The sequence below is a fragment of the Streptomyces monashensis genome, assembly GCF_001866665.1.
Lineage (GTDB): Bacteria > Actinomycetota > Actinomycetes > Streptomycetales > Streptomycetaceae > Streptomyces > Streptomyces monashensis.
This window is the reverse complement of record NZ_MLYO01000011.1, coordinates 227,450-279,308: the sequence shown is the minus strand read 5'-3', so window position 1 is coordinate 279,308 and position 51,859 is coordinate 227,450. Positions and strand designations below refer to the sequence as shown.

The following is a 51,859-nucleotide window of genomic DNA, read 5'->3' as shown; positions in this document are numbered from 1 at the left end:
AGCGCCCTGGCCGCGCAGCGACTCCGCGCAGCCCTTGCCCACATCGCCGTAGCCGCAGACGACCGCGGTCTTGCCACCGATCAGCACGTCCGTGGCACGGTTGATGCCGTCGACCAGGGAGTGACGGCAGCCGTACTTGTTGTCGAACTTCGACTTGGTCACGGCGTCGTTGACATTGATCGCCGGGAACAGCAGGACGCCGTCACGCTGCATCTCGTACAGGCGGTGGACACCCGTCGTGGTCTCCTCCGTCACACCGCGGATCTCCGAGGCCAGCTGAGTCCACTTCTGCGAGCCGTCCGTGATGGTGCGGTGCAGGAGACCGAGGATGACGCGGTGCTCGTCGGACTCGGCGGTGTCCAGGCCGGGGACCTTGCCGTCCTTCTCGTACTCGACGCCCTTGTGGACGAGGAGAGTGGCGTCACCGCCGTCGTCCAGGATCATGTTCGGGCCGCCGGTGGGGCTGTCCGGCCAGGTCAGCGCCTGCTCCGTGCACCACCAGTACTCCTCCAGGGTCTCGCCCTTCCAGGCGAAGACCGGGATGCCCTGCGGGTTCTCGGGCGTGCCGTTCGGGCCGACGGCGATGGCGGCGGCCGCGTGGTCCTGGGTGGAGAAGATGTTGCAGGAGGCCCAGCGGACCCGCGCGCCCAGGGCGACGAGGGTCTCGATGAGCACGGCGGTCTGGACGGTCATGTGCAGGGAGCCGGTGACGCGGGCGCCGGCCAGGGGCTGCGCCTCGGCGTACTCCTTGCGGATCGCCATCAGGCCGGGCATCTCGTGCTCGGCGAGGGTGATCTCCTTGCGACCGAACTCGGCCAGCGAGAGGTCGGCGACCTTGAAGTCCTGTCGGTTGTCGACAGTCGTCATTACGAGCTGCTCCTCGGAGTCGGGATCGAGGTGGGTGTACGGCTGATCTGCGCGGCGGCGGACCACACGAGTGCCCGCGAAGAGCACACGGGCGTGCCCCCGTACGCGCAGCGCAGTCCGTCGGAGGCCCTCTCTCCCTCGGCCGGTCCGTGAGGACCGCCCGACCGCCATCAGCAGCGACGTCTGGCTCCGTCCCAAGCTACACCGGAGGACCGGGTCGCCCCCAGTCCGCCAGCGCAAGGTTCGAGCCAGTGGGAGGGCGGTTTCGAGCGGCGCTGTGGGGGCAGGAGGCGTGCCGGCAGGGGTGCGAAGACCCGGGAGCGGGAGCCTGCAGACCTGGATGAACAGGGATCTTTGCCGCTGTGGTCCGGGGAGCGGGTGCGGCAGGATGCAGGGGGCCGGGAGTTCCGGTCCGCGCTCGCGGGGTGTCCGGGACGGCACCGCGCGCGACGAAGGTGTGAGGAGTATCGACGTGACCAGTCCGGCCGGACCGCCCTCCACGGGTGGCCGTGATGACGAGCGGCGGCGGGTGAAGCTGCTGGCGGTGACCGCGTGCCCGACCGGCATCGCGCACACGTACATGGCAGCGGAGAAGCTCGCGCAGGCCGCGGCGAGCCGCGGCATCGAGATGAAGGTGGAGACCCAGGGATCGATCGGGGCCGAGAACGTCCTCGATGACAACGATGTCAGAGACGCGGACGGCATCATCGTCGCCGCCGACAAGGATGTCGACCTGAGCCGGTTCGCGGGCAAGCGCGTGCTGACGGTCGGGGTCGCCGAGGGCATCCGGCATCCCGAGCAGCTGATCGAGCGGGTGCGGTCGGCGCCGGTGCACGGGCCGGGCGGGGCCGGGAGCGGTGCGCGGACCTCGGGTGGCGGAGGCGGTGGCCGGGAGCGGGGGCCGGTCTACAAGGCGCTGATGAACGGCGTGTCGTACATGATCCCGTTCGTGGTCGTCGGCGGTCTGCTGATCGCGGTGTCGCTGGCGCTCGGCGGTCATGCGACGGCGAAGGGGTACGTGATCCCGGACGGCACCTTCTGGGCGCACGTCAACGCGATCGGCGGGATCGGGTTCCAGCTGATGATCCCGATCCTGTCCGGCTACATCGCGTACGCGATCGCCGACCGGCCCGCGCTGGTGCCGGGCATGATCGGGGGCTGGATCGCGAACACGGGGGCGCTGTACGACTCGAAGGCCGGCGCGGGGTTCATCGGCGCGATCGTGACCGGGTTCCTCGCCGGGTACCTGGTGCTGTGGATCAAGAAGGTCCGGGTGCCGAAGTTCGTGCAGCCGATCATGCCGATCATCGTGATCCCGATCGTGGCGACGACCGCGCTCGGGCTGTTCTTCATCTATGTCATCGGCAGGCCGATCTCCTGGGTGTTCGAGCACCTGACGAGCTGGCTCGGCGGGATGACGGGGACGAGCGCGATCCTGCTCGGCGCGATTCTGGGGCTGATGATCGCGTTCGACATGGGCGGACCGGTCAACAAGACGGCGTTCCTCTTCGGCGCCGGGCTCATCGCGAGCGGCAACCAGACGGTGATGGGCATGTGCGCGGCCGCGATTCCGGTGATGCCGCTGGGGCAGGGGCTGGCCACGCTGATCCGGCGCGGGCTGTACACCGAGCAGGAGCGGGAGACCGGTCTCGCGGCGCTGTTCATGGGCTGCTTCGGTATCTCGGAGGGTGCGATTCCGTTCGCGGCCGCGCGGCCCGCGCAGGTGATTCCGGCCAACATGCTCGGTGGTGCGGTGGCCGGTGCGGTCGCGGGGCTGGCCGGGGTGAAGGACGCGGTGCCGCACGGGGGGCCGATCGTGGCGGTGCTCGGTGCGGTGAGCGGGGTGCCGATGTTCTTCGTCGCGGTGGTGATCGGTGCGGTGGTGACCGCGCTGGTGACCGTGACGTTGGTCGATGTGAGCGGGCGGCGGGGGCGTGTGGGGGCTCTTCCTGTGGCTTCGGGCGCGGCTCTGGCTCCGGCTCCGGCTCCGGGTTCGGGTTCGGGTTCGGAACCGGCCGAGGCTTCGGCTTCGGCTTCGAGTACGGACTCGGGCGCGGAGTTGGGCTCGGGTTCGAGTTCGTCGTCTGTGGGGGGCGATTCGGCGGCGCAGGTGGTTGTGCCGGAGCAGGCGAGGGCGGCGGTCGAGGCCGGTGCTGCGGGTTCGGGGGGTCCGGTGCTTGTCTCCGCCGATCCGGGTACGGAGGCGGAGGTGTTGTCCGGCTGTCTCAGCGGGCGCACCGTGCGGGTCGCGCTCGCCGCCGGGGACAAGCAGGCCGCGATACGGGAGATGGCCGAGTTGCTGAGCCGTAGTGGGCGGGTCGCAGATGTGGACGAGTTGGTGGCGACCGCGCTGCGGCGGGAGGAGCAGGGCACGACCGGGCTCGGGGAGGAGATCGCCATCCCGCACGCCAAGACGGATGCGGTGAGTGCGCCGGTCGTCGGGTTCGCGCGGTCCGCCGAGGGGATCGAGTGGGGCTCGCTGGACGGTACGAAGGCCCGGCTGGTGTTCATGATCGCCGTACCGGAGGCGGCGGCCGGGGACGAACACCTGCGGATCCTCGCGCTGTTGTCCCGCAACCTGATGGATCCCGGCTTCCGGGAGCGGCTGTCGGCGGCGCCGGACGAGCGGGCGGTCCTCGACGTGCTCGCCGAGATCGGGTGAGCCGGCGGGGACGAAGGGGATGACGGGTGCGGGTCCCGGCCCCGGGTGACCTGTGTCCGGGGCCCGCGTGCCCCGTCCCGTAGGCGTCGCCCCGCCCGTCTCCTCTCCTGGTACCGGCACCGCCACACAGTCCGTTCACGGAGTGCCGCTATTCTCCGCGCCTCGGGTGGGACCTTTGGGGAGGACGGGACATGGCGGGGAGAACGCGAGGGCGGGGGCTGGGGGTCTCGGCGCTGGTGGTGGGGGTGCTGGGGCTGGTGTTGGCGGTCGGTGCCCCCGTCTGGCTGCGGACGGCCTACGGGGTCTCCGCCCTGGCGGGCGACAGCATGCGGCCGACGTACGCGCGCGGGACCGGGATCGTCTGGGAGCGTGTCGAGGGGAGTGAGGTGCGGCGCGGCGACGTCGTGGTGTTCACGCCGCCGGCGTCGTACGGGATCGGCGCGCCCCTGGTGAAGCGGGTCGTCGGGGTGGGCGGGGACCGGGTGCGGTGCTGCACGGCGGTGGGTTCGCGGGAGCGGGTGACCGTGAACGGGAAGCCGGTCGAGGAGCCGTACGTGTACGGCGGTGACGCCGACGGCGTGCACAAGGCGTACGACGTGACGGTCCCCCGGGGGCGGCTGTTCCTCCTGGGCGACTACCGCGCGAACTCCCAGGACTCGCGGTTCCACCTCGACGAGCAGAGCGGGACGGTGTCCGCGGGCGCGGTGCTGGGCCGGGTGACGGACGACCGTACGGTCCCGGCCCTGGGCGTGGCGGCTGCGCTCCTCGGCGGTGTGCTGGCGCTCGTCGGCGTCGGGCTCGGGATCGGTTTTCTCGTGGTGCGGCGGCGGAAGGCGGCGCCGGTGATGTCCTGGCCCGCGCCGCCGATGGGTGGCTGACGGCTGCGACGGATGGCTGACGGCTGCTCAGTGACCGGCCGCGTGCGGGTTCGGGCCGCCGGGGGTGGCCTCCGGGTCGGGGCCCTTGGCCGCCTCGGCCTCGCTGTAGATGTCCGGTTCGAGGTAGATGACGCGGGCGATCGGGACGGCGGCGCGGATACGGGCCTCGGCGGCGTTGATGGCGTTCGCGACCTCGGTGGCCGTGTCGTCGTGCTGAACGGCGATCTTGGCGGCGACCAGCAGTTCCTCGGGGCCGAGGTGCAGCGTGCGCATGTGGATGACGCCGGTGACGGTGTCGCCGTCGACGGTCGCCTCCTCGATCTGCCTGATCACGTCCGGGCCCGCGGCCTCGCCCAGCAGCAGCGACTTGGTCTCGGCGGCGAGGACCAGGGCGATGCAGACGAGCAGGACGCCGATGCACACGGTGCCGATGCCGTCCCAGACGCCGTCGCCGGTGAGGACGGACAGGCCGACGCCGAGCAGGGCGAGGACCAGACCGATGAGCGCGCCGAAGTCCTCCAGCAGGACGACGGGCAGCTCGGGCGCCTTGGCGCGGCGGATGAACTGAGCCCAGGACAGCGCGCCGCGCAGCTCGTTGGACTCCTTTATGGCCGTGCGGAAGGAGAAGCCCTCGGCGATGACCGCGAAGAGCAGGACGCCCACCGGCCAGTACCAGTTCTCCAGTTCGTGTGGGTGGCTGATCTTCTCGAAGCCCTCGTAGACGGCGAACATGCCGCCGATCGAGAACAGCACGATCGAGACCAGGAAGGCGTAGATGAAGCGCTCGCGGCCGTAACCGAACGGGTGTTGCGCGGTGGCCTCGCGCTGTGCGCGCTTGCCGCCGAGCAGCAGCAGGAACTGGTTGCCGGAGTCGGCGAGCGAGTGGACGCCCTCGGCGAGCATCGAGGAGGAGCCGCTGAACGCGAACGCCACGAACTTGGATGCCGCGATCGCGAGATTGGCGCCGAGTGCCGCCACGATCGCCTTCGTACCGCCTGACGCGCTCATGTGTCCGCGTTGTCCCTTCGCCTCTGTCGCCCTCTGCGGCCGGTGCCGGTTGGGCCGCCTGGGCCGCCCTCGGACGTCGCTGTCGTCCGGGGCGGGCCCGGCTTTGCCCGGCCTTTGCCGGTGGGTCATTCTTGCAGCCCGGCCGGGGCTCGCCGCGTCAGGTATCCACAGCCCCGGTCATACGATCACAGTGGCGCGGAAGACGGTTCCCGCACCGGAGACGGCCGCCTTCTCGCCCGCCGGGACGAAGACCGACCGGCCGGGGCCCAGCTCGTGTTCGCCCGCGCGGACGGAACCGGCCGTGCACAGCAGGATCTGCGGGGTGTCGAGGGTGAGGTCGTGGGCGGTGGTGCCCTCGGCGAACACGTACCGGGACAGGCGGAACTCGTCGATCGGCGTCTCGTAGACCTCCTCGCCGTCCGCGGAGGCCTCGGGGCGCAGCACGCCCGGGTCGCCCGCCTCGAAGCGGACGACGCGCAGCAGTTCGGGGACGTCGACGTGCTTGGGGGTCAGGCCGCAGCGCAGGACGTTGTCGGAGTTGGCCATGATCTCGACGCCGAGGCCGTTGAGGTAGGCGTGCGGGATGCCGGCGCCGAGGAAGAGGGCCTCGCCGGGCTGCAGGCGGACGTGGTTGAGCAGCATGGCCGCGATGACGCCGGGGTCGCCCGGGTAGTGGCGGGCGATGTCGGCGTAGGGGGTGTAGGCGCCGCCGAGGCGGGTGCAGGCGGCACTGGCCTCGGCGACCGTGTGCGCCATCTCCTCCGGGGCGGCGCTGAGGATCGCGGTGAGGACCTCGCGCAGGGCCGCGTCCTCGGGGCGCGCGTGCAGCAGGTCGACGTACGGCTTGAGGGAGTCGACGCCGAGGCCGGCGAGCAGGTCGGCGGCCTGGACGGGGTCGCGGAAGCCGCACAGGCCGTCGAATTCGGTGAGCGCGCAGATCAGTTCGGGCTTGTGGTTGGCGTCCTTGTAGTTGCGGTGCGGGGCGTCGACCGGGACGCCACGGCGCTCCTCGTCGGCGTAGCCCTCCTTCGCCTGGGCCAGGTCGGGGTGCACCTGGAGGGAGAGGGGCGCGCCGGCGGCGAGGATCTTGAGCAGGAAGGGCAGGCGCGGACCGAACTTGGCCACGGCCGCCTTGCCCAGCTCGGCCTCCGGGTTCGCGTCGATGACCTCGACGAGGCTCCCGCGCGCGGTGCGCGAGGGGGCGCCGGGATGCGCGCCCATCCACATCTCCGCCTGCGGTTCACCGGTCGGCTCGACGCCGGTCAGGTGCGGGATGGCGGTGGGGGAACCCCAGGCGTAGGGGCGGATGGTGTTGTCGAGGCGGTCCATGTGTCCGTGTCTTCTCTGTCTGTCGTTCGTACGCGGTCTGTCGCTCGTACGCGGCTCGGTCCGTACGGCGCTGGGTCCGTAGGCCGCTCGGTCGGCATCAGCCGATCGGTGTCGGCCGGTCCCCGTCGCTCGGTCGGTGTCGGCCGGTGAGGGCGCGGGCGCGGCGGGGCCGGCCCGGTGCCCACATCAGGCCCTGGAAGCGAGCGCCAGGTAAACGGCGGCGAAATCCGTGACGGCGATCAGGTCCGCGAGGGTCTCCAGTTCGCCGCCCTCCTCCGGTTCGAGTTCGCTGATCGGCGTGTCGTGGCTGAGGGCCAGGTCGCGGGCGGCGGGCGCGGCGGTGAGGCCGCTGAGCGGGCGGTCGCGGAGCAGCACCACGCGCGCGTGCAGCGCGGGTGCCTCCTCCACGCGGTCGCGGAAGAAGTCGTCGGGGTCGGCGCTGGCGGCCAGCGGGCCGGCCAGCAGGGCGCTGTGCGCGGCGAGCGCCTCGGGGAGTTCGGCGACGAGCGCGGGGCGCCCGGCGAGTTCGGCGAGGGCGGCGGCGAAGCGGTGCCCGGCGGGGCCCGCCGAGGTGCCTTCCGTCCACACCACCGGGAGCGCGTCGGCGAGTTCGGCGGCGAGGGTCTTCGCCGGGTTGCTGTACGTCGCGATGGCGGGGCCGCAGCGCTCGGCGACATGGTCCAGCCGGTCCGCGACCTTCTCCAGCTCCTCGGACGGGGCGCTGAGCAGGCCGATGCGGTCCAGCAGGGCCAGCAGCGGGGTCAGCAGCGCCCAGAAGACGCCCGGGGAGGACGCGGCGAGCGGTTCGTCCTGGTCGTACGGCGCTGTCGCCATCGGTACGAACAGGCCGTGCGCGCCGGCGACGGACTCGGCGAGCGGCGTACCGGCCGGGGCCACGGCGACAACCGAGCAGCCACGGCGGTAGGCCTGGTCGGTGAGGAGCGCGAGGCTGGGTTCGGTGCCGTCCGGGGTGGCGATCAGGAGCAGGTCGACGGAGCCGGCCCAGCCCGGGAGCTCCCAGCGCAGGGCACCGGCGGCCGGGGCGACGCCGGTCGGGGCCAGCCGGACCACGGGGCTGCCGACGCCGGCCAGCGCGCCGATGAGGTCGGCGGTGTGGGTGGCGGCGGTGCCGGGGCCGGCGATCAGTACGGCGCGGGGGCGGCCGTCGGGCTTGAGGTCGCCGACCCCGGCCTCGGCCGCGTGCCGGGCGGCGGTGCGGACGCGGGCGCCGGCCTCGGCGGCACCGCGCAGCAGGCCTCGGCGGTCGGCCTCGGCGAGGCCCTCCGGGGTGTCGAGCAGCGATTCGTCCAGCATGGGCGGCAGCCTCCGATCGCCGGGATCCTGTGCGGAGCCCTCCAGGGGGTGGCGCCGGTGCGCGGTGCGGTGGGCGCCTGGGCTACGAGGTGAAGCCTCGTCACGCGGGGCGGCGGGCCTCGTCCACGAGGAGGACCGGGATGCCGTCGCGGACGGGGTACGCGAGGCCGCAGTCCTGGCTCGTGCAGACCAGCTCGGTGTCCTGCTCCTCGAGGGGGGCGTGGCACGCGGGGCAGGCGAGGATCTCCAGGAGGCCGGCTTCGAGCGGCATGGGATGTCCCTTCGGGGCGAGGTTTCTTTGGCCGCTGGTCAGAGTACCGCTGCCGGGCGGGTTGGGCCGGGGCACAGGGGCCGGGCGCGGACAGCGGGCGGAGGCGGGCGGATACGGGGAGGGGGGCGGGGAGCGGGGGCGGCAGCGTCGGCCCGGAAGCCGTCGCGTCGCCCCGGCTCCGCCGCCCGGCGGGCCCGGACCCTCAGGCCTCAGGCCTCACGCCTCAGGCCCGGATGATCGCCAGGGCCTCGTCCCTGATCTTCGCCATCGTCGCCTCGTCCTTCGCCTCCGCGTTCAGGCGGAGGAGGGGCTCGGTGTTGGAGGGGCGGACGTTGAACCACCAGTCGGCCGCGGCGACCGTGAGGCCGTCGAGCTCGTCCAGGGTGACGTCGGCGCGGTCCCCGTACGCGGCGCGGATGGCGGCGAGGCGGCCGGCCTGGTCGGCGACGGTGGAGTTGATCTCGCCGGAGCCGACGTAGCGGTCGTACTGGGCGACGAGGGAGGACAGGGGGCCGTCCTGGCCGCCGAGGGCCGCGAGGACGTGCAGGGCGGCCAGCATGCCCGTGTCGGCGTTCCAGAAGTCCTTGAAGTAGTAGTGGGCGGAGTGCTCGCCGCCGAAGATCGCGCCGGACGCCGCCATCTCCGCCTTGATGAAGGAGTGGCCGACACGGGTGCGCACCGGGGTGCCGCCGTTCTCCCGCACGACCTCCGGGACCGTGCGGGAGGTGATCAGGTTGTGGATGATCGTGCCTGTGCCGCCGTTGCGGGCCAGCTCGCGGGCGGCGACCAGGGCGGTGATCGCGGACGGGGAGACCGGGTCGCCGTGCTGGTCCACGACGAAGCAGCGGTCGGCGTCGCCGTCGAAGGCGATACCGAGGTCGGCGCCCTCCTCGGGAACCCGCTTCTGCAGGTCCACGAGGTTGGCCGGGTCGAGCGGGTTGGCCTCGTGGTTCGGGAAGGTGCCGTCCAGTTCGAAGTACATCGGGACGAGGGTCAGGGGCAGGCCCTCGAAGACGGACGGGACCGTGTGACCGCCCATGCCGTTGCCGGCGTCGACCACGACCTTCAGGGGGCGGATGGAGGTCAGGTCGACCAGCGAGCGCAGGTACGCCGCGTAGTCCTCCAACGTCTCGCGCCCGGACAGGGTTCCCGGCTCGGCCACCGGCTCCGGGGCGCCCGACTCCAGCCAGCCCTCGACCAGTTCGCGGATCTGCGCGAGGCCCGTGTCCTGGCCGACCGGTGCGGCGCCCGCGCGGCACAGCTTGATGCCGTTGTACTGGGCCGGGTTGTGGGAGGCCGTGAACATGGCGCCGGGCAGGTTCAGCGCGCCCGAGGCGTAGTACAGCTGGTCCGTGGAGCACAGGCCGATCTCGGTGACGTCCACGCCGCGGTCGGCCGCGCCCTGCGCGAAGGCGCGGGACAGGCCCGGCGACGAGGGGCGCATGTCATGGCCGACGACGATCGCCGTGGCGCCCGTCACCTGCGCGAAGGCGGCACCGAAGAGCCGGGCGAGCGACTCGTCCCACTGGTCCGGGACCACTCCCCGCACGTCGTACGCCTTCACGATCTGCGACAGATCAGCAGCCACGTCCAACCCTCCTGAAAGTTCTTTGGGTGCCCCACAAACTACCCGTCGGGGGTAAGGGGGAGGTGTGCGGACACCCTGCGGAGGCTGAGCCTGCGGGTGGCGGAGGGTTGCTCAGTTGTCCGGGGAGCGCAGGACCCGGAGGTGACCGCGGCGGGCGACCTCCATGGGGTCCGCCGTGCGGCCTCCGCCGCCGGCCGCCTCGGCCGCGCGCTGCTGGGGGCGGGCCGCCTCGCGCACGGCGTTGGCGAGCGCTTCGAGGTCGTCGCCGCTGGGGCGTGCGGGGGCCGAGCCGTCCAGGAGGCGCACGACCTCCCAGCCGCGCGGGGCGGTGAGGCGCTCGGAATGCTCGGCGCACAGGTCGTAGCAGTGGGGTTCGGCGTACGTGGCGAGCGGGCCGAGGACCGCGGTGGAGTCGGCGTAGACGTACGTCAGCGTCGCCACGGCGGGTCGGCCGCAGGCGGTGCGCGAACAGCGACGTACAGGGCTCACGACGTTGGACGGTACCGCACTCTTGAGCGGGCCGCGACGACTCTCCACCAGGTCACTCCACCGTGTCGGGCTGTGAAACGCCCCACACACCCTTTCGTGGAGACCCTGTTGACCTGCGTGGACGAGTTCCCGGCGCGTCGCGGGCGATGTTCGGTCCGGTCATGAGTCGGTACAAACAGCGTCAATTGCCTTGAGCTCGGCGGTCTTGGAAGGTTATGGAAACGCGCCAGACGTTGGCCTGAACGGTCATCCTGTGACATCGGGGGGCTACGGCCGCGGGACGCGGGGTGCCGGGGAGGCCGAGGTTGTCGTGTGGAGCCGGGCGGGGGACGCGGGCGGGGACTACGCTTCACCGGTGATGGACAACCGTGTACCGCCCCGTGCCAGCGGCCCCGGGCCCCGTCGCCGTGATCGTCACGGGCGGGGCATGCGCGGGCCGATCGCACCGCCGCAGGTGCCGCTCTCGGCCAGCCGTGCCGAGGTGTTCGCGGATCTGGTGCAGGACTCCGTGGAGCGGCTCGAACGGCGGTGGCCGCAGCTCGCCGACATCGACTTCCTCGTGCTGGAGGTGCCCCGGCTGGACGCGCGGGGCGATCAGGCGTGGAACGACGAGGCCGTGCCGCTCGGCGGGGTCGTGCCCGCGCGGGACGGGCGGCAGGCGCGGGTCGTCGTGTACCGGCGGCCGGTGGAGATCCGGACCAAGGGGCGCGACGAGCGGGCCGCGCTGGTGCACGAGGTGGTCGTGGAGCAGGTGGCCGAGCTGCTGGGGCTGACCCCGGAGACCGTGGATCCCCGGTACGGGGAGGACTAGGCGCCGGGGGCGGGTGCCCCCCGGGGAGCCGGTGCGGCCGGACAGGGTCTCCCCACCCTCGGGCGCCGTCGCCCCGGCCCGTCCGCTCCCGCCGCTCCCCGCTCTCCCGCCGCTACTTCTGCAGCACCCCCAGGTCCTGCGTCGTCTGCGGTACGGCCACCGTTCCGCGGTCGTTCGGGAGGGTCTGGATGGTGAAGCCGGGGACTCCGCCCTCGGTGGCGGTGAGGGTGCGGGAGGCGTAGACCGGGCCGCCCGAGGTCGTTTCCACGGTGAGGGCGTAGGTGCCCTGGAGGCCCGAGGGGACCGGGGCCGCGACGTTCTGGGTCGTGCCGGACCTGATCGTGAAGGTCTTCGTCGTCGCCGTGCCGCCGTCGCTGCCCGCCGAGGCGGTGACCTTGACCGTGGCCGTGGCGGTCGGCGCGGTCAGGGACAGGGTCGAGCCCTTGGTGCTGTTGTCGGCGGCGGTCGCGCGCGCGCCGACCGGGGCCGTGGCCGGGATGAAGGCCGTCTCCTGCTTGTCGCCCTTGCCGCGCACGACCTGGAGCGCCGCCACGATCGGGACCGACTGGTCCGTCGGGGTCAGGATCAGGGACCCCGCCTCGCCCCGGGTGACGGGTCCGAGGTCGGCCGCGGTCGTCATGCCGGACTTCACGTGCACGGTCTCGTTGCCGGCCGGGGTGATCAGGCCGCCGGACGTGGCCAGGCGGACCTTGAGGTCGGCGTCGTTGCCGCCGGGGGCGAAGGTGATCAGCCGGACGTCGGTGGCGTCCGCGGGGATGCCGGGCAGGACCAGGTCGGGCGCCGGGTCGGCGGCCGCCGCCAGCCAGTCGCCGCCCGCCTTGGCGTCCAGGGCCTGTACGGCCGCGCCGACCCGGCCGCTGCGCACGCTGACGTGCACGGTCAGGTCGGACTGCTGCTCGTCGGTGAGCGTGGACAGCAGGATCGGCTTGCTCGCGTGCGGCGGGACGGTGAGGTTCTCGCCGAGCGGGGACTTGACCGCGCCGTTCTTGTCGTACAGCTCGATGTCGACGACGGCGGCGGAGTCGTCGGGGTTGGTCAGGTGCACGTAGTCGGTGCGGCTCGCGGCCGTGCTGGCGCCCGGGAACCAGAACTCGGTGTCCGCGGGCGTGCAGTTGACGCCCTGGAGGCCGCGGCCGGTGCCGGCGGCGACCTCGGTGGTCTCCTGCACGGTCCAGCCGGGCGCGAACCTGCCGTCGGCGGTGCCGATGAGCGCGGACCCGTCGGCGCCCGAGACGTCGCCGGTGGCCGGGGTGCCGGGGGCCTTGGGGGTGAGCACCGGCTTGTCCGCCGTCGTGCTCCCGCTCTTGGACCCCTTGGAGTCCTTGCCCGTCTTCGAGCCCTGCGATCCCTTGGAGCCCTTGCCCGGTGTGGAGCCGCCCGACGCGGAGCCGCCCGTGCCGTCCGCCGACTGCTGGTCGGCCGCCTGGAGTTGGGCCTTGCCGCTGCTCGCCGTGGACTGGGTGACGGGCGTGAACGAGGTGTACGACGTGTCGGCGATGTCCGAGATGCTCGGTGCCGGGCACAGCAGGCTCGTACGCTCCACCGGGAGACTGGCCGCCGCCTTCGGCGCGGTGGCGCCGGACGCGGACGGGCCGTCGAGGGCGGCGAACGCGGTGACGGCGGCCAGCGCGGTGGCGCCGGCGATCAGGGACAGGGTCGTGCGGTTCACTGCTGGCTCCCGTCGGGGCGCTCGCTGCCGGTGCCGTGGGGGTGCTGGGCCGGGTCGTAGCCCTGCTGGGCGGGGTCGTACGCCGGGTCGTAGCCCTGCTGGTAGGCCGTCGGGTCGTACGGCATCTGGTGGGCCGTGCCGCCGTAGGCGTACGGGTCGTACTGGCCGTTCTGGTACGGGTCGTGGGCGTAGCCCTGCTGGTCGTAGCCGTGCGTCTGGTACGGGTCGGCGGGCTGGTACTGATCCGTCGCGTAGCCGTAGCCGGCGTTCGCGTAGGAGGACTGGTCCCAGTCGTCGTAGGGCTGCTGCTGGGGCACGGCGGCGGGGGCCGGGGGAACGTCCGGCATCGCGGGCGCGGCGGTCTGCTCCTGCGCCGGATCACCGGTCTGTTCGCCGGCCGGTTCGGCCGCCTGCTCCGCGGCCTGTTCCGCGGCCTGTTCCTCGGCCTGGGCGCGCAGGCGGCGGGCGCGGCGGCCCTCGCCCGTCGGGACCTGGGCCGGAAGGGGTTCCGCCTCGGGCAGGTCGTCGTCGACGTCGCGGCGGCGGCCGGGCAGAGCGAGGACGACCAGGACGACGGCGAGCGCGCCCTGGGCCCACAGCCAGGCGGTGTGGGTGATCGGGTCGTCGTAGACGACATCGAGCCTGCCGCCGTTCGCGGGCAGTTGGAAGCCCTGGGCCCAGCCGTCGACGGTGGTGCGGGTGAGCGGCTTGCCGTCCAGGGTGGCCGTCCAGCCGGCGGAGGCGGTGTCGGCGAGGCGCAGGACGCGGCCGTCCGCGCCGGACGGGACGGTCGTGTGGATCTCCACCGGTCCGGCGCTGACCGGCTGGGCGGTGCCCGAGCCGCCGGCGGGGACGATGGCGGCGCGGGAGACCTCCTGGTCGACGCGCCACAGGGCGCTGCCGCTCTGCTGGCTGAGCCGGGACAGGCCGGGCGTGGCGTCGAGGACGCGGGTGAAGTCGCGGGGCGCGCCCTTGTGGACGAGGACGTAGCGCACGGCGAAGCCGCCGAGTTCGTCGGCCTGGTCGGCGCCGGAGCCGGCGACGAGGTTGGCGACGATCTTGTCCAGCCGGCTGTTCGTGCCTTCGGCGGCGCCGAGTTCGGCGTCTCCCATGCGGGCGCCGGAGCCGCGGACCAGGGCGTAGCGCACGCGCGCGGTGGAGTCGCTGTCGAGGATCAGGGTGCGGGCCTGGTCGCCGGTGGTGGCGTCCTCGGCGACGAACGCGGGCACCTGGGTGGGGTCCTGGCGCTTCACGGGGCCGTCGGCGCCGCCGATCACCCAGCCGGCGGCGACGAGCAGCGGGCCCACGGCACAGGCGAAGGCGATCAGGGCGGCGACCGGCTGGCGCCAGCCGAAGCTCTGCTCGGCCACGCGTGCGCGTGCGCCGTCGGCGCCGAGGGCGGCGGCGGCCAGCAGGGCGATGCCGTAGACGAGGGTGGCCGGTCCGGCCCAGGCGGACCTGTTGGACAGCACGGCGAAGACGAGGGCGACCAGGGCGACGGCCCAGGCGGTGCGGATGCCCAGCTGTCGCTCGGAGCGCAGGAGGGCGGCGAGCGCGGCGAGGACGATGCCGATGAGCATCAGTCCGTGCACGGTGCCCGCGCCGCCGGGGCTGGCGCCGAGCAGGTCGAGCGCGGAGGCGGTCGACGCGCCGTAGTCCAGGCCGGCTTCCGTGAAGAAGCCGGCCGGCAGGAGGGTCAGCGACCAGGGGGCGAGGACCAGCAGCGGGGTGCCGAGCTGGGCGAGGAAGCGCAAGGCCTGGGCGACGGGGTCGCTGCGGCGCAGCGCCAGCACGCCGAGGCCGAGGAGCAGCGCGACGGGCCACACGATCGGCGTGAAGGCCGTGGCGATGGTCAGCAGCAGCGCGTACGCCCAGGTGGCGCGCCAACTGCCGCGCGCGCCGGAGCGGTTCGCGAGGCCGCTCGCGGCGATGCCCGCGCGCGCGATGAGCGGCAGCAGCACGGCGAGGACGGTGGTGCCGATGCGGCCGCCGGCCAGGGCGCCGGTGGTGGCGGGCAGGAAGGCGTAGACGACGGCGGCCCACGCGCGCAGCAGCCGGGAGGTGACGAGCGGCCGGGAGGCGAAGTAGGCGGTGAAGCCGGCGAGCGGCACCGCGGCGATCAGCAGGACGGTGACCGCGAGTCCGGTGGAGCCGAACAGGAGCGTGCCGAGGGCCGCGAGAATTCCGAGGTAGGGCGGTGCGGACGGAGAGCCGCCCGCGCCCACCGGGTGCCAGGAGTCGGCGAAGCGGGACCACAGCTCACCGGGGCCGGCCGGGGCGGGCAGCAGGGCGCCGCCCGCGAGCGCACCGCTGCCGAGCAGGGCGCGGCAGGCGGCGAGGGAGATCAGCAGCAGGGCCAGGAAGAGCACCGGGCCGGGGTTGCGGGCGATGCGCTTGAGCCGGGCGAACTGCTCTATCTCCAGGAAGTCGGCGTCGTCGCCGCCGGGGCCGGACTCCATGGCGCCGCCGTGCCGGCCCGCCGAGGACGTCTCGCTGTCCCGGCCGCTGGAGAAGTTGCCCGCGATCTGCTCGACGGTGGCACGGATGGTGGCGCCGGGTGGTGGCAGGAGCTGGCGCAGCTCGCCCTTGTCGAGCTGTGAGGAGCCGCGGCGGCGCCGGGCGGCGATGATCCGCTCGGGGCGCAGCAGCACGCCGAGCAGGCCGCGGATCTCGTCGACGGCCTGGCCCGGGACCTTGCCGACGAGGTAGGCGACGGTGCGCAGGACGGTGCCGAGGACGAGCCGGAGCAGGACCCAGGGCAGCGCGCCCGTGCGGGTGTTGGCGAGCAGGGTGTAGACGGCACCGGCCTTGTCGACCTTGTGCGGGGAGGCGCTGGTGCGGCCCGCGCAGTCGACGGCGCGGCGCTCGCGGGCGGCGGCCTCGGCGTGCCGGACGACGGCGTCGGGGGCGATCAGGACGCGGTGGCCGGCGCTGTGGGCGCGCCAGCACAGGTCGACGTCGTCGCGCATGAGGGGCAGGCGGCGGTCGAAGCCGCCGAGCTGTTCGAAGACGTCGCGGCGGACGAGCATGCCGGCGGAGGACACGGACAGCACGGTGCGGACGTGGTCGTGCTGCCCCTGGTCCTGTTCGCGGCGGTCCAGGCCGGTCCAGCGGCGGCCGGAGTTGGCGATGGAGACGCCGACCTCCAGCAGCTGCCGGCGGTCGTACCAGCCGCGCAGCTTGGGGCCGACGACGGCCACGTCGGCGCGGCCCAGCTCCTGTTCGTTCTCGACGACGCGCAGCATCTCGGCGAGGGCGTCGGGTTCGGGGGCGCAGTCGTCGTGTAGCAGCCAGAGCCACTGGACGGGCTCGCCGTGCGGGAGTTCGGGCAGGTCGTAGGCGTCGTCGCGCCACGAGCGGGTGACCGGGTCCCAGCCGCTGGGACGTTTGAGATACGGCAGCTCTTCCGGGGTGAGGACCGGGGCGGTGCGGCTCGCCTCCTCCACGGCCTGGCCGAAGCCGGTGCGGCGGGCCAGGTGCAGGACGTTGGCGTCGCCGAGGGCTTCGGTGAGCAGCCGGGCGGAGTCGTCCGCGCTGCCGGTGTCGGCCGCGACCGCGTGCTGGACGGGGCGCTCCTGGCCGAGCAGGCCGGCGAGGGCGTCGGGCAGCCAGCGGGCACCGTCGTGGGCGACGAGGACCGCGGTGACGACGTGACGCGGGAACTCGGGCGGGCGGGACGGGTCAAAACCCGCCGTGGCGGCCGGGTCTTGGGCTGCCGTATGGCTGTGCACGGACATCGAGGTACGGGCCCCGGTTCGATGGACTGCGGTGGATGCCCGTGCCTCCTCGTGCGTCGAGGGGACAGCGGGCGTCTCGGACGAGCGACCACACTATCGGCTGACCACGACAACGGCCCGCCGCCTGTGGATAACCCACATGCGACGGGCCGTTCGTGACGTTTTGGTGTGGATGTGTGGTCAGACGGCGGCCTTCTTCAGGCGGCGGCGCTCCCGCTCGGACAGACCGCCCCAGATACCGAAGCGCTCGTCGTTGGCGAGGGCGTACTCGAGGCATTCGGAGCGGACCTCGCAGGCGAGGCAGACCTTCTTCGCCTCTCTGGTGGAGCCGCCCTTCTCGGGGAAGAAGGACTCGGGGTCGGTCTGGGCGCACAGCGCGCGCTCCTGCCAGCCGAGTTCCTCGTCCGCGTCGTCGACCAGCAGTTGCTGCACCAGCTCGGTCATGTGCGCCCCTCGTCTGTCTTTCGCGTCCCCGTGCGTCAGCCGTTACCGATTTCGGCTGAACGACACGAGTGAAATTACAAGTGTGCTGCTCCGGGCGAGTCAAGCCGAGATCTGCTATTGGGCCCGTTATTCACTCTGCGGAACCAAGGCCGTGCGGAAAGTGTTCAAATCGCCATAAACCATGACGCGCAGGCGAGGGCTCCGGAGGTGGTCGAACCTCGTACAGACCTCTGACAGATCTCTGTACGGAGAAAGACGGCTCCGCGTTCGATCGAGTTGCACGAGGTTTGAGCGTCCGGTTGTGGCGCATGTGTCCGGCTACCAGGATGAGCAAACCTTTCACCTGACAGATGAACCGGATGAGGTGAAGCGTGTCCCACATGTCGGGCGTCGAGTTGACAGCACAGGTGTGAACCGCTGTCCTAGGGGGCATGCTCGCGCACTCGGCACTCACCTCGACCCGCACCGCCGGGTCCCATGGTGCTGCCCGGGCGCGCTGTAGCTGTTGTTGCTGTTCCAGCTGTTGAGCCACACCCCGCTCCGGCTGTCGGCCGTGTCCTTTGCGACGCGGTTCCCGTTCCCTCTGACCTTCCTTCACCGAGGAACCAGCGCACCCATGAACAGCGACAACGACCTCCAGATCGCCGGCGACATCCTCGAGGTCCCGCACCTGCTCCAGCCGCCGCGTGAGCACCCGGCCACCGTCGCCGAGTTCGTCGGCCTCGCGCGCGCGATCGCCGCCGACCGCTCCCAGTGGGCCCACCTCGTCCGCTACGACGCGACGACGCGCTGGTACCACCGGCTGCGCACCGGGCCCGGCTACGAGGTGTGGCTGCTGAGCTGGGTGCCCGGACAGGGCAGCGGCCTGCACGGCCACGGCCGCTCCTCCGGTGTCCTCACCGTCCTGGAGGGCGCCCTCACCGAGCGCACCGAACGCGGCACGCGCGCGCTGGCGGCGGGCGCCCAGCGCGTGTTCGCGCCGGGGTACGTCCACGAGGTCGTCAACGACACCCTGGAGCCGGCGGTCAGTCTGCACGTCTACCACCCGGGCCTGACCGAGATGCCCATGCACACGTCCCCGCACTGCGAGGCGCGCACCGAGCCGCGTCCGGTGACTGCCTGACGCGTTGTCGTACCCGCCTGCGACACTTGGCCGCATGCGCATTGTGGTTCTGGCAGGCGGCATCGGCGGTGCCCGTTTCCTGCGTGGTCTGAAGCGGGCCGTACCGGACGCGGAGATCACGGTGATCGGCAACACCGGCGACGACATCCATCTCTTCGGGCTGAAGGTCTGCCCGGACCTCGACACGGTGATGTACACACTGGGCGGCGGTATCAACGAGGAGCAGGGCTGGGGGCGGACCGACGAGACCTTCCGGGTCAAGGAGGAGCTGGCGGCCTACGGCGTCGGGCCCGAGTGGTTCGGCCTCGGCGACCGGGACTTCGCCACGCACATCGTGCGGACGCAGATGCTCGGCGCCGGCTATCCGCTCAGCGCGGTCACCGAGGCGCTGTGCGACCGCTGGCAGCCGGGCGTGAAGCTGATCCCGATGACCGACGACCGCGTGGAGACCCACGTGGCGGTCGAGGTCGACGGCGAGCGCAGGGCGGTCCACTTCCAGGAGTACTGGGTGCGGCTGCGCGCCGAGGTCCCGGCGGAGGCGATCGTGCCCGTCGGCGCCGAGCAGTCCAAGCCGGCGCCCGGCGTCCTGGAGGCCATCGCCGCGGCGGACGTCATCCTCTTCCCGCCGTCCAACCCGGTCGTGTCCGTCGGCACGATCCTGGCCGTGCCCGGCATCCGGGAGGCCATCGCGGAGGCGGGCGTGCCCGTGGTGGGGCTGTCCCCCATCGTCGGGGACGCGCCCGTGCGCGGGATGGCCGACAAGGTGCTCGCCGCGGTCGGCGTGGAGTCCACGGCCGCCGCGGTCGCCGAGCACTACGGCTCCGGACTGCTGGACGGCTGGCTGGTCGACACCGTGGACGCGGGCGCCGTCGAGCGGGTCGAGGCGGACGGCATCCGCTGCCGGGCCGTGCCGCTGATGATGACCGACGTCGACGCGGCCGCGCAGATGGCGCGCGAGGCGCTGGCGCTGGCCGAGGAGGTGCGGGGAGCGTGACCGAGGACCGCCCGCAGGGCCCGCAGTACACGGTCCGGGCCCTGTCCGGCATCCCCGAGGTGCAGCCGGGCGACGACCTCGCCAAGCTCATCGCCGCCGCCGAGCCGGGCCTGGTGGACGGGGACGTGCTGCTCGTCACCTCCAAGATCGTCTCCAAGGCCGAGGGCCGGATCACGGAGGCCGCCGACCGGGAGGCGGCGATCGACGCCGAGACGGTCCGGGTGGTGGCCCGCCGCGGCGCGCTGCGCATCGTGGAGAACCGGCAGGGCCTGGTCATGGCCGCGGCCGGGGTCGACGCCTCCAACACCCCCGCGGGCACGGTGCTGTTGCTCCCCGAGGACCCGGACGCCTCCGCGCGCGCGATCCGCGACGGGCTGCGCGCCACGCTCGGCGTCGACGTGGGCGTGGTCGTCACCGACACCTTCGGGCGGCCCTGGCGCTCGGGGCTCACGGACGTGGCGATCGGCGCGGCCGGCGTGCGCGTGCTGGACGATCTGCGCGGCGGCACGGACGCGTACGGCAATCCGCTCAGCGCGACGGTCGTGGCCACGGCGGACGAACTGGCGGCGGCGGGAGACCTGGTCAAGGGCAAGGCGTCCGGGCGGCCGGTCGCCGTCGTCCGCGGTCTGCCGCACGTCGTCGGCGGGGAGCCGGAGGAGGGCGCGCGGGCGCTGGTGCGGACCGCGCGGGACGACATGTTCCGGCTCGGCACCTCCGAGGCGGTCCGCGAGGCGGTCACCCAGCGGCGCACGGTCCGGGCCTTCACCGACGAGCCCGTGGACCCCGGCGCGGTCCGGCGCGCGGTGGCCGCCGCGGTGACGGCACCGGCGCCGCACCACACGACGCCGTGGCGGTTCGTGCTGCTGGAGTCGCCGGAGTCGCGGCTGCGGCTGCTGGACGCGATGCGGGAGGCCTGGATCGCCGACCTGCGCGGGGACGGCAAGAGCGAGGAGTCCATAGCGAAGCGGGTGCGCCGGGGCGACGTGCTGCGGGGCGCGCCTTATCTGGTGGTGCCGTGTCTCGTCATGGACGGCTCGCACCACTACGGGGACGCGCGGCGGGACGGCGCCGAGCGGGAGATGTTCGTCGTCGCGGCGGGCGCGGGCGTGCAGAACTTCCTGGTCGCGCTCGCCGGGGAGCGGCTGGGCTCGGCGTGGGTGTCGTCCACGCTGTTCTGCCGGGACGTGGTGCGCGAGACGCTCGGGCTGCCGGCGGACTGGGATCCGATGGGCGCGGTGGCGGTCGGGCATCCGGCGGCGGAGCCGGGACCGCGGCCGGAGCGGGACCCTGGGGCGTTCATCGAGGTGCGGTGAGCCGGAAGCCGGAAGGTGCCGGGCGGGAAAGTCCCGTACGGCTCCTTCCCGCACCGCCTACGCTCGTAGCACGACACCGGCTCTCCTAGGACCTCACTCGTGGCAGGACGTTTCCCTCAGCGGCCCACACCCCCTCTCGGCCCGATACCGCGGCAGGCGGTGCCGTCGGAGCGGGCGCGGGTGCGGCGGTGGACGCCGCAGGGGCCGCTGGATCTCGGGCTGGTGCTCGGACCGCTGCGGCGCGGGCCCGCCGATCCCACGTTCCGGGCCACGCCGGACGGATCCGTGTGGCGGGCCTGCCGTACGCCCGCCGGGCCGGGCACGCTGCGGGTGCGGGCGCACGCCGGAGAGGTGCTCGGCGAAGCATGGGGGCCGGGGGCCCAGTGGCTGCTGGACGGGCTGCCCGAACTGCTGGGCGCGGCCGACGACCCGGAGGCGTTCGTGCCCCGGCACCGGGTGGTGGCGCTGGCGCGGCACCGGCGGCCGGGGCTGCGGCTGACCCGGACCGGGCTGGTGCTGGAGTCGTTGATCCCGTCGGTGCTGGAGCAGAAGGTCACGACCGACGAGGCGTACCGGGCCTGGCGGTTGCTGGTGCGCAGGTTCGGGGAGCCGGCGCCGGGACCCGCCGGGGTGTCCGAGCGGCCGATGCGGGTGATGCCGACGGCGCGGACCTGGGCGCTGATCCCTTCCTGGGAATGGCACCGGGCGGGCGTCGACGACAAGCGGGCGTCGACGATCCTGCGGTCCGTACGGGTCGCCGCGCGGCTGGAGCAGGCGGTGGGGATGCCGGCCGACGAGGCGCGGGCCCGGCTGGAGGTCGTGCCGGGCGTGGGGCCGTGGACGTCGGCGGAGGTCGTGCAGCGCAGTCACGGGGCGGCGGACGCGGTGACGGTCGGGGATCTGCATCTGCCGGGGATCGTGGGGTGGGCGCTGGCCGGGGACCGTCATGCCGACGACGCCGGGATGCTGCGCCTGCTGGAGCCGTATGCCGGGCAGCGGCACCGGGCGGCCCGGCTGATCCTGCTGAGCGGGCAGGTGCCGGCCCGGCGGGCGCCGAAGATGCCTCGGGTGGACATCGGGCTGTTGTGAGCGTGCCCGCAGCCGTGGGGCCCGGGGAGTGATCCCCGGGCCCCACGTCACTGCCGGCCCGAACCGCCGGCCCGGACTACCGTCCTGTCCCTACTGGTCCGAGGAGAACCGCACCGCGCCCGCCGGGATACGGGCGTCGCACCACACCCGGACTCCCTCGCGCAGTTCGTTGTCGGGGCCGACGATCGCGCCGTCGCCGACGACCGTGCCGGTGAGCACGGAGCGCTCGCCGACGCGGGCCTTGGTGCCGATCAGGGAGTCGGTGATGACCGCGCCCGGTTCGATGACCGCACCGGGCAGGATCGTCGAGCCGAAGACACGGGCGCCCTCGGCCACGAACGCGCCCTCGCCCACCACCGTGCCGCCGGTCAGTTTGGCGTCCGGCGCCACCGTGGCCGTCGGCAGGACGAGGCGGTCGCCGCAGCGGCCCGGGACGGCCGGGGACGGCGCACGCCCCAGGACCAGGTCGGCCGAGCCGCGCACGAAGGCCGCCGGGGTGCCGAGGTCCAGCCAGTACGTGGAGTCGACCATGCCCTGGAGGTGGGCTCCGGCCGCGAGGAGGTCCGGGAACGTCTCGCGCTCCACCGAGACCGGGCGGCCCAGCGGGATCGAGTCGATGACCGAGCGGCGGAAGACGTACGCCCCCGCGTTGATCTGGTCGGTGACGATCTCCTCGGGGGTCTGCGGCTTCTCCAGGAAGGCCAGCACCCTGCCGGTCTCGTCGGTCGGGACCAGGCCGTAGGCGCGCGGGTCCGTCACCTTCGTCAGGTGCAGGGAGACGTCCGCGCCCGTCGAGCGGTGGGTGTCGACCAGGGCCCTGATGTCCAGGCCCGTCAGGATGTCACCGTTGAAGATCAGGACCGGTTCGTCGGGCCCGGAGTGCAGACGCGAGGCGACGTTGCGGATGGCGCCGCCGGTGCCGAGGGGTTCCTCCTCCGTCACGTACTCGATGCTCAGTCCGAGGGCGGAGCCGTCGCCGAAGTACGGCTCGAAGACCTCGGCCAGATAGCTGGTGGCGAGGACGATGTGGTCCACACCGGCTGCCTTGGCCCGCGCCAGCTGATGGGTGAGGAACGGTACGCCGGCGGCCGGAACCATGGGCTTGGGCGTGTGCACCGTCAGTGGACGCAGCCGGGTGCCTTTGCCGCCGACCAGGAGGATCGCTTCTGTCACCTGTCGTCTCTGCTTTCTTCCTGCCGGGACCGGTCGAACTACTCGTTACTACTCGTTTCGGCTTCGGCCGGTCAGTGTATGCAGACCGTAGCGACGGCGCCCTTGACGACCGCGCGGTTTTCCACGAGATCGGTAATAGAACGGTGTGAGACCGGCGCGCCCCCGTCGACGGCGGTGAACGCGAGCCTCGTTCACCGCGCCCGTGACGGCGGCCCGTTCAGCGTCCCTGGTAGTCGGCGGCGGCGGAACGAGCCGCTCCGAGCCTGGCATAGAGCGCCGCGCCGGGGCAGTCGGTGGCGAACCCGTCCCGGTGTCCGGAAACCACGTTCAGCTGCACGTTCTTACCCTTCCGGTAGAGGTTGCCTCCGCCCGACGTGAGATATGTCCTGCCCTGTGGATCGGCGCCGTTCAGCCCGAGCTTCCACGCGGTCAGCCGGGCGAGCGCCGTGACCACCGCGTCGGCCGGCTCCGTCTCGGTGTACGTGCCGATCACGGCGATGCCCATGCTGTCGCTGTTGAACCCGAGGGTGTGCGCGCCGAGCACCGCCTTCGCCACGCCCCCGGCCCGGCCCTCGTAGACGGTTCCGCACTTGTCGACGAGGAAGTTGTAGCCGATGTCCCGCCAGCCCATGCTCTTGACGTGGTAGCGGTAGATACTGCGGATGACGGAGGGGGTCTGGGAGCAGCTGTACTGGTTGCCCGAGCCCGTGTGGTGCACGAAGGCCGCCCTGACCGTCTTCGTGTAGCCGAACCCGGGTTCGCGCAGTGATTCGTCCGCGCCCCAGCCCAGGCGGGTGACGATCCGCGGGCGCGCCCCGATGTACGACGCCGTCCGCGCCGGGCCCTTGAGGCGGGTGAGTTCCCGCTCGGTGGCCGCCTTGTCGAGCTCCGGGATCTCCAGGGCGCCGAAGCCGGCGACGTCGGTGTTGGCGGCGGACGCCGCGCGCGCCGCCGCCGTGTCCGCACCGGTGTGGGGCGCGTCGGCCGGTGCGCCAGGCGGCGTTCCGTCGTCCCCCGGGTCGACGAGCTCCAGCCGCAGCCCGGAGGGCAACGGGACCGAGGTGCGCGCTCCGGCCGACCTGGTGCCGTCGGGCAGTCGGACGGACGCCGCGCGGACCCGTACGTCCACCCCCTCGGAGGCCCCCACCCACAACGGCGCGGTCGCCCCGCGCACCCGGGGCGAGGCGGCCTCCGCCGTGCCCGGGTCGGGGCCGTGCCCCGCGTTGTGCGTCTCGACGTCCTGCCAGCCGGACCAGGCCCCCGTGCCGGCGGCCCGGGTGCGCACCTGGATCCGGCCGCGCAGCTCGGCGCCGGGGTCGTCCCACACGACTCCCAGCAGCGAGAAGCGCTCGCCGTCGGCCCGGTACACCCCCTGCTCCGGGGCGGCGCCGAGGCCGCGCGCGCGGGTGAGGGGGGCGAGGGGCAGCGAGCGGGTGCTCCCCGGGATGCCGCCGGTCACGGGCGCGGCGGGCACGGCGGTCACCGTGGTCGCGGGCAGGGACAGGGAGGAGAGCGCGAGGACGGTGGCGATCAAGGGCGCGCCGAGGGAACGGAAGGAACCGGAGGAACCCAGGGAAGGGGAAAAGAATCCACGCATGGTTACGATCTTGAACATAATCAGACATATCTGTCCACACGTGATCTGACGGACCGTCGGACATGTTCCGCCGAACCGGTGGCACGGGCACGCACCGCCCGTGATCGCCCGCGCGTACCCTTTCCCGGGTGAACGCCACCGATCGCACCCCTGCCGACCTGCTGGCTTCCGCGCTCGCCGCGGACCCCGGCCGCCCGCTGGTGACCTTCTACGACGACGCCACGGGCGAACGTGTCGAACTGTCCGTGGCCACGTTCGCCAACTGGGTGGCCAAGACCGCGAACCTCCTTCAGGGCGAACTCTCCGTCGAGCCCGGCGACCGGGTCGCGCTGCTGCTGCCCGCGCACTGGCAGACGGCGGTGTGGCTGCTGGCCTGTGCCTCGGTGGGGGCCCTCGCCGACGTGGGCGGGGAGCCGTCCGCGGCCGACGTGGTGGTCAGCGGGCCGGACTCGCTGGACGCGGCGCGGGCGTGCCGGGGCGAGCGGATCGCCCTCGCGCTGCGGCCGCTGGGCGGGCGTTTCCCGCAGCCGCCGGACGGGTTCCTCGACTACGCCGTGGAGGTGCCCGGGCAGGGGGACCGGTTCGTGCCGTTCGCCCCGGTGGACGCGGACGCACCGGCGCTGATCGTCGCCGGCGCGGAGTTCAGCGCGGCGGAGGTCGTGCAGAAGGCGGTCGCCGACGCGGCGGAGCTGGAGCTGACGGGGCCGGGTTCGCGGCTGCTGTCGGGGCTGCCGTACGACACCTGGGAGGGGCTGAGCGCGGGGCTGTTCTCGCCGCTCGCCTCCGGTGGGTCCGTGGTGCTCTGCCGGCATCCGGACCGGCTGGGCGAGGAGGCCCTCGCCCAGCGGATCGAGAGCGAGCGGGTGACCGCGGTACGTCGGTAGGCGTCGGCGTCAGGCGCCGCTCTCCCCCGCTCGGGCTAGCTGAGGGCGCCGCCCGCCGCCATCCCGGCCATCGTCGAGAGAGCAGCACGTGACGCTCGTACGCCGATGAGGGGGGTGCCCGCCCGTGACCGACACCGCACGCGGGGCCCTCGGTCCCGGGCTCGGGGCCTCGGCGGTCGGGGACGGGCCGGCGCGGCGGCGTCGGCGGTGGGCGCGGCGGGCGGCGCTCGGGCTGGCCGCGTCCGTCGCGGCGGCCGGCGGCGGCGGCTGGCTCCTCTACGCCACCCTCAGCGCCAACATCACCGCGGACGACGCGGCCGCCCGGGAACTCGCCCGGTACGAGCGGGAGCGCCCCACCGCGCTGGTGAAGGGCGCGCAGAACATCCTGCTGATCGGCTCCGACACCCGGTCCGGGGACGGCAACGCGCGCTACGGGCGGGATCTGGGCAGCGAGCGCTCGGACACCACGATCCTGCTGCACCTGGCCGCGAACCGGCGCAGCGCCACCGCCGTGTCGCTGCCGAGGGACCTGATGGTGGACGTCCCCCGCTGTCTGCGGACGGACGGCAGCCGCAGCGCGCCGGTGTTCACGATGTTCAACAGCGCCTACGCGGTGGGGGGTTCGGCCTGTTCGATCCGTACCGTCGAGAAGCTGACGGGCGTCCGGATCGACCATCACGTGGTCGTGGACTTCAGCGGGTTCAAGGAGATGGTGGACGCCGTCGACGGGGTGCGGGTCTGCGTGAAGGAGCCCATCCACGACAAGGCCGCCGAGCTGACGCTGCCCGCGGGGCAGGTCATGCTGAACGGCGAGCAGGCGCTCGGCTACGTGCGGGCCCGCGAGTCGCTGGGCGACGGCAGCGACACCGAACGGATGGAACGGCAGCAGCAGTTCCTCGGCGCACTCGTCGACAAGATGCAGAGCAGCGACGTCCTGCTGAATCCGGTGAAGCTGTATCCGGTGCTGGACGCGGCGACCTCTTCACTGACCACCGATCCGGAACTGGCCAGTCTGCGCGGCTTGTACCAATTGGTGCGAGGGCTGCGCAACATTCCCATCAAACAGGTGCAGTTCCTGACGGTACCGAGGAAGTCGTACGTCCACGACGCCAACCGTGACCAACTCGTGGAGCCGGAGGCCGGGAAACTGTTCGCGCGGCTGCGCGCCGATCAGCCCGTGGCGGTGACCCGGACGGCGCCCGCACAGGCCGCACTGCCCGGCGGGGACACGGGCTCCCGGGGCGTCCCCTCCCCCGCGCCGACCTTCCGCGGCAGTACGGCCGCCGAGCACGGCTGCACATGAGGCGCACACCGGCGCGCCCGAATTCCGTTCAGAATATGAGGGGGATTGCCCAGTTGTAGGGAGGGCGAATTCGTCACCGGCGTCGCTCGACGCCGAACTGGGCGGATAGTGTGAGCGCTCCGGTGCACCCGGCGCGAGGTCAGACCTGGAGCCGTGCACCGATTCACCGAGACCCGAGCGCCTTTGAGGGGGAAGGCGCCGCGTGGCCCCGACGGAGGATTCGGACAACCGTGGACGCGCAAGGCCGTGGGCGGGCGGACAACATCGATCCCGCCGACCAGTGGGTACTCAATCCGAATACCGGCGAATACGAACTGCGACTGGGTCCTTCCGCAGCGCAGTCGCAGGTGCCCTCTCCGCGCAGACCGGCCGGCCAGGAGGGCGGCGGTGCGCGGCGCCGCCGCAACGACATGGCCGCCGGGGAGACCCGGGAGATGAGCCGGGTGGACGGCGCCGAGGTGCCCCGGCCGCGCTCGGCCCGGCGCCGGGGCGGCGAGCCGGAGGCCCCGCAGGGGCGACGCGCCGCGCGGCGGCCGGTGAAGAAGAACGGGAAGAAGACGTCGAAGGCCAGGAAGGTCCTCGCGTGGACCGCGGGCGGCACCGCGTTCGTGCTGGTCGCGGCGGGTACCGCCGGCTATCTCTATCTCCGGCACCTCGAAGGCAACATCAGCTCGACCGACGTCGGCGACGCGGGCTCCAAGGGCTTCAGCAAGGACGAGGCCTTCAACCTCCTGGTCATCGGCACCGACAAGCGCACCGGCAAGGGCAACGAGGGCTACGGCGACAAGGGCAGCGTCGGGCACGCGGACACCGACATCCTGCTGCACGTGTCCAAGGACCGGACGAACGCCACCGCGCTGAGCATCCCGCGCGACCTGATCGTCAACGTCCCGGACTGCCCGACGAAGCAGCCGGACGGCAGCAGCAAGGTGATCCCCGGCACGGAGAACGTACGCTTCAACACGAGCCTCGGGCAGGACGGCCGCGACGCGGGCTGCACCATGCGCACCGTCGAGGAGGTCACCGGCATCCACGTGGACCACTTCATGATGGCCGACTTCAACGCGGTGAAGACCCTGTCGACCGCGGTGGGCGGCGTCGAGGTGTGCGTCGCGCACCCGGTGAACGACAAGGAGTCCCATCTGAGGCTGCCCGCGGGCAAGTCGGTGGTGGAGGGCGAGCAGGCCCTCGCCTTCGTACGCACCCGGCACAGCTTCGGCAACCAGGGCGACCTGGACCGCATCAAGGTCCAGCAGCAGTTCCTGGGTTCGCTGATGCGCAAGATGTCCTCCAGCGACACCCTCACCAACCCCTCCAAGCTGCTGGACCTGGCCGAGGCGGCGACCAAGGCGCTGACCGTCGACACCGGCATCGACAAGATCGGCACGCTCAAGGACATGGCGCTGGAGCTGAAGAAGGTGCCGCCGAAGAACATCACCTTCACCACGGTGCCGGTGATAGACAACCCGGCCGAGAAGGTGCACGCGACCGTCGTCGTCAACCAGTCGACGGCGCCCGCGGTCTTCCAGGCGATCCAGAACGACGTCTCCTTCACCGAGGTGAAGAAGAAGCAGAAGGCGGCGAAGGACGCCCAGGCGGCCCAGCTCAAGGGCAGCAGGTCCGCGCCGTCGGACGTGCGGGTGCGGATCCTCAACGGCGGTGCCCAGCCGGGCAGCGCGCAGGAGGAGCTGTCCTGGCTGCAGACCGACAAGGGCGTGCTGAAGTCGGAGAACGCGGGCAACGCACCGGCCGAGGTGAAGAACACCACGCTGGAGTACGCCCCCGACCAGGCCGCCCAGGCACGGGAGCTGGCCGCGCTGATGGGGCTGCCCGGCTCGGCGCTCGTCCCCGGCAAGAGCGTGATCAACTCCCAGGGCCTGCCGGCGATGACGCTGACCCTCGGCAAGGACTTCAAGGGGGCCGGTGTCTCGCTCACCGCTCCGCAGAAGGCGCCGAAGGTCGACGGGTCGACGGCCGACGAGGCCAAGTGCGCTTCATAGGTAACCCTTCGGGCCCGTCGTGCGTCTAACCCGACGCGGGACGGGCCCGTTTTCGTGACCACGGGTGGGGCGCAAGGGTGGGGAGGGCAGGAAGTTTGGCGCAGAGTGATGTGCGAGGGCAGGAACCTGCGGTCGGCGACGCGATGGCGCCCGCCGCGCAGGACCGGACGGACCCGGAAGGGTCCCGGCACGGCGGAGGGCGGCGCAGAGAGGGTTCCGGAACCGGGCGGCCACGGCGCAGACGCCGTGCCCTGCGGTGGTCGGCGACCGTACTGGCGGTGGTGATACTCGGCACCGCGGGCGCCGGTTACCTGTACTACGAGCACCTGAACGCGAACATCCGCAAGGGCCGGCGCAGCAGCGGCGACTCCGCGGCGCACAAGACCGCGCCGAACGCGGCCGGGCAGACCCCGCTGAACATCCTGCTGATCGGCTCGGACAGCCGTAACTCGGCCGAGGACCTGAGACTCGGCGGCAGCAGGGACAGCGTCGGCGGTCCCCCGAACGCGGACGTGCAGATGCTCATCCACCTCTCCGCGGACCGCAAGAGCGCCGCCATGGTGAGCATCCCCCGGGACACCCGCGTCGACATCCCCAAGTGCACGGACCCCGACACCGGCAAGGTCTATCCGCCGACGAACGACATCATCAACACCACGCTGGCCCGGGGCGGGGCCGGCTGCACGCTGTCCACCTGGGAGAAGCTCACCGGGGTCTACATCGACCACTGGATGACGATCGACTTCTCCGGCGTGGTGCGGATGGCGGACGCCATCGGCGGCGTCGACGTGTGCGTGAAGCAGAACGTGTGGGACCACCCGACCCCGGCCCAGCGCGGCGGCTCCGGGCTGAAGCTGACGGCCGGGACGCACAAGGTCCAGGGCGAGCAGGCGCTGCAGTGGCTGCGCACCCGGCACGCCTGGGGCAGCGACCTGATGCGGGCCCGCGCCCAGCACATGTACCTGAACTCGATGATGCGCACGCTGCGCAAGCAGAACGTCTTCACCGACTCCGGGCGCCTGATGGACCTGGCCGACGCGGCCACCAAGTCCCTGAAGGTCTCCGAAGAGATCGGCACGGTCAAGAAGCTGTACGACCTGGGCATGGAGATGAAGTCGGTGCCGTCGGACCGGATCACGTCGGTGACGATGCCCAACATCGAGGATCCGCAGGACGGTTCACATGTCCTGCCGGACGCGGCGAACGCCGACAAGCTGTGGCAGATGCTCCGCGACGACGTGCCGCTCGACAAGAACGGCGCCGCGTCCGGCTCGAAGAAGCAGACGCCGGACCGACCGCACGACTCCGGGAAGACGGCCAAGGCCCCCTCGACGGACCCGGCCCGGCTCGGCGTGCTGGTGCAGAACGCCACCCAGAGCTCGACCCAGGCGGCGGTGCCGGGCCGGGCGGGGGCGATCAGCCAGGCGCTCGCGCAGCAGGGCTACGCGCGGGCGGCGGCGGACACCTCCGTGACCCAGTCCGCGGACCGGACGGTCGTGCAGTACCCGAGCGCGGACCTGGCGGGTGACGCCCAGGCCGTGGCCAAGGCGCTGGGCGTTCCGGCGAGTTCGGTGCAGCAGTCGACCGGGGTGTCCGGGGTCACGGTCGTCGTCGGCGCGGACTGGCGCACCGGTGCGTCGTACCCCAGGCAGTCGAAGCCGAAGGCCGGGGACATCCCCGACAACGCCGACGCCGTCAACGGCTCGGACACGTCGCAGTGCATGGACGTGTACAAGCCGTATCAGTGGTAGCGGAAGGGCCCCTGCCGAAGAGGGGCCCTGTTCGCCGGCTCAGTGCGGGCTGAGGACCGCCGGCCGCCGGGACGCGATGACCTTCTTCGCCAGCGACCTCGGGCTGGTCAGGAAGCCCCAGCCCCACGACATGTGCATGGTGGCGAGGGCCACGGGGATCTGCAGGCGGGCCTTCAGGGGCAGGCCCCTGCCCGCCGGGACGGAGCCCGCGGCGATCGCCGCGAGGTAGCCGCCGGGAACGACGAAACCCCACGGGGTGAGCAGGACGCCGGCCACGACGCCCGCCGCGATCGCGCACACCGCGGCCGGCGGGGCGAGGTAGCGCAGGTTGATCGAGCCGGAGTGGTACCGCGCGACGACGTGCCGCCAACGGCCGTAGTCCTTGTACTGCTTGGCCAGCGCCCGCACGGAGGGCCGCGGCCGGTACGACACCTTCAGCTCCGGCGAGAACCAGATCAGGCCGCCGGCCTCCCGTATCCGGAAGTTCAGCTCCCAGTCCTGGGCGCGGATGAACTCCTCGTTGTAACCGCCCTGCCGCTCCAGCGCCTCGCGGCGGAAGACGCCGAGGTAGACCGTCTCGGCGGGGGCGGCCTCGCCGCCCGTGTGGAAGGCGGCGTTCCCGACCCCGATCTTCGAGGTCATGGCGGCCGCGACCGCGTGCTCCCAGTCGTTCTCGCCCTCGGCGTGCATGATGCCGCCGACGTTCTGCGCGCCGGTCTCCTCCAGGAGCCGGACGGCGGTGGCGATGTAGTTCGCCGAGAGGATGCCGTGGCCGTCGACGCGGACCACGACCGGATGCCGGGAGGCCTTGATCGCCGCGTTCAGCGCCGCGGGCGTGCGGCCGGTGGGGTTCGGGACGGTGTGCACGCGCGCGTCTTCGGCCACGAGCCGGGCCGCAATCTCGTCCGTGCGGTCCGTGGACGGACCGAGGGCGATGACGACCTCCATCTCGCCGGCGTACTCCTGCGCGAGGATCGCTTGGACGGCCCCGCGCAGATGCCGCTCCTCGTTGAGGACGGGCATGATCACGGAGACAGCGGGGAGCCGCACGTCGGACTTGGCGTTCATAGGGGGCTCACGTTACCGCGAACGGGGGACACCTTTGCGCGCCGCAGGGACGGAGGACCGGGCTGGAGATCGTATCGGCCTACCGTGCTCACGGATCCCACGTACGGCCTCGCCCGGAGGTGCCCCCTTTGGCCAGCCCGCCCCGGTCCCCCGCGCCTCCGCAGCGCCGACCGCAGCCGCCCCGCCGTGTGCCGCGCCCGCCCGTACGGCCGGTGAGATCCCTGCGCACGCCCCGCCGGCCGCGTTGGGCCATGCGGGCGCTGTGCACGCTGTCCGTGGTGGTGCTGGCCTCGGCCGGGATCGGGCACGCGGTGATCAGCAGCCTGGACGCGGGCATCGCGCGGGTCGACGCGTTCAAGGACATGAAGAACCGGCCCCGGGCGGGCCACGGCATGAACGTGCTGCTGGTCGGCACCGACGGCCGCGACAAGATCACCGAGCGGGAGCGGCGGGCGTTCCGGCTCGGCGGGGCACCCTGCCACTGCACGGACACGATGATGATCGTGCACATCTCGGAGAACCGGGACCGGGCCACCGTGGTGAGCCTGCCGCGCGACTCCTACGCCGAGCTGCCCGCCCGTACCGACCCGGGCACCGGGCAGCAGCACCCGGCGCACCCGATCAGGCTGAACGCCGCCTACTCCGAGGGCGGCCCCCAGCTGACCGTCCGCGCGGTCGAGAACATGACCCATGTGAAGATCGACCACTATCTGGAGGTCGACTTCACCAGCTTCATGAAGACCGTGGACGTCCTCGGCGGGGTGAAGATCTGCACGCCGGCCCCGCTGAAGGACACGTACAGCGGGCTCGACCTCGCGGCCGGCACGCACACCCTCAAGGGCGGCCAGGCGCTGCAGTACGTGCGGGCCCGGCACGTCGACGGCACCAGCGACCTGGGGCGGATGAGGCGGCAGCAGCGGTTCCTGGCCTCGCTGATCGAGAAGGCCGCCTCGTCGGGGGTGCTGCTGAACCCGATGCGGTTCCGGGACGTGGCCCGTGCGGTGCTCGGCTCGGTCCGCGCCGACGAGACCTTCGGCACGGACGAGCTGCTCGACCTCGCCCGGGCCATGCGGGACTTCTCGCCCTCCTCCTCCGAATTCGTCACCGTGCCCATCGGGCAGATGAACTACGAGGTCAGGGGCATCGGCTCGACCCTGAAGTGGGACCAGGCGAAGGCCGACCAGCTGTTCACGTCCCTGCGCGACGACAAGCCGCTCACCACGGACCCGCCGCGGCACGACGGCCCGGCACCGGCCCCGGTGACCTCGGTGGACGTGGATCCGCGGCAGATCCGGGTCCAGGTGGCGAACGGCTCGGCCACCCTGGGACTGGCCAAGCGGGTGGACGCGGCACTGGCGGCGACGGGCTTCGCCACGACCCGTCAGCCGGTGACGGCCCCGGCGCACGTCCCGCACTCGGTCATCTCCTACGACCCCCACTGGGACCGTTCCGCCCGCGCCCTCGCCGCGGCCATGCCGGGCGCCGAGCTGCGGGCCGTGCCGGGGCAGGGGCCGCTGCTGAGGCTGACGGTCGCGGCGGACTTCAAGGACGTGCACAAGGTGCGCTTCGAGGACCCGGGCCAGCCGGCCCCGCGCGCGGTGCGCGGCAGCGACGTGGTGTGCCCGGGGTCGTAGGCGTGACCGAGCGGGTCCGGCGAAGTCCGGTGCGGTTCGGCGGCGACCCGAAGGAGCGCGGGGCTGCATCGGTACGCGGCTCCGCCGCGTGGGCGCGACCGGCCGCGACAGCCCCGCGGACGGCCGACGGCACGGTGCGGCACCTCCAGCGGAGCGCTCAGTCCTCGAACCCCTCGGCGGCGCGCCGCTCGCGCAGTTCCCTGATCGCCCGGCGGCGGGCCAGCCGGTGCGTGCGGCGGATCTGGGCCTCCTGGTACCGGCGCCGGTCGCGGTCGGTCTCCGGGACCACCGCGGGCACCCGGCGCGGCTTGCCGTCGGCGTCGACGGCCGCGAAGACCAGGTAGGCCGAGCCGACCTGGGTGGCCGGGGCCGACTCGTTCCAGCGCTCGGCGAGGACCCGGACGCCGACCTCCATGGAGGTCCGGCCGGTCCAGTTGACCTGGGCCTTCACATGGACCAGGTCGCCGACGCGGACCGGCTCCAGGAAGGCCATCTCGTCCATGGACGCGGTGACGGCGGGACCGCCGGAGTGCCGGCCCGCCACCGCGCCCGCCGCGTCGTCGACCAGCTTCATGATCACGCCGCCGTGCACCGTGCCCAGAAGGTTGGTGTCGTTGTGGGTCATGATGTGGCTGAGAGTGGTGCGTGAGGCGGACGTCGGCTTGCCCGGTATTTCCGGTTCCATGTCCCGTTCCGCGTCCGTGGCCTGGTCTGTCATGCCGTCCACCTTATGCCGATGCGACTTTCGCGGAATTTGTGTCGGCTTCGCAACAGCGCCGCTCCTATTTTCCGACAGCCCTTGTACGGCGCATGTCCGCGCCCTGCACACTGGGCCCATGAATGACTGGCCCGAGGGATGGTCCGACGACAACCGCGGCCCGCGTTACGGGCGCGGCAGCTCCGACGCACAGCCGGAGGGCGCCCAGGTGATGCGCCAGGTGCGGCGCGGCCCGGCGACACCGCCCGGGCAGCGCTCGGCGTACGGCAACCGCGGCCCGGCCGCCCCGCCGTACGGGGCCGGCGTCCCGCAGCAGCCGTCGTACGACGACGGTTACGGCGAGTACGACAGCGGCTACAACACGGGCCAGGTGTACGGCGGCCCCGGCGGACGCGGGCCGGACGGGCCGGACGGCGTGCCGCCCCGGGGGGCGCGTCCCGCGCCGAACTGGCGGCGGCGGATCAAGTGGACCGTGATCACGCTGGCGACGGTGCTGGTCGTCACATCGGTCGCGACCTACTTCTGGGCCGACTCCAAGCTGCGCCGCGAGGTCGACCTGTCCCAGGTGATCGACCGGCCGGCGGCGGGCTCGGGCACGAACTACCTGATCGTCGGCTCGGACAGCCGCGAGGGCATGTCCAAGGCGGACGAGCAGAAGCTGCACACCGGCTCCGCCGAGGGCAAGCGCACGGACTCGATGATGATCCTGCACGTCGGCGACAACGGCGACACACTGGTCTCGCTGCCGCGCGACTCGAACGTGACCGTCCCCTCGTACAAGGGCTCCACGTCCGGGAAGGTCTACCCGGCGCAGGGCCGCCAGGAGAAGCTCAACGCGACCTACGCCGAGGACGGGCCGACCCTGCTGGTCCGCACGATCGAGGCGAACACGGGTCTGCACATCGACCACTACGTGGAGATCGGGTTCCAGGGCTTCGCGAACATCGTGGACGCGGTCGGCGGTGTCGAGATCAACATCGACAAGGGCTTCTCGGACAAATGGTCCGGCGCGAACTTCAAGGCGGGCAAGCAGACGCTGAACGGCGCACAGGCCCTCGCCTTCGTCCGCACCCGGCACGCCTTCGCCGCGAGCGACCTCCAGCGCACGAAGAACCAGCAGAAGTTCCTGTCGGCACTGGCCCACCAGGTGGCGACGCCTTCCACGGTCCTGAACCCCTTCACGTTCTACCCGGTGATGGGCGCGGGCCTCGACTCGCTGATCGTCGACAAGGACATGGGCCTGTGGGACCTGGCCTCGATGTTCTGGGCGATGAAGGGGGTCCAGGGCGGTGACGGCACGTCCCTGAACATGCCGATCTCCGGCTCGGTCGGCGGCAACCTCGTCTGGGACAAGACCAAGGTGAAGACGCTGGTGGACGAGCTGAACAACGACCAGAAGGTCACCGTCTCCGGCAACTAGAACGGTCCGCGCACGCGGCCGAGGACGCCCTCACGGACGCCCTCGGCCGTTGTCGGCCGCGCTCTCACATGGCGGCGCCCGCCATGGCCCGGCACGTCTGCGCAGCGCGGCGACACGCCTCCGCGCAGCGCATCATCTGCGGGTCGTCCGGCATGGTCATACACGCCTCGACGCACATGTCGCACGCCTTGGCGCACATCGCGCACATCTCGCCCGCCATGGGCGAGCGGCGCATCATCATGTCGGCGCACATGCGGGTCGTCTCGGAGCAGTCCATGAGCGCGCGCATGATCTTCATCTGCACCTGCCCGCCCATCTGCATGCAGGAGCTCATGGTCTCCTCGCACATACGGTGCGCGGTCATGCAGGCGTCGACGCACTCCTGCATCTGCTGCGTCATGGGCTTCATCGTCATTCCGGACTGGGTCATGGCTCCTCCTGGGGGGACCGGGGCCCCGGACGGGTTCCCGTGTGCTTCCGTCCTATGTCAGGCACCGGGGTCCCGCATGTGACCGACCGGTCGGCAAGTACCGCCCGGACAGCGAAGGGCGCCCCGGAGGGCGCCCTTCACCGAGCCGTGAACTCCCGTGCCGTTACGGCAGGTTGCGGGCCATGACGATGCGCTGGACCTGGTTCGTGCCCTCGTAGATCTGGGTGATCTTGGCGTCGCGCATCATGCGCTCCACCGGGTAGTCGCGGGTGTAGCCGTAGCCGCCGAGGAGCTGGACGGCGTCGGTGGTGACCTCCATGGCGACGTCCGAGGCGAAGCACTTGGCCGCGGCGCCCAGGTAGGTGAGGTCGGCGTCGCCGCGCTCGGAGGCGGCGGCGGCCTGGTAGGTCAGGGCGCGGGCGGCCGAGATCTTCATCGACATGTCCGCGAGCATGAACTGGATGCCCTGGAAGTCGGCGATCGGCTTGCCGAACTGCTTGCGCTCCTGGACGTAGCCCTTGGCGTAGTCGAGGGCGCCCTGGGCGACACCGAGCGCCTGGGCGGCGATGGTAATGCGGGTGTGGTCCAGGGTCTTCATGGCGGTCGCGAAGCCGGTGCCCTCCGCGCCGATCATGCGCTCGGCCGGGATGCGGACGTTGTCGAAGTAGACCTCGCGGGTCGGGGAGCCCTTGATGCCGAGCTTCTTCTCCGGGGCGCCGAAGGAGACGCCCTCGTCCGACTTCTCGACGACGAAGGCGGAGATGCCCTTGGTGCGCTTGGTCGGGTCGGTGACGGCCATGACCGTGTAGTACTCGGAGACGCCCGCGTTGGTGATCCAGCGCTTCACGCCGTTGAGGACGTAGTGGTCGCCGTCGCGGACCGCCTTGGTCGTCATGCCGCCGGCGTCCGAGCCCGCCTCCGGCTCGGAGAGGCAGTACGAGAACATCGCGTCGCCCTTGGCGAGCGGGGTCAGGTACTTCTTCTTCAGCTCCTCGCCGCCGGAGAGGATCACCGGGAGCGAGCCGAGCTTGTTCACGGCGGGGATCAGGGAGGAGGAGACGCAGGCGCGGGCGACCTCCTCGATCACGATGACGGTCGCGAGCGCGTCGGCGCCGGCGCCGCCGTACTCCTCGGGTACGTGCACGGCGTGCAGGTCGTTCGCCACGAGGGCGTCGTGGGCCTCCTGCGGGAAGCGGGCTTCCTCGTCCACCGCCGCGGCGTACGGCGCGATCTTCGCCTCGACCATGGAACGGACGGCGTCGCGGAGCATGTCGTGCTCCTCGGACGGGCGGTACAGGTCGAAGTCAGCCGATCCGGCCACGGTCTCTCACGCTCCAAAGACGCAGTGATACTGACGCTAATTACCGTTAAGTAACTCAAATTTTAGAGGCCCGTCCGCGCCGCGCCTACGTGAGGTGCGCGACAGCGGGGAAATTGCCCGGTGAGGGGCCCGACTATGCTCGGGGCCGCATCACCGACGTACCCGAGTCCGAGCTGGAGCGCACCCCCATGAGCCTGAAGATCACTGTGATCGGCACCGGCTACCTCGGCGCCACGCACGCCGCGGCCATGGCCGAACTCGGCTTCGAGGTGCTCGGACTCGACGTCGTCCCCGAGAAGATCGCCCTGCTGGAGCGCGGCGAGACGCCGATGTACGAGCCGGGGCTGGACGAGCTGCTGCGCAAGCATGTTGCCGGGTTCGAGGGGTCGAGCGGGCGGCTGCGGTTCACCACCGACTGGGCCGAGGTCGGCGCCTTCGGTGATGTGCACTTCGTGTGCGTGAACACCCCGCAGCGGCATGGGGAGTACGCGGCCGACATGTCGTACGTCGACTCCGCGATCGCCTCGCTCGCCCCGCATCTGCACCGCCCGGCCCTGGTCGTCGGCAAGTCGACCGTGCCCGTCGGCTCGGCCGAGCGGCTGGCGGCGTACCTGGCCGAGAACGCCCCGGCGGGCACGGAGGCGGAGCTGGCCTGGAACCCGGAGTTCCTGCGCGAGGGCTTCGCCGTGCAGGACACCCTGCACCCGGACCGGATCGTGGTGGGCGTGCGCGGCGAGCGCGCCGAGAAGCTGCTGCGCGAGGTGTACGCCGGCCCGGTCGGCGAGGGCACGCCGTTCGTCGTGACCGACTTCCCGACCGCCGAGCTGGTGAAGACGGCCGCGAACTCCTTCCTCGCCACCAAGATCTCCTTCATCAACGCGATGGCGGAGGTGTGCGAGGCCGCCGGCGGTGACGTGGTGAGGCTCGCGGAGGCCATCGGGTACGACGAGCGGATCGGAGCCAAGTTCCTGCGCGCGGGCATCGGCTTCGGCGGCGGGTGCCTGCCGAAGGACATCCGGGCGTTCATGGCCCGGGCCGGCGAGCTGGGCGCCGACCAGGCGCTGACCTTCCTGCGCGAGATCGACTCCATCAACATGCGCCGGCGCGGTCAGATGGTCGCCATGACCCGCGAGGCGCTCGGCGGCGGCTCCTTCCTCGGCAAGCGGATCGCGGTGCTGGGCGCCACCTTCAAGCCCGACTCGGACGACGTGCGCGACTCACCCGCACTGAACGTGGCCGGTCAGATCCACCTCCAGGGCGGCCAGGTCACCGTGTACGACCCGAAGGGCATGGACAACGCCCGCAAGGTCTTCCCGACGCTCGGCTACGCCGGCTCGGCGCTGGAGGCGGTGCGCGGCGCCGACGCCGTGCTGCACCTGACCGAGTGGCGCGCGTTCCGCGAGCTGGACCCGGCGGCGCTCGGCGAGGTCGCGGCGACCCGCCTCATCCTGGACGGCCGCAACGCCCTCGACCCGCAGCTGTGGCGCGGGGCGGGCTGGACGTACCGGGCGATGGGCCGCCCCACGGCATAGCCGTCGGGAGGACGCCGGTTCGGCCGAGGCTCAGTCGGCCGAACCGGCGTCCTCCCGCATTGTGCACCACCGGACACATACTCGGCCGGTGAACTCCCTGTGAATCAGCGTGCTTCACGCGCGCCGCTGTGCCGCCCGGACCATGAAGTCCGCGCTGCGGAGCACCCGTTGGACGTTGCCCCAGGTCAGCAGGGACAGCTCGGGCTCGGTCCAGCCGCGGCGCAGGAGTTCGGCGATCAGGTGGGGGTAGCACGAGGCGTCGGCGAGGTCGCGGGGGTGGACGGCGCCGGAGTCGTAGGTGCCGGACAGGCCGACGCACTGCGGGCCGGCCACGTCGCGGACGTGGTCCAGGTGGTCGGCGACGTCCCTGATCGCGGGCCCGGTCTGCTCGGCGGTCAGCGGCACCATGCACACCCCCTTCGCCGCGCCCAGCGCGGTGAGCAGCTCGTCGGTCAGGTTGGCCGGGTGCGGGCGCAGCTCGCGGGCGGCGGAGCGGGTGCACAGCACCGGGGTCTTGGACAGGGCGAGGGTGCGTTCGACGGTGGCGGCGCAGGCGCCGGAGACGTCCGCCAGCACGCCGATGCGGTTCATCTCGCGGACCACCTCCTCGCCGAACCGGCTCAGCCCGCGCTCCCCCGCCCAGGCCGTACCGGTCAGGGTGAGGACACGCAGGCCGAGGGTGCGCAGGACCCGCAGGATGCCGAGGGAGTCGTCGAGCGCGGCGGCGTACGCGGGGCCGGGCACCACGGCGACCCGGCCGCAGTTGCGGGCGTCGATGACCTGACCGGCGGTGCCCACCAGGCGCAGGCCCTCCGGATGCGCCTCGATCACCGTGCGTACCTGGTCCAGCTGCTCGAGGGTCGCCGCCGTGGCCCGGTCGCCGCCGGGGCCCTCGGGCAGGTGCAGCGACCAGAACACCACGCCCACATGGCCCTCGCGCATCCGGGGCACATCGGTGTCGACGGCCGCCTCGCCCAGCTCCAGGTCGTACCAGGGCAGATAGCGCAGGGCCCAGGGCAGTCCGCTGTAGCCGTCGGCGACGGGGTGCTCGGCGAGCAGCGCGTGGGCCCGCACCAGGAGCGCGCCGGGTTCGTCCTGCGCGAAGGGGTCGCCCGGCAGGCCCTCGCCCGCGCCGGCCCCGGTGGTCGCGGGTATGTCGTGCCGGAGGTCGGCCATGGCGGCTCCGTACGTCGTCGTGAGCTACGTCGTGGTTGAGCTACTACGTCGTGGTCGGCTGCTTCGTGAAGGCGTACTCGTCACGGTCGCACGGAGGGAACGGGCGCTTCCTGGTGAGTGGAGCGTTCGGGGGTACGCCGGTCAGCTGTCGCGGGCGGTGCGGATGACCTCGTCCAGGGTGTCGCGGGAGCGGACGAGGTCGGCGATCATCCGGTCGATGCGGTCGCGCTCGGCGGTGAGGTCCTCGACCAGGCGCGGGGTGGCGATCGCGGAGGGGCCGCCGTCCTGGTCGCGCATGCAGGGCAGCAACTGCCGGATCTTCTCGCTGTGCAACCCGGCCGCGTACAGCTCCTGGATCCTGATGACCCGGTCGACGGCCGGCTCGGGGTAGTCGCGGTGGCCGCCGGGGGTGCGCTCGGCGGCGAGCAGCCCCTGGGTCTCGTAGTAGCGCAGCGATCGCTCGCTCACGCCGGTGCGCCGGGCCAGTTCACCGATCCGCATGTCCGCCTCCGCCGGCCGAGGGCTTGAATCTCACATCGGTGTCAAGTTCTACCGTGCCGCCATGACACGGACAACGCACTCCACGGACTTCCTCGCCCCCGCCCGGCTCGGCCGGCTCGAACTCCCCCACCACCTCGTGATGGCTCCCCTGACCCGCAATCGCGCCGAGGCCGACGGGACCCCGACCGACCTCATGGTCACGCACTACGCCCAGCGCGCCTCCGCCGGGCTGATCGTCGCCGAGGGCTCGACGCCGAACGCGGTCGGGCAGACGTACCCGGACATCACCGCGATCCACACCGACCGGCACCAGGAGGGCTGGCGGAAGGTCACCGACGCGGTGCGCGCGGCGGGCGGGCGGATGTTCCTGCAGCTCCAGCACGGTGGGCGGGTGAGCCACCCGGCCACCACCGGGCTGACCCCGGTGGCCCCCTCCGCCGTACCGCTGCCGGAGACGATCTTCACGCCCGGCGGGCACCGTCAGGCCGCCGTACCGAGGGAGATGAGCGCCGACGACATCCGTACGACGATCGGCGACTTCGCCGCCGCCGCGCGCCGGGCCGTCGACGCGGGCTTCGAGGGGGTCGAGGTGCACGCGGCGAACGGGATGCTGCTGCACCAGTTCCTCGCGGACAACACCAACCGCCGTACCGACGGCTACGGCGGCTCCGTCGAACGCCGGGGGCGGTTCGCGGCGGAGGTGACGGAGGCGGTGGCCGACGCGATCGGCGCCGACCGGGTGGGCGTCCGGATCTCCCCCGCCTCCACCGTCAACGGCGTGCGCGAGGAGGACACCGACGGCCTCTACGCCACGCTCCTCGCCCGGCTGGAGGGGCTGGACCTCGCCTATCTGCACCTGGTGCGCTCCGACCCGGCGGCCGGCTGGTACCGGCGGATCCGTGCCGCCTGGCCCGGTGTCCTGATCGGCAACCCGGACCTGACCGGCCTCACCACCGAGGCCGTCGCCCGCGCCTCCCGGGAGATGCTGGCCGCCGGGGCCGACCTGGTCGCGCTCGGCCGGCCGTTCCTCGCCAACCCGGACCTGGTCGAGCGACTACGCCGCGGCGCGCCCCTCAACCCGGTCCGGGACCGGTACTTCATGTACGTGGGCGGGGCCGCCGGTTACAACGACTACCCCGCCCTCGACGCTCAGACGGCGCCGTCGAGCGACTCGATCGTGGCGTTGGACGGGGCGCGCGTCGCCTGAAGACCGCGGGCCACGTCCTCCGCGGCGCCCAGCACCCGCACCGCGTTCTGCCAGGTCAGCTTGGCCAGGTCGGCCTTGGACCAGCCGCGTTCCAGCAGCTCGGCGAGCAGGTTCGGGTATCCGGAGACGTCGCTGAGGCCGTCCGGGGTGAAGGCGGTGCCGTCGTAGTCGCCGCCGATGCCCAGGTGGTCGATGCCGGCCACCTCGCGCATGTGGTCCAGGTGGTCCGCCACCGTGGACACCGTGGCGATCGGGCGCGGGTTGCGCTCCTCGAAGGCGCGGTGGATCTTCATCGCCTCGGGCGTCGAGGCGAGGTGGTGGAAGCCGTGCGCGCGCATGTTCTCGTCGGCGGCCAGGGTCCAGTCGACGGCCGCCTGGAGCACGAACTTCGGCACGAACGTCACCATCGCCATGCCGCCGTTGGCGGGCAGCCGCTCCAGGACGTCGTCCGGGATGTTGCGCGGGTGGTCGCACACGGCGCGCGAGGAGGAGTGGGAGAAGATCACCGGCGCGGACGTGGTGTCCAGCGCGGCGCGCATCGTCGTGGCCGCCACGTGGGAGAGGTCGACCAGCATGCCGAGGCGGTTCATCTCCCGGACGACCTCGCGGCCGAACGCCGACAGACCGCCGACCTTCGGCTCGTCGGTCGCCGAGTCCGCCCAGTCGTTGTTGTCGTTGTGGGTGAGCGTCATGTACCGCACGCCCAGCTCGTACAGACCGCGCAGGGTGCCCAGCGAGTTGTCGATCGAGTGCCCGCCCTCCGCGCCCATCAGGGAGGCGATACGGCCCTCCGCGCGCGCCGCCTCCATGTCGGCGGCGGTCAGCGCGGCCCGCAGGTCGGCGGGGTGCCGGGCGATCAACTGCCGTACGCAGTCGATCTGTTCGAGGGTGGCCGGCACCGCGCCGGGCAGGTCGGAGCGCACGTACACCGACCAGTACTGCGCGCCGACGCCGCCCTCGCGCAGGCGGGGGATGTCGGTGTGCAGGTGCTCGTTCTGCGGTACGGCGATGTCGCGGGCGGCGAGGTCGTAGCGGACCTGTTCGCGCAGTGCCCACGGCAGGTCGTTGTGGCCGTCGACGACGGGGAACTCGCGGAGCAGGGACCGTACTTCGTCGGTTGAGGTCATTACGTCTTACTTCCCGAAGCCGAAGCCGCTCGACCCCTCGACCTTGGCGCGCAGCCGTTTGCCCTTCTCGGTGGCCTGGTCGTTGAGGTCGTGCTGGAAGTCGCGCATCTTGTGCAGCAGGTCCTCGTCGTGCGTGGCGAGGATCCGGGCCGCGAGCAGTCCGGCGTTGCGGGCGCCGGCGACGGAGACGGTGGCGACGGGCACGCCGGCCGGCATCTGCACGATGGACAGCAGCGAGTCCATGCCGTCCAGGTACTTCAGCGGCACGGGCACACCGATGACCGGCAGGGGGGTCACGGAGGCGAGCATGCCGGGCAGGTGGGCGGCGCCGCCCGCGCCCGCGATGATCACCTTCAGGCCGCGGTCGGCGGCCTGCTCGCCGTACGTGATCATCTCGCGGGGCATGCGGTGCGCGGAGACGACGTCGACCTCGTAGGCGATCTCGAACTCGTCCAGGGCCTTGGCGGCGGCCTCCATGACGGGCCAGTCGGAGTCCGACCCCATGACGATGCCAACAACGGGGCTCATTCGGTGATCGTGCCTCTCAGGTAGCCGGCAGCGTGACGGGCGCGCTCCAGCACGTCGTCCAGGTCGTCGCCGTAGGTGTTGACGTGTCCGACCTTGCGGCCGGGCTTCACGTCCTTGCCGTACATGTGGATCTTGAGCTTGGGATCGCGGGCCATGCAGTGCAGGTACGCGGAGTACATGTCCGGGTAGTCGCCGCCCAGGACGTTGACCATGACCGTCCACGGGGCGCGCGGGCGCGGGTCGCCGAGCGGGAGGTCGAGGACGGCACGGACGTGGTTGGCGAACTGGCTGGTGATCGCGCCGTCCTGGGTCCAGTGGCCGGAATTGTGCGGTCGCATCGCCAGCTCGTTGACGAGGACACGGCCGTCTCGGGTCTGGAACAGCTCGACGGCGAGATGCCCGACGACGCCGAGTTCCTTGGCGATCCGCAGCGCCATCTCCTCGGCCTGCAGCGCGAGCGCCTCGTCGAGGCCGGGGGCGGGCGCGATCACGGTGTCGCAGACGCCGTTCACCTGCCGGGACTCGACGACCGGGTAGGCGACGGCCTGGCCGTGCGGGGAGCGGACGACGCAGGCGGCCAGCTCGCGGACGTAGTCGACCTTCTCCTCGGCGAGGACCGGGACACCGGCCCGGAACGGCTCAGCGGCCTCCTCCGGGGTCTCCACGACCCACACGCCCTTGCCGTCGTAGCCTCCGCGCACGGTCTTGAGGACGACCGGGAAGCCGCCCGCCCGTCTCCCGCCACCGCCCTTGCCGGAGGGCACTTCGTGCCCGCCCCCTCTGAGCTCCGCCGCGAACCGGACCACGTCCTCCGGGTCGGCCACGATCCGGTGCCGGGGGCACGGGACGCCGATCGCGTCGAGCTTCGCGCGCATCACGCCCTTGTCCTGGGCGTGCACCAGCGCCTCGGGCCCCGGGCGCACGGGAATGCCGTCCGCCTCCAGGGCCCTGAGGTGCTCGGTGGGTACGTGTTCGTGATCGAAGGTGATCACATCGCACCCGCGCGCGAAGTCACGCAGCGTGTCCAGGTCGCGATAGTCGCCTATGACGACATCGCTCACCACCTGCGCCGCGGAATCCTGAGGGGTGTCACTGAGGAGCTTGAACCTGATGCCCAACGGGATGCCCGCTTCGTGCGTCATACGCGCGAGCTGCCCCCCGCCGACCATGCCGACTACCGGGAACGTCACGTCTATAGCGTATCGGCCACTTCGAGGCGGCCGGATCGCGTCCCTCTCACGGCCTCTTACCGCCGGCTTCCCGACCTCTTTCCGGACTGTTTCCCAGCTGTGGCCTGGAGCGCAGGCGTCGGCCGGTTCACCTGGTTAGCATGGCTGGGCTGACGAAACCTACCGACGGGAGCTGCCCAGCCATGGAACCTCGTTCCTCGGGGCTGCAACGACTCGTGCGCGAGGTGGCCAAGTTCGGCACCGTCGGTGTCGCGGGCATCTTTGTCAATCTCGCTGTCTTCAACCTGGTGCGCAGCGCCTCCCACCTGCAGGTGGTACGCGCGAGCATCATCGCGACCGTGGTCGCCATCGCCTTCAACTACGTCGGTTTCCGTTACTGGACGTACCGGGACCGTGAGAAGAGCGGCCGCACCAAGGAACTCACGCTGTTCCTGTTCTTCAGTGCGATCGGCCTCGTGATCGAGAACGGCGTGCTCTACGCGGCGACGTACGGCTTCGGCTGGGACACTCCGCTGCAGAGCAACTTCTTCAAGTTCGCGGGCATCGGCGTCGCGACGCTCTTCCGCTTCTGGTCGTACCGCACCTGGGTGTTCCGGGTGGAGCCGTCGCGGGAGGCGGAGTCGATCCTGGCGGCCGCGTCGCAGTCGCGGACCGAGCCGGAGCCGAAGACGCAGCGGGTTCCGTAGGACACGCGCACACCGAGCAGCACGAAGTGGGCCCCCTGACCGGGGGCCCATTTTTCTGTGCCTCAGCTTTTCTGCGCCTCGGCTTCTCCGTGCCTCAGCTCTTCTGTGCCTCAGCTCTTCCGTGCCTCAGCGGACCGTCGGCCGGCTCTCGTCCGCCTTGCGGGCCGGCGGGGTGCGGGAGAGGAACAGGCCGAAGACCGGAGGGGCGGTCTGGAGGAGTTCCAGGCGCCCGCCGTCGGCCTCCGCGAGGTCGCGGGCGACGGCCAGGCCGATCCCCGTGGAGTTGCGGCCGCTGATCGTGCGCTCGAAAATGCGCGCGCCGAGGTCGGCCGGGACGCCGGGACCCTCGTCGGTCACCTCGACCACGGCCTGGTTGCCGGTGACCCGGGTACGCAGCGCGACCGTGCCGCCACCGTGCATGAGGGAGTTCTCGATCAGCGCGGCCAGCACCTGGGCGACCGCGCCCGGCGTGCCGACGGCCTGGAGATGACGCTTGCCGGAGCTGACGATGGCCCGGCCGGCGCTGCGGTAGGCGGGCCGCCACTCGGCGAGCTGCTGCTGGATGACCTCGTCCAGGTCGAAGGTGACGGCGGAACCGGTGCGCGGGTCACGGGAGTTCGTCAGCAGCCGCTCGACCACGTCCGTGAGCCGCTCGACCTGGGTGAGCGCGACGTTCGCCTCTTCCTTCACGATGTCCGGGTCATCCGTGAGGGTGATCTCCTCCAGCCGCATCGAGAGCGCGGTCAGCGGGGTGCGCAGCTGGTGGGAGGCGTCGGCGGCCAGCCGCCGCTCGGCGGTCAGCATCCGCCCGATCCGCTCGGCGGAGGAGTCCAGCACATCGGCGACCCGGTCCAGCTCGGGGACGCCGTAGCGCTTGTGCCGCGGGCGCGGGTCGCCGGAGCCGAGGCGCTCGGCGGTCTCGGCCAGGTCGGTCAGCGGGGACGAGAGCTTGTTGGCCTGGCGGATGGCGAGCAGGACGGCGGCGACGACGGCGAGCAGCGCGACCAGCCCGATGATCAGCAGGGTCCGGCCGACCTCCCGGGTCACCGCGGAGCGCGGCTCCTGCACGGTGACCGTCTCGCCCTCCTCGCCGTGCTGGGTCGCGTGGATCACATCACCCTGCGGCTTGGTGCCGATCTCGATCGGGGGCTGTCCGGGCAGGCGGATGACCGCGTACTGCTCCTTGCTGACCGGATTGCGCAACACGTCCGCGTTGACGTTCTCCGCGGCGAGGATCCGGCTGTCCACGATGCTGGCCAGCCGCACCGCCTCGGAGTCCACCCGCTCCTGGGCGCTGTTGCTGATCGTCCGGGACTCGACGATCACCAGGGAGACGCCGAAGACGGCGATCACCACGAGGACGACGGCGAGGGTGGACTGGATGAGACGTCGGCGCATGTTCCGTTACCTGAGGTGATCGGCCCGGGGTGACCGCGGCCCCCCGGCGGGGCTCAGCTCTTCTCGAAGCGGAAGCCCACGCCGCGGACCGTGGCGATGTAGCGAGGGTTCGCCGCGTCGTCGCCGAGCTTCTTGCGCAGCCAGGAGATGTGCATGTCGAGGGTCTTGGTGGACGACCACCACGTGGTGTCCCAGACCTCGCGCATCAGCTGGTCACGGGTCACGACCCGACCGGCGTCGCGCACCAGCACCCGCAGCAGGTCGAACTCCTTGGCGGTGAGCTGGAGTTCCTCGTCACCCATCCACGCGCGGTGCGACTCGACGTCGATCCGCACACCGTGGGTGGCCGGCGGCTGCTGGGGCTCGGCGGCACCGCGGCGCAGCAGGGCCCGCACACGGGCGAGCAGTTCGGCGAGCCGGAAGGGCTTGGTGACGTAGTCGTCGGCGCCCGCGTCCAGGCCGACGACGGTGTCCACCTCGTCGGCCCGCGCGGTCAGGATGAGGATCGGCACGGTGTGGCCGTCGGCCCGCAGCCGGCGGGCGACCTCCAGACCGTCCATGCCGGGCAGTCCCAGGTCCAGTACGACCAGATCGACACCGCCCTGCATTCCGGCGTCGAGCGCGGTGGGGCCGTCCTCGCGCACCTCGACCTCGTAACCTTCGCGGCGTAGGGCGCGGGCCAGCGGCTCCGAGATGGACGCGTCGTCCTCGGCGAGCAGTACACGGGTCATAGAGGTGATGGTAGACCGCTCGCGCGCCTCGCTGGGGTGTGATCGCTTCCTGGGACTCTTACCTTGCCGAACTGGTGGTTCGGACCATCGGTCCGGAGATGCGATCGTGAGGGGGCCTTCGAAACCCCTCCTGCGGTTCCCTCGACACCTGTGATCCGCGTCTCAAGTCCTTCCATATCCGGCAGTGTCCTGCCGTACAGTGACGTGAACGCCTGTAGTACATCCGGGGACCTTTGGCGGGCATCTGACGCTGAAGGTCTCTTTTGTGTACGGGCTGGCGACCGCCAGCCTTGAAAGGAATGACCTCTGGCCGGGCCCCGGACGCATCGTCGCGTCGGGGCGTGGATCCCGGTGGTCGCCGTCCGCCGCTTCCGTGATCCGGAGACGGACTCCCCCTGGGCGTGGGGGTGGACGACCGACCTCGCCGGTGCCGGCCACACCCCCACCGGGCGCGTGACGCTCCAGCAGCGCGTCCCGACCAGCAAGGAACGACCATGGCGTCCAGCCTGACGAAGGACTCGGTCCGCCCGGGCACCCCCGGCTCCGAGAAGACCTTCTTCGGCCACCCCCGCGGCCTGGCCACCCTCTTCATGACCGAGATGTGGGAGCGTTTCTCCTACTACGGCATGAGGGCTCTGCTCCCGCTGTACCTGGTGGCCCCGGGCGGCCTCCACCTGAGCGCGGGCACGGCGACCGCCATCTACTCGGTGTACGTGTCGCTCGTGTACCTGCTCGCCCTGCCCGGCGGCTGGTTCGCCGACCGCGTGCTCGGCCCCCGCAAGACGGTCGCCGTCGCGGGCCTGATCATCATGCTCGGCCACCTGTGCCTGGCGCTGCCCGTCGCCGCCAGCTTCTTCGTCGGCCTGGGTCTGGTCGCCATCGGTTCCGGTCTGCTGAAGGCCAACATCTCCACGATGGTCGGCCACCTCTACAAGGGCGCCGACGACCCCCGCCGTGACGGCGGCTTCACGCTCTTCTACATCGGCATCAACGTCGGTGCGTTCGTCGCGCCGCTGGTCATCGGCACGGTCGGCGAGAACGTCAACTGGCACCTGGGCTTCGCGCTCGCCGCGCTCGGCATGGCGCTGGGTCTGGCCCAGTACCTGCTCGGCGGCCGTCACCTGAGCGAGAAGAGCAGCGAGGTCCCGACCCCGCTGACCGCCCAGGAGAAGTCCGCGACCCTGCGCAAGGGCCTGATCTGGCTGGCCGCCGCGGCCGTCTTCTACGGTGTCGTCGGCGGCACCGGTCACTTCACGCTGAACTGGGCGCTGATCCCGCTCACGATCATCGGTCTGATCGTGCCGATCCTGGTCATCGCCCGCATCCTCCGGGACAAGGACCTGGACGGGGACGAGAAGTCGAAGGTGTCGGCGTACATCTGGTTCTTCGTCGCCGCCGCCGTCTTCTGGATGATCTACGACCAGGGCGGTTCGACCCTGTCGCTGTTCGCGAGCAGCTCGGCCAACAACACGGTCTTCGGCTGGGGCTTCCCGGTCTCCTGGTACCAGTCGGTCAACCCGGTCATGATCATGGCGCTGGCGCCGGTCTTCGCCTGGCTGTGGCTGTGGCTGAACCGGCGCGGCAAGGAGCCGAGCACGATCGTGAAGTTCGCGTCCGGTCTGGTGCTGATCGGTGTCTCCTTCTTCGTCTTCCTCGCCCCGCTGTCCATCGCCGACGGCGGTCACAAGGCCGCCGCGATGTGGATCGTCGGTATCTACTTCGTGCAGACCATCGGTGAGCTGACGCTGTCGCCGGTCGGTCTGTCGGTGACGACGAAGATGGCGCCGAAGAAGTACGCCTCCCAGATGATGGGTGTCTGGTTCCTCGCGGTCACCGCGGGCGACTCGATCACCGCGCTGCTCTCGAACCCGGCCGTCGGCGGTGTCAACCTCGACAAGCAGGGCTTCGTCGCCCTGGAGGCCGTGCTCGCCGTGCTCGCCGGTGCGGCGGTGTGGATGTACCGCAAGAAGGTCAGCAAGATGATGGGCAACGTCCACTGACGTAGTTCCGTGCAGCGGTCCCACTGAAGAGGGCCATCGCGTCGTCGGACGCGGTGGCCCTCTTCGGCGTTCTCGGGACGGTCAGCGCGTCCTGCGTCCCGGCATGAACGTGAACACCGCGCCGCCCAGCAGGATCGCCGTGCCGGCCACCAGGCCCAGCGCCTTCAGGGCGCCGTGGTCGCTCGCTCCGGTGTCGGCGAGGCCGCCGGAGCCGCTGCCGGAGCCGCCGGTGGTGCCGCCCGTACCGCTCGTGCCGCCGCCGGTGGACGTGCCGCCGGACGCGCCGCCCGGCTGCTGGCTCGTGTCCAGGGTGAGCGAGACCTCGGTCCTGGTCGGCGTGCAGGTCGTGGTCGTACCGAGCGCCTTGACCGTGAGCACGCCCGGGGACAGCGTCGAGCTGCCGCTCGCGCCCGGTTTGTAGGTGCCGGTGAGGTCCGGGATGGTGATCGGGTCGCCGGACTTGATGGGGCTCGCGTTCATCGGCCCCTCCACGTGCACCGTGCCCTTGTCGGCGCCGCCCAGCACCACCTCCATCGACGGCTTCACGGAGTTCGCCGGGATGTCGGCGGGGCTGTCCATCACGGACTTCTTGAACTGCACGGTGAGGTCGAAGTTCCCGCCGTTCTTCCTGGCGTTGATCTGCACCGGCGAGGTCGCGCTCTTGTCGCCGATCGGGGTCTTGCAGGCGTACGGGATCTGCACCTCCTTGCCGGTGAAGTCGGTCTGCCCGCCGGTCCCGCCGCTGCCGCCGGTGGCAGTGGCCGTGGGCGTGGGCGTGGCCGTCGGGGTCTGGGTCGGCGTCGTCGTGGGGGTCGTGGTGGGGGTGCCGCCGCCACCGGCGCCCGTCACCTGGATCGTCGCCGCCTTCTGGACGGTCTCCTTGGGTGTGCACTCGGTGTCGGTCGACATCGCGTTGACGGTGTACGCGTCCGGCGTCAGCGTCACCTCGCCGGCCGTCGTCAGCTTCAGGCTGCCCTTCATGTCGGACAGCACCATGTCACCGCCCTTGGGGATCGCGGGGTTCTGCCGCGGGCCCTGCATGGCGATGTCGGCGCTCTGCGCCCCGGCCGCCTTCAGCACCCCGGACGGCTGGACCGAGTTCGCGGGCAGGTCGATGATGTTCGGGTTCTTCGACGCCGCCTGGACGAACTTCCACACGACGTCCACCGTGTCGCCGACCTTCGCGGTCGCCGGCGCGGTGATCTCGACCTTGGTGGTGCCGTCGACGGGAGTGATCCCCGCGGGCGGCACGCAGTGCGTGGCGAACGACACCTCGGCCGCCTGCGCGGGGGTCGCGGCGATGCCCAGCAGGACGCCCGCACCGCACAGCGCCAGCGCGGCGCCCGCGGCCGTACCTCTCCTTCGGATGCTCACGTGGGTCCCTTCGTGGTGGGAGTCGTAGGACTCGTCGGGCTGTCGGTGTGCGGTGCGGAGAGCCGGCCGGCCGGGCCGCCCGGGACGGAGTCCGGGGCGAACCACGGCAGGGTCGGGGTCGAGGGGGGCGGATCTTCGGAGCCGGTGCCGGAGCCGGTGCCGGTGCCGGTCCGGGAGCGGGGCAGCGGCAGGCGCAGGTCGGGCAGGCGCAGGCCGCGGGTGCGGTGGGCGCCGCCGGGGCGGCGGGGCCGTACCCGGTCCACGACGGCCATGCCGATCCGGAACAGCGCGGCCGGGACCACGAGGCAGAGCAGCAGCCAGAACAGGGTCACGCCCCAGGGCCGCCCCACGCCCCACGGCTGCTCGGCGAGCACCTTGCCGTCGTACCTCAGGGACACGGTGTAGTCGCCGTGCGCCCCGGCCGTCAGCTCGACGGGCAGCGTGACCTGCGCCTTCTTACCGGGCGCCAGGGTGCCCTGCCACTGCCGGTCGTCCCACTGCGGCGCGAAGACGCCGTGTGCGGAGCCAACCTGGAACACCGGGTCCTTGATCGCGCTCGTGCCGGTGTTGCCGATCGTGAAGACCAGGCTGCGGCTCGGCGGCGCCCCGAACCAGGTCAGCGGGCCGTTCGAACCGGTCAGCCGGGTGTCCGAGAGGATCGCCAGCCGGCCGCCGGACGGCTCGGCGGGCAGCGGCGCGACCGGATGCCCGGCGACCTCCAGGACCGCGTCCGCCGTCGCCTGCGTCCCGGTGACCGTGGCCACGTGCACCACACAGGGGCAGGGCACGGGTGGTTCGGCGACCGGGAGCCGCTTGCTGAAGGCGCCCTGCGCGTCGGTGGTCACGGCCCGGCCGTCGCCGTTGGCACAGGAGTTGGTGCCGCCGATCACGCCCCGGGCGGGTGTGGCGCGACCACACACCAGCAACATCAGCAGCGTGTTCGGCCGCCAGCCCGTCCCACTGGCGGTGACCGAGCCGCCGGTGCCGGCCTGGGTCGTGGACAGTTTCACGGTCGGGCCGTCCGCCGCGTGCGCCGGGGCGGCGAGGAGGAGGGCCGGACAGAGCAGGAGCAGCGCGAGCAGCGTCGCGCCCGCCGGCCGCCGCAGAAGCCTCACGTGTCCGCTCACTTCATCGCGCCTTCCGTCAACTCCAGGGCAGGACACGGGAGTTCGGCGGACCCCTGCGGCACGTCCGCCGGTGCGCGACCTCGTCGGCGGCGTACGGCGAACAGCGCGCCCGCCCCGGCCAGCGCGACGCCGCCCGCCCCCGCCACCGGCGCCCACGGCACGAACCGGGCCGACGCGGCCGCCGTGTCGTGCGCGCCGCCCGGCGCCGTGACCGTCAGCCGTACGTCGACGGCGTCCAGCGCGGGCGGGTCCGGCCAGGGCTCGGTGAGCCGTACCCGCGCACCGGGGCGCACCCGGAGCGCAAGGGCGCGCGGGGTGCGGTCCAGGACCCGGCCGAACACGCCGTCCGCGCGCACCGCGAGAGTCGGCACGAGCT

General features: G+C 72.1%; 43 protein-coding genes (1 of these 43 only partly in view). 17 read left to right on the top strand and 26 right to left on the bottom strand.

Annotated elements, in window-relative coordinates:
- On the bottom strand, positions 1-867 hold an 867-nt coding region (locus BIV23_RS04820), incomplete at its 3' end, for an adenosylhomocysteinase (RefSeq protein WP_079172955.1).
- A gap of 472 nt (positions 868-1,339) precedes the next feature.
- Between BIV23_RS04820 and BIV23_RS04815 the strand changes: the two genes are divergently transcribed.
- The gene (locus tag BIV23_RS04815; protein ID WP_071379449.1) at positions 1,340-3,529 is read left to right on the top strand and encodes a fructose-specific PTS transporter subunit EIIC; all 2,190 of its coding nucleotides are present in this window, start codon (positions 1,340-1,342) and stop codon (positions 3,527-3,529) included.
- 191 nt (positions 3,530-3,720) lie between these two features.
- Positions 3,721-4,407 carry a signal peptidase I gene (gene lepB, locus BIV23_RS04810; RefSeq protein ID WP_079172954.1) on the top strand — a complete coding sequence of 229 codons (687 nt, stop codon included), beginning with the start codon at positions 3,721-3,723 and terminating at the stop codon, positions 4,405-4,407.
- 27 nt (positions 4,408-4,434) lie between these two features.
- Here lepB and BIV23_RS04805 read toward each other — a convergent pair whose 3' ends face one another.
- The 6 genes from BIV23_RS04805 to BIV23_RS04785 all read right to left on the bottom strand — a co-directional run bounded on the left by BIV23_RS04805 (position 4,435) and on the right by BIV23_RS04785 (position 10,454).
- The gene (locus tag BIV23_RS04805) at positions 4,435-5,415 is read right to left on the bottom strand and encodes a cation diffusion facilitator family transporter (protein ID WP_071379448.1); all 981 of its coding nucleotides are present in this window, start codon (positions 5,413-5,415) and stop codon (positions 4,435-4,437) included.
- 177 nt (positions 5,416-5,592) lie between these two features.
- The gene (gene manA, locus BIV23_RS04800) at positions 5,593-6,744 is read right to left on the bottom strand and encodes a mannose-6-phosphate isomerase, class I (RefSeq protein WP_071379447.1); all 1,152 of its coding nucleotides are present in this window, start codon (positions 6,742-6,744) and stop codon (positions 5,593-5,595) included.
- A 186-nt stretch (positions 6,745-6,930) separates the two neighbouring features.
- Positions 6,931-8,058, bottom strand: a complete 1,128-nt coding sequence (locus BIV23_RS04795; RefSeq protein WP_071379446.1) for an SIS domain-containing protein — start codon at positions 8,056-8,058, stop codon at positions 6,931-6,933.
- A gap of 100 nt (positions 8,059-8,158) precedes the next feature.
- Positions 8,159-8,329, bottom strand: coding sequence for a Trm112 family protein (locus tag BIV23_RS45665; RefSeq protein ID WP_079172953.1), 171 nt, complete (start codon positions 8,327-8,329; stop codon positions 8,159-8,161).
- 223 nt (positions 8,330-8,552) lie between these two features.
- The gene (locus BIV23_RS04790) at positions 8,553-9,917 is read right to left on the bottom strand and encodes a phosphomannomutase/phosphoglucomutase (RefSeq protein WP_071379445.1); all 1,365 of its coding nucleotides are present in this window, start codon (positions 9,915-9,917) and stop codon (positions 8,553-8,555) included.
- A 111-nt stretch (positions 9,918-10,028) separates the two neighbouring features.
- A complete protein-coding gene (locus BIV23_RS04785) occupies positions 10,029-10,454 on the bottom strand; it encodes a DUF3499 domain-containing protein (RefSeq protein WP_079172952.1) in 426 nt (141 codons plus the stop codon).
- A gap of 310 nt (positions 10,455-10,764) precedes the next feature.
- Between BIV23_RS04785 and BIV23_RS04780 the strand changes: the two genes are divergently transcribed.
- The gene (locus BIV23_RS04780) at positions 10,765-11,217 is read left to right on the top strand and encodes a metallopeptidase family protein (RefSeq protein ID WP_079172951.1); all 453 of its coding nucleotides are present in this window, start codon (positions 10,765-10,767) and stop codon (positions 11,215-11,217) included.
- Between the two features lie 112 nt (positions 11,218-11,329).
- Here BIV23_RS04780 and BIV23_RS04775 read toward each other — a convergent pair whose 3' ends face one another.
- From BIV23_RS04775 to BIV23_RS04765, 3 genes are all read right to left on the bottom strand, one after another.
- The gene (locus BIV23_RS04775; RefSeq protein WP_071379443.1) at positions 11,330-12,907 is read right to left on the bottom strand and encodes a DUF5719 family protein; all 1,578 of its coding nucleotides are present in this window, start codon (positions 12,905-12,907) and stop codon (positions 11,330-11,332) included.
- The gene (locus BIV23_RS04770; RefSeq protein ID WP_079172950.1) at positions 12,904-16,644 is read right to left on the bottom strand and encodes a glycosyltransferase family 2 protein; all 3,741 of its coding nucleotides are present in this window, start codon (positions 16,642-16,644) and stop codon (positions 12,904-12,906) included. Before BIV23_RS04770 ends, BIV23_RS04775 begins: the two co-directional genes overlap by 4 nt.
- A gap of 180 nt (positions 16,645-16,824) precedes the next feature.
- Complete coding sequence (locus BIV23_RS04765) at positions 16,825-17,088, bottom strand: WhiB family transcriptional regulator (protein ID WP_003975777.1); 264 nt, start codon at positions 17,086-17,088, stop codon at positions 16,825-16,827.
- 616 nt (positions 17,089-17,704) lie between these two features.
- On the opposite strand from BIV23_RS04765, the gene BIV23_RS04760 reads away from it, so the two are divergent.
- From BIV23_RS04760 to BIV23_RS04745, 4 genes are all read left to right on the top strand, one after another.
- Positions 17,705-18,211 carry a cysteine dioxygenase gene (locus BIV23_RS04760; RefSeq protein ID WP_071379442.1) on the top strand — a complete coding sequence of 169 codons (507 nt, stop codon included), beginning with the start codon at positions 17,705-17,707 and terminating at the stop codon, positions 18,209-18,211.
- A 34-nt stretch (positions 18,212-18,245) separates the two neighbouring features.
- On the top strand, positions 18,246-19,205 hold the full coding sequence (gene cofD / locus BIV23_RS04755) for a 2-phospho-L-lactate transferase (RefSeq protein WP_071379441.1): 960 nt from the start codon (positions 18,246-18,248) through the stop codon (positions 19,203-19,205).
- Positions 19,202-20,518: a coenzyme F420-0:L-glutamate ligase gene (locus BIV23_RS04750; protein WP_071379440.1), complete on the top strand. Its 1,317-nt coding sequence runs from the start codon at positions 19,202-19,204 to the stop codon at positions 20,516-20,518. Before cofD ends, BIV23_RS04750 begins: the two co-directional genes overlap by 4 nt.
- A 99-nt stretch (positions 20,519-20,617) precedes the next feature.
- Positions 20,618-21,607 (top strand): DNA-3-methyladenine glycosylase family protein, encoded by a 990-nt coding sequence (locus BIV23_RS04745; RefSeq protein ID WP_425443462.1) that lies wholly within the window; start codon positions 20,618-20,620, stop codon positions 21,605-21,607.
- 90 nt (positions 21,608-21,697) lie between these two features.
- Here the strand turns inward: BIV23_RS04745 and manB are convergent, their stop codons facing one another.
- Both manB and BIV23_RS04735 read right to left on the bottom strand, forming a co-directional pair.
- Complete coding sequence (gene manB / locus BIV23_RS04740) at positions 21,698-22,780, bottom strand: mannose-1-phosphate guanylyltransferase (RefSeq protein ID WP_071379438.1); 1,083 nt, start codon at positions 22,778-22,780, stop codon at positions 21,698-21,700.
- 217 nt (positions 22,781-22,997) lie between these two features.
- Entirely contained in the window at positions 22,998-24,377 is a 1,380-nt protein-coding gene (locus BIV23_RS04735) for a peptidoglycan recognition protein family protein (RefSeq protein WP_245790359.1), read from the bottom strand.
- Between the two features lie 128 nt (positions 24,378-24,505).
- Between BIV23_RS04735 and BIV23_RS04730 the strand changes: the two genes are divergently transcribed.
- The 4 genes from BIV23_RS04730 to BIV23_RS04715 all read left to right on the top strand — a co-directional run bounded on the left by BIV23_RS04730 (position 24,506) and on the right by BIV23_RS04715 (position 30,315).
- Positions 24,506-25,261: a TIGR03089 family protein gene (locus BIV23_RS04730; RefSeq protein ID WP_071379436.1), complete on the top strand. Its 756-nt coding sequence runs from the start codon at positions 24,506-24,508 to the stop codon at positions 25,259-25,261.
- Between the two features lie 124 nt (positions 25,262-25,385).
- Positions 25,386-26,564 carry an LCP family protein gene (locus tag BIV23_RS04725; RefSeq protein ID WP_071379435.1) on the top strand — a complete coding sequence of 393 codons (1,179 nt, stop codon included), beginning with the start codon at positions 25,386-25,388 and terminating at the stop codon, positions 26,562-26,564.
- A gap of 230 nt (positions 26,565-26,794) precedes the next feature.
- Positions 26,795-28,564 (top strand): LCP family protein, encoded by a 1,770-nt coding sequence (locus tag BIV23_RS04720; protein WP_071379434.1) that lies wholly within the window; start codon positions 26,795-26,797, stop codon positions 28,562-28,564.
- Positions 28,565-28,707: 143 nt separating this feature from the next.
- The gene (locus BIV23_RS04715; RefSeq protein ID WP_071379433.1) at positions 28,708-30,315 is read left to right on the top strand and encodes an LCP family protein; all 1,608 of its coding nucleotides are present in this window, start codon (positions 28,708-28,710) and stop codon (positions 30,313-30,315) included.
- Between the two features lie 39 nt (positions 30,316-30,354).
- On the opposite strand, the gene BIV23_RS04710 is transcribed toward BIV23_RS04715, so the two are convergent.
- On the bottom strand, positions 30,355-31,383 hold the full coding sequence (locus BIV23_RS04710) for a glycosyltransferase family 2 protein (protein WP_071379432.1): 1,029 nt from the start codon (positions 31,381-31,383) through the stop codon (positions 30,355-30,357).
- Positions 31,384-31,511: 128 nt separating this feature from the next.
- Between BIV23_RS04710 and BIV23_RS04705 the strand changes: the two genes are divergently transcribed.
- Positions 31,512-33,017: an LCP family protein gene (locus tag BIV23_RS04705; RefSeq protein ID WP_483883310.1), complete on the top strand. Its 1,506-nt coding sequence runs from the start codon at positions 31,512-31,514 to the stop codon at positions 33,015-33,017.
- A 157-nt stretch (positions 33,018-33,174) separates the two neighbouring features.
- On the opposite strand, the gene BIV23_RS04700 is transcribed toward BIV23_RS04705, so the two are convergent.
- On the bottom strand, positions 33,175-33,735 hold the full coding sequence (locus BIV23_RS04700) for an acyl-CoA thioesterase (RefSeq protein WP_071379430.1): 561 nt from the start codon (positions 33,733-33,735) through the stop codon (positions 33,175-33,177).
- A gap of 118 nt (positions 33,736-33,853) precedes the next feature.
- On the opposite strand from BIV23_RS04700, the gene BIV23_RS04695 reads away from it, so the two are divergent.
- Positions 33,854-35,155 carry an LCP family protein gene (locus BIV23_RS04695; protein WP_177239712.1) on the top strand — a complete coding sequence of 434 codons (1,302 nt, stop codon included), beginning with the start codon at positions 33,854-33,856 and terminating at the stop codon, positions 35,153-35,155.
- A 64-nt stretch (positions 35,156-35,219) separates the two neighbouring features.
- Here the strand turns inward: BIV23_RS04695 and BIV23_RS04690 are convergent, their stop codons facing one another.
- Both BIV23_RS04690 and BIV23_RS04685 read right to left on the bottom strand, forming a co-directional pair.
- On the bottom strand, positions 35,220-35,585 hold the full coding sequence (locus BIV23_RS04690; protein ID WP_071379429.1) for a four-helix bundle copper-binding protein: 366 nt from the start codon (positions 35,583-35,585) through the stop codon (positions 35,220-35,222).
- A 163-nt stretch (positions 35,586-35,748) separates the two neighbouring features.
- Positions 35,749-36,906 carry an acyl-CoA dehydrogenase family protein gene (locus BIV23_RS04685; RefSeq protein WP_107471069.1) on the bottom strand — a complete coding sequence of 386 codons (1,158 nt, stop codon included), beginning with the start codon at positions 36,904-36,906 and terminating at the stop codon, positions 35,749-35,751.
- A gap of 188 nt (positions 36,907-37,094) precedes the next feature.
- Between BIV23_RS04685 and BIV23_RS04680 the strand changes: the two genes are divergently transcribed.
- Positions 37,095-38,438: a UDP-glucose dehydrogenase family protein gene (locus tag BIV23_RS04680; RefSeq protein WP_071379428.1), complete on the top strand. Its 1,344-nt coding sequence runs from the start codon at positions 37,095-37,097 to the stop codon at positions 38,436-38,438.
- 114 nt (positions 38,439-38,552) lie between these two features.
- On the opposite strand, the gene BIV23_RS04675 is transcribed toward BIV23_RS04680, so the two are convergent.
- The gene (locus BIV23_RS04675) at positions 38,553-39,614 is read right to left on the bottom strand and encodes a dipeptidase (protein ID WP_071379427.1); all 1,062 of its coding nucleotides are present in this window, start codon (positions 39,612-39,614) and stop codon (positions 38,553-38,555) included.
- Between the two features lie 141 nt (positions 39,615-39,755).
- Positions 39,756-40,115 carry a MerR family transcriptional regulator gene (locus BIV23_RS04670; protein WP_071379426.1) on the bottom strand — a complete coding sequence of 120 codons (360 nt, stop codon included), beginning with the start codon at positions 40,113-40,115 and terminating at the stop codon, positions 39,756-39,758.
- Positions 40,116-40,176: 61 nt separating this feature from the next.
- Here BIV23_RS04670 and BIV23_RS04665 point away from each other — a divergent pair, with 61 nt between their 5' ends.
- The gene (locus tag BIV23_RS04665; RefSeq protein WP_071379425.1) at positions 40,177-41,322 is read left to right on the top strand and encodes an alkene reductase; all 1,146 of its coding nucleotides are present in this window, start codon (positions 40,177-40,179) and stop codon (positions 41,320-41,322) included.
- Here the strand turns inward: BIV23_RS04665 and BIV23_RS04660 are convergent.
- The 3 genes from BIV23_RS04660 to BIV23_RS04650 are packed head-to-tail and all read right to left on the bottom strand — an operon-like array spanning position 41,265 to position 44,167.
- Positions 41,265-42,449 (bottom strand): dipeptidase, encoded by a 1,185-nt coding sequence (locus BIV23_RS04660; protein WP_071379424.1) that lies wholly within the window; start codon positions 42,447-42,449, stop codon positions 41,265-41,267. The genes BIV23_RS04665 and BIV23_RS04660 overlap by 58 nt on opposite strands.
- Positions 42,450-42,455: 6 nt before the next feature.
- Complete coding sequence (gene purE / locus BIV23_RS04655) at positions 42,456-42,977, bottom strand: 5-(carboxyamino)imidazole ribonucleotide mutase (RefSeq protein ID WP_079172948.1); 522 nt, start codon at positions 42,975-42,977, stop codon at positions 42,456-42,458.
- A complete protein-coding gene (locus tag BIV23_RS04650; protein WP_071379423.1) occupies positions 42,974-44,167 on the bottom strand; it encodes a 5-(carboxyamino)imidazole ribonucleotide synthase in 1,194 nt (397 codons plus the stop codon). Before BIV23_RS04650 ends, purE begins: the two co-directional genes overlap by 4 nt.
- A gap of 182 nt (positions 44,168-44,349) precedes the next feature.
- Between BIV23_RS04650 and BIV23_RS04645 the strand changes: the two genes are divergently transcribed.
- Positions 44,350-44,853: a GtrA family protein gene (locus tag BIV23_RS04645; protein WP_071379422.1), complete on the top strand. Its 504-nt coding sequence runs from the start codon at positions 44,350-44,352 to the stop codon at positions 44,851-44,853.
- Between the two features lie 126 nt (positions 44,854-44,979).
- Here the strand turns inward: BIV23_RS04645 and BIV23_RS04640 are convergent, their stop codons facing one another.
- Together BIV23_RS04640 and BIV23_RS04635 are read right to left on the bottom strand one after the other, a co-directional pair.
- Positions 44,980-46,251 (bottom strand): ATP-binding protein, encoded by a 1,272-nt coding sequence (locus BIV23_RS04640; protein ID WP_071379421.1) that lies wholly within the window; start codon positions 46,249-46,251, stop codon positions 44,980-44,982.
- 53 nt (positions 46,252-46,304) lie between these two features.
- Positions 46,305-46,982, bottom strand: coding sequence for a response regulator transcription factor (locus tag BIV23_RS04635; protein ID WP_020940464.1), 678 nt, complete (start codon positions 46,980-46,982; stop codon positions 46,305-46,307).
- Positions 46,983-47,476: 494 nt separating this feature from the next.
- On the opposite strand from BIV23_RS04635, the gene BIV23_RS04630 reads away from it, so the two are divergent.
- Positions 47,477-48,982: a peptide MFS transporter gene (locus BIV23_RS04630; protein ID WP_071379420.1), complete on the top strand. Its 1,506-nt coding sequence runs from the start codon at positions 47,477-47,479 to the stop codon at positions 48,980-48,982.
- 81 nt (positions 48,983-49,063) lie between these two features.
- Here BIV23_RS04630 and BIV23_RS04625 read toward each other — a convergent pair whose 3' ends face one another.
- The 3 genes in view from BIV23_RS04625 to BIV23_RS04615 are tightly spaced (at most 8 nt apart) and all read right to left on the bottom strand, a layout consistent with a single transcriptional unit that may run on beyond the window.
- On the bottom strand, positions 49,064-50,356 hold the full coding sequence (locus BIV23_RS04625; protein WP_071379419.1) for a hypothetical protein: 1,293 nt from the start codon (positions 50,354-50,356) through the stop codon (positions 49,064-49,066).
- Positions 50,353-51,471: a hypothetical protein gene (locus tag BIV23_RS04620; RefSeq protein ID WP_425443461.1), complete on the bottom strand. Its 1,119-nt coding sequence runs from the start codon at positions 51,469-51,471 to the stop codon at positions 50,353-50,355. The genes BIV23_RS04625 and BIV23_RS04620 overlap by 4 nt, the downstream gene beginning before the upstream one ends.
- Before the next feature lie 8 nt (positions 51,472-51,479).
- Positions 51,480-51,859 carry the 3' portion of a hypothetical protein gene (locus BIV23_RS04615; protein WP_071379417.1) on the bottom strand. It continues 502 nt past the right edge of the window, so 380 of the gene's 882 nt are visible here — the last part of the coding sequence; the start codon falls outside the window, past its right edge; it ends in the stop codon at positions 51,480-51,482.

What these genes read in the sequence shown, in the direction of transcription:
- BIV23_RS04770 (WP_079172950.1), bottom strand. Translation starts at nt 16,644, where the DNA reads ATGTCCGTGCACAGCCATACGGCAGCCCAAGACCCGGCCGCCACGGCG.
- BIV23_RS04675 (WP_071379427.1), bottom strand. Translation starts at nt 39,614, where the DNA reads ATGGCCGACCTCCGGCACGACATACCCGCGACCACCGGGGCCGGCGCG.
- BIV23_RS04805 (WP_071379448.1), bottom strand. Translation starts at nt 5,415, where the DNA reads ATGAGCGCGTCAGGCGGTACGAAGGCGATCGTGGCGGCACTCGGCGCC.
- BIV23_RS04795 (WP_071379446.1), bottom strand. Translation starts at nt 8,058, where the DNA reads ATGCTGGACGAATCGCTGCTCGACACCCCGGAGGGCCTCGCCGAGGCC.
- cofD (WP_071379441.1), top strand. Translation starts at nt 18,246, where the DNA reads ATGCGCATTGTGGTTCTGGCAGGCGGCATCGGCGGTGCCCGTTTCCTG.
- BIV23_RS04715 (WP_071379433.1), top strand. Translation starts at nt 28,708, where the DNA reads ATGGCGCCCGCCGCGCAGGACCGGACGGACCCGGAAGGGTCCCGGCAC.
- BIV23_RS04645 (WP_071379422.1), top strand. Translation starts at nt 44,350, where the DNA reads ATGGAACCTCGTTCCTCGGGGCTGCAACGACTCGTGCGCGAGGTGGCC.
- BIV23_RS04670 (WP_071379426.1), bottom strand. Translation starts at nt 40,115, where the DNA reads ATGCGGATCGGTGAACTGGCCCGGCGCACCGGCGTGAGCGAGCGATCG.
- BIV23_RS45665 (WP_079172953.1), bottom strand. Translation starts at nt 8,329, where the DNA reads ATGCCGCTCGAAGCCGGCCTCCTGGAGATCCTCGCCTGCCCCGCGTGC.
- purE (WP_079172948.1), bottom strand. Translation starts at nt 42,977, where the DNA reads ATGAGCCCCGTTGTTGGCATCGTCATGGGGTCGGACTCCGACTGGCCC.
- BIV23_RS04765 (WP_003975777.1), bottom strand. Translation starts at nt 17,088, where the DNA reads ATGACCGAGCTGGTGCAGCAACTGCTGGTCGACGACGCGGACGAGGAA.
- BIV23_RS04640 (WP_071379421.1), bottom strand. Translation starts at nt 46,251, where the DNA reads ATGCGCCGACGTCTCATCCAGTCCACCCTCGCCGTCGTCCTCGTGGTG.
- BIV23_RS04680 (WP_071379428.1), top strand. Translation starts at nt 37,095, where the DNA reads ATGAGCCTGAAGATCACTGTGATCGGCACCGGCTACCTCGGCGCCACG.
- BIV23_RS04665 (WP_071379425.1), top strand. Translation starts at nt 40,177, where the DNA reads ATGACACGGACAACGCACTCCACGGACTTCCTCGCCCCCGCCCGGCTC.
- BIV23_RS04660 (WP_071379424.1), bottom strand. Translation starts at nt 42,449, where the DNA reads ATGACCTCAACCGACGAAGTACGGTCCCTGCTCCGCGAGTTCCCCGTC.
- BIV23_RS04710 (WP_071379432.1), bottom strand. Translation starts at nt 31,383, where the DNA reads ATGAACGCCAAGTCCGACGTGCGGCTCCCCGCTGTCTCCGTGATCATG.
- BIV23_RS04690 (WP_071379429.1), bottom strand. Translation starts at nt 35,585, where the DNA reads ATGACCCAGTCCGGAATGACGATGAAGCCCATGACGCAGCAGATGCAG.
- lepB (WP_079172954.1), top strand. Translation starts at nt 3,721, where the DNA reads ATGGCGGGGAGAACGCGAGGGCGGGGGCTGGGGGTCTCGGCGCTGGTG.
- BIV23_RS04735 (WP_245790359.1), bottom strand. Translation starts at nt 24,377, where the DNA reads ATGCGTGGATTCTTTTCCCCTTCCCTGGGTTCCTCCGGTTCCTTCCGT.
- BIV23_RS04780 (WP_079172951.1), top strand. Translation starts at nt 10,765, where the DNA reads ATGGACAACCGTGTACCGCCCCGTGCCAGCGGCCCCGGGCCCCGTCGC.
- BIV23_RS04760 (WP_071379442.1), top strand. Translation starts at nt 17,705, where the DNA reads ATGAACAGCGACAACGACCTCCAGATCGCCGGCGACATCCTCGAGGTC.
- BIV23_RS04635 (WP_020940464.1), bottom strand. Translation starts at nt 46,982, where the DNA reads ATGACCCGTGTACTGCTCGCCGAGGACGACGCGTCCATCTCGGAGCCG.
- BIV23_RS04630 (WP_071379420.1), top strand. Translation starts at nt 47,477, where the DNA reads ATGGCGTCCAGCCTGACGAAGGACTCGGTCCGCCCGGGCACCCCCGGC.
- BIV23_RS04700 (WP_071379430.1), bottom strand. Translation starts at nt 33,735, where the DNA reads ATGACAGACCAGGCCACGGACGCGGAACGGGACATGGAACCGGAAATA.
- BIV23_RS04695 (WP_177239712.1), top strand. Translation starts at nt 33,854, where the DNA reads ATGAATGACTGGCCCGAGGGATGGTCCGACGACAACCGCGGCCCGCGT.
- manA (WP_071379447.1), bottom strand. Translation starts at nt 6,744, where the DNA reads ATGGACCGCCTCGACAACACCATCCGCCCCTACGCCTGGGGTTCCCCC.